This is a genomic window from Candidatus Pseudothioglobus singularis PS1, from assembly GCF_001281385.1.
Classification (GTDB): Bacteria; Pseudomonadota; Gammaproteobacteria; order PS1; family Pseudothioglobaceae; genus Pseudothioglobus; species Pseudothioglobus singularis.
In genome coordinates this window covers 1094066-1151736 of sequence record NZ_CP006911.1, presented here as the reverse complement: position 1 = coordinate 1151736, position 57671 = coordinate 1094066, and the positions used below count along the sequence as shown (strand labels likewise).

Below are 57671 nucleotides of genomic sequence, written 5' to 3'. Positions count from 1 at the left end.
TTATCTCATCGTTGGCTTAATAACGGTTCCATTTGCCTTGTTCGGAATTCAAGATTATGTAAGTCGTTCTGCAAATAACTCGATTGCTACAGTTGATGGAGAAGATATTGATATTAATGTTTATTACCAAGAATTAAATACACAACAACGCAACTTGCAGCAACAATTAGGCGCTGCCTACACCCAAGAGATTGATGATGCTATCAAGCAAACTCTTTTAGATTCCATGATTAATGAAAAGCTGATAGAAAATTATGCCAACTCATTAGATATTGTTACCCTAGATGATGAGGTTAAATCGGTTATTGAATTAAATCAAGCTTTCTCAGTAGATGGTGAATTTTCACAAGATCGATATACTCAATTATTAAGACTTAACAGTTATTCACCTGCTGGCTATGAATTAGCTCAATCAAAATCATTAACACGGGAACAAATTAAGAGAAATCTGAGTGGTTCAGCTTTTATGTCATCGATTCAAATTGATCAACTTAATGATCTTGCATCTCAGCAAAGAGAGGTTTCGTATATTGCCCTGAATACAAGTAATTATCTAGATCAAGTTAGTGTTTCAAAGGATCAAATTTCAGATTATTTTAATGAAAATAGATCAAGCTTTATTGAAGGACGAAAGGTTAAAGTGGATTTTGTAGAGCTTACATTAGACAGTATGGATGAGCCTGAAAATCCAACTAATGATGATCTTCAAAATCTTTACGACGACAATGCTGAACTCTATACAAACTCAGAAAGAAGAAGGGCGCAGCATATACTAGTTGAGAGTGAAGAATTAGCTAATGACCTATTAAAGCAGATCAATCAGGGCGCTGACTTTGCTGAACTCGCTAAAGCAAAATCTGAAGACAGCTCTTCAAGTGAAGAGGGCGGAGATCTTGGTTTTTTTGAAAAAGAGTTAATGGGTGCTGAATTTGATGAGGCTGCATTTGCAATGAATATTGGCGATGTTAGTGATGTGGTTGCTACTGATTATGGTTATTTTCATATCATTAAGCTTACAGATATAGAAGCTGAAACAATGCAAGCTTTTAATGAAGTTGAGGAGCAATTAGCAGCACTTTATATTAAAAATGCAAAAGAAAAGATGTTATTTAGCTCTTTAGAGGAGTTCATTAATTTATCTTATGAAGAGTCTCTAGATATTGTTGCTGATCAGTTTGGGCTTGAGCTTCAAAGTAGTGAATATTTTGGTAATGGCAGCAGTCTGTATGATGCAAAATTTGTTGCTTCTGCATTTAGTTCTTCAGTTATCGATGACGGTGATAATTCTGAAGTTATGGAGATTGATTCAGAAAAATTTGTTGTTTTGGCTTTATCTGATCTGCAGTCAGAGCGTGAGAGAGATTTAATTGAAGTAGAAGATCAAATTGAGTCCACTCTTAAGACAGCTTCAGCAAAAGAAGTGATTGAAAACATTGCTGAAAGTATTGCCTCTGCATTCTCAAGTGGTGATGAGCAAACAGCCAATAAATTAATCTTAGAGAACAACCTAGAGTGGGTTTCTGAAGGCTGGCTTTCAAGAGCTAGTGAGTTGCCTTATAATGTTGCATCTATATCATTTGCTTTATCAAAACCTGAAGAAGGAAGACACACTTATAGTGCTCAAAGTGCTAACCAATTAACTTCTTTGGTGATTGATTTAAGCGGAGTTAGAGTTCCTGAGGAGGATACAAATACTGGCATCTCAGCGCTTTATTTGAGCCAGGAGAACAATGAAATGTTTGTTACTCTTATTAGGCAGTTAAGAGATAATGCTGAAATTAGAGTGTTCTCTGATTTACTATAGATTTAATTTAAATTAAATTTCAAAGGTTTATTAGTCTCTAGGTTTGACCATACTCTTAATCTCAAGAACATTGAAGTTGGGATCTTCAACGAAGAAAGTTTCTTGTTGATAGTCTGTATCTTCAAACCTGATATAAGGCTTATCTACAAAACCTACAGAAGAAGCAACACTGGCTTTAACTCTTTGATATTCTTCTAATGGTAAATGTATTCCTAAGTGAGGCACAATGACATCGCCCATATCTACACTATGTCTATGCCTTTCAAGGCTATCACTATTTCGAGGCTTTGATTGATGTAGGGTAAGTTCATTCCCCCAAAAATCCACGTCTTGCCATTTACCCTCTTCAGACATATCAAGCTGACATCCAAGTACATCAGTATAAAATTTAACAGTATTGCTTAATTTTCCAGCCTCAATAGCCAAATGAAATCGATTACTCATTATTGACTCTAAAAAAGAAAAATAACCCCTAAAATCAGGATATTAGTATACTAAAAATCCTAAATTTATCAATATCAAAGAATATTTTTTTTTAGTGTTTAAAGATCTGGGCCTTTCTCATAGAAGTTATACCCTGCATCAACGTAGGTAACCTCACCGGTTACTCCAGAGGCTAGATCTGAGCATAAAAATGCTGCCACATTGCCGACTTCCTCAATGCTGACATTGCGTTTAAGCGCAGAGCTCTCAGCAGCATGATCAAGTAATTTTCCAAACCCTTTAATGCCACTTGCTGCAAGTGTTTTGATTGCGCCTGCTGATACCGCGTTGACGCGAATACCTTTTTCAGCTCCCATTGCTGCAGCCATATATCTAACATTGGCTTCAAGAGAGGCTTTAGCAATACCCATCACATTGTAATTAGGAATTGCTCTAAGAGCTCCTAAGTAACTCAGTGTTAATAGGGCACCGTTCTCATTAAGCATCGGCATCGCTGATTTTGCAAGTGCAGTAAAGCTATATGAGCTAATTTCATGCGCCTTGAGGAATCCTTCACGCGTTGTGACCTCAAGATAATTACCATCGAGCTCAGCTCTTTCTGCAAAAGCCACTGAGTGAATTAAAATGTCAAAACTATCCCATGATTTTTTAAGTTCATCAAAAGTTTCATTAATTTGCTTATCACTGGATACATCACAAGGAATTACAATAGATGAGTTACAGATTTCAGCACACTTTTCAACGCGACCTTTAAGTTTCTCAGTTTGATAAGTAAAGGCAAGTTCACAGCCATTTGCTGCCATTGATTCAGCAATTCCCCAAGCTATAGAGCGGTTTGAAGCAACGCCAACAATGAGTGCTTTTTTACCTGTTAAAAAACCCATGAAACCTCCATAATATTTATAATACAGTTAGGGTTTAATTATAAACACATTGACTAAATAGATGCTGTTTACTTAATAAATGTTGAGGATTATTTAAAGTTAATCACGGACTCTTAAATTTAACAATTACTGAAGATATTTATGAAGCACAAAGGCTACTACCTATTATTTCTTGGATTGGTTTTAACAGATCAATTTACCAAGCAAATTTTTATGTCTTCGTTTGATTTAGGTCAGTCAATCGTTGTTAATCCTTTCCTCAGTTGGACCTATCTTCAAAATACAGGCGCTGCTTTTAGTTTTCTCGCAGGCGGGGGTATGATGCAAAAGTCATTTCTTTTAGTTGTCTCTATCTTAGTTTCTATTTGGATCGTGATTTGGACGCAAAAGACATCTTCAATTTATCGTCAAAAGTTAACAGGACAGTTTCTACTTCTCTCAGGTGCTGTAGGCAATTTAATTGATAGGGCGCAGTATGGTTTTGTCATCGACTTCATTGATGTTCATGTCAATAGTTTCTATTGGCCTGTCTTTAATATAGCAGACAGCTTAATCTTTTTGGGCGTTGCACTTCTCATATTTGAGAGAAAATCGACTAGTAAATAAAATTCCAATAGCATCGAGAATCACCATAAGTGGTAGAATATTAAATAAATGCATTCCACTCAAACTCAATGAATAAATTTCTTTTATTACCTTTACTTTATTTGATGAGTATTTCGGCATTAGCTGAAATGCATAAAGTTTCAGATTCTGGCGAAATTTTAGCTTTAGATAGTGAGGCTTGGTCCTGCGTTTTAGATGACAGTAAGTCACTTCTCTGGGAAGTCAAGAGTGAAGAAGAAGGCATTCAATATAGCCTCAACACCTATACTTGGTTTGATGGTGAGAGTGGGAGAGATAATGGGACCTATACTAAGAATTGTTATTGGGGTAAAAACTGCAATACACTGTCCTTTACTGCCGATATAAATAAAGCCAATCTTTGTGGTTATGCAGATTGGCGCCTTCCATCACTTGATGAATTAAATACGATTGTTGACTATTATGGTGAGAGCGATACGCTCATTAATACAGACTTTTTTCCTAACACTCAGAAGAATACTTATTGGACCTCTGATTCAGTCACAAATAGCCCTAAACTCGCCTTCGAGGTGCCTTTTTTCTATGGCGGCTCAAAGGCGCGTGAGAAAACCATTGACACTTTTGTAAGACTTGTAAGAAGTGCTGACTAGAGAGATTGATCAATCCTTGTATGAGTCATATTCTGACGATATACCCTTAATTCTCAAAAGAATCTATGCAGCCAGAGGCGTCTCTGAGTCGCAGCTCTCAATGGCGCTTCCTGGTCTTCTTAAGCCCAACTTTGACCAACTCAATATCGCCCTAGAGCTTCTTGAGAAATGCCTCTTAGAGGATAAGCAGATCCTGATTGTTGGAGATTTTGATGCGGACGGTGCAACTGCCAGTGCAGTGGCTATTAAGGCGCTAAGACTCATGGGTGCAAAACATGTCGATTTTTTAGTTCCAAATCGTTTTAAGCATGGCTATGGTCTCAGTCCTGAGATCGTTAATGAGGCAAAGCGTGATAAAGAGCCAGATCTCATTATTACGGTCGATAATGGCATATCAAGTAATGAGGGTGCAGAACTTGCAAGATCCCTTGATATTGACGTCATTATCACAGATCATCACCTTCCGCCTAATGAGCTTCCCAATGCCAATGCGATTATTAATCCCAATTTAAGGGGTTGTGATTTTCCATCAAAAAATTTGGCTGGGGTTGGGGTCTGTTTTTATTTGTTTTCATCACTTAAAACCTATCTCACAAAACAAGGTTATTTTGAAAAGAATAATATTCAAAATCCAGACCTTCGAACGCTTCTTGATTTAGTTGCACTTGGAACCGTTGCAGATGTTGTAAAACTGGATCAAAACAATCGAATTCTAGTGAATGAAGGAATCAAGCGTATTCGTGAAAAACGGTGCTCAAAAGGCATCCTTGCCATCCTTGAGTTAACAAAAAGGCCAGTTGAGTCGCTTCAAGCATCTGACCTTGGATTTACAGTCGCACCAAGAATCAATGCGGCAGGAAGACTCAGTGATATTTCTCAGGGGATTCGCTGCCTCTTATCAGATGATATGAATGATGCGAGAAGGTATGCGCAAACGCTTGAAGAGTTTAATATTAAAAGGCGCAAAGAGCAGACTCGTATGCAGGACGAGGCTCTAGCTATTGTTGAAGATCAAGCTATCGATAAGAGTGATTTTGCAATCGTTCTCTATGACGAGTCTTGGCACGAGGGAGTGGTCGGTATTGTTGCTGGAAAACTCAAAGAAACCTATCAGTGCCCATCTGCAGTGTTTGCCAAGGCAGATAACGTTTTAAAGGGCTCTATACGCTCTATTCCAGATGTCCACATCAAAGACTTGCTAGACCTTGTTGATAGAGAAAATCAAGGACTCATTGAGAAGTTTGGTGGCCATGCGATGGCGGCAGGTTTGACCATCAATCCAGATAACTTTGAGCAGTTCAAAAATGCATTTACTGAGGAAATAACAAAGCATCTCAAAGGTAAAAAACCAATTATCGAGCTTCTAACCGATGGAAGTCTTGATTCAGCTGAAATAACCCTTAAAAATGCAGAGCTGTTGAGGCAAGCTTCACCCTGGGGTCAGGGTTTTGAAGAGCCCATTTTTTATGGTGACTTTGAGCTAGTTGAACAGAGAATTGTGGGTGAAAAACATCTCAAGTGTAATTTAAAACTCCAAGGTACAAATTCAGTTTTAGAGGGAATCGCTTTTTTTCAGGAAAAGCTTGATTCCAAGAAGGCTAGGGTGGCTTATAAGCTCAATGTCAATTCATTTAGAGGGAATGAGTCTTTGCAGCTTATGATTGAGTCAATTGAAAGCTCTTAACTAGAATTTACAGATGAGCAATGACTATAATCTACAAGAGTTTTGTTTTGCAACAGGAAGTGAGTTGCAGAATATTGTCTCAGCAATTTGACTACCTTTGTCGTGAGCCTTTTTAAGCCATTTTTTTCCTTGATTTTTATCTTGATTAACTCTGCTACCAATAAGATATTGCTGTCCAAGCTCTTCCATTGCTTGGACCCATCCTAGTGATGCAGATCTCTTTAGATAATCAATAGATATTTTTTCCTCACCCTTATTTTCATATTGCTGGCTTAGAAGAAAGGTTGATAACGTATTGTTGCTGCCATCTGGGTCTAATATCAATGAGCGCTCAAGCCAGAAGATAGACATGTCAGGGTCTTTATCAAAGAGTTGTTGGCCCGCTTGAACCGCTGTTAAAGCACTACAATAGTATGGCTTCCAGAAGCCGTACTCTTCAGATGCGTAACCCATTTCTACGAGCTCATTACCTAAATCTTTGCCATCAACAATAACTTGTGCAATGAGCTTGGTATTTGTTTTTCTGATGTTGCTAAGTTTGATAGAAGACGCATCACTCAGTCTTTTGGAGACATAATCCCTTACCTTGACTCCAAATTCGATCTGCTTAGGGCATGATTTTGTAGCATCTGGCGCGTCAATATCTTTCAAAGATACTTTTATATAGTTGTCAGCAAGCTCATGAGGTTCGGCAATGTTTACAACAAGTTTGTCTCCATGCGTAACCTCAACCACTTTTGATATAACTGGGTCTGATGCAGAGGTCGATGGTTGAGTGGTTGGGGCTACTTTTTTTGTTTTGTTTTCTGTTGCTTTTTCTTTAGTTTCAACTTTTTTGGCTACTTTTTTAACTGTCTTAGGTTTTTTTGGAACTAGAATACCATCCCTGCAGCCGGTTACAAATAATACGCCTCCAGCCCAATCCTCAACATCAATAAAGTACTTCGCCTCAACTATTTTGTTATCTTTAAAAGTTGCAGCATTTGACCTTTGGTGTTTAATGAGAGTGGGATATGTAGGGTTTTCTGGGACTTCGCCTTTATCTACGCTTCTATTAAAGTAGGCCATTTTCCCAACAAAGTGACCATCTTCTGTGAGCTTTATATTTGTTTCGTCAATGAAGAAACTTGGATCAATCGAAAGTCCACCCATCCTCCAAGAGGATTTAACAAAATCTACATTTGCATCCTTAATATTAATATAGCCTAAGGCCATGTTCCAATTTTCCAATTCGCCAGATTCACTTTTATCGTAGACGATTCTTTTTAAGGTGAACCTACAGTTTGCATCTTCAACACTTTTTGCCAACTTATGATTACTGAAGTCATAATCCAGTTTTGAGACTATCCTATTTAGTAAATCCTCTAAAACATCAGAAGAAAAAGCAACGTCATATATCTCTATTTCTGAGGCTTTGACCGATGAAGTATTATTTGATGACGTATCAGCTGCTGAGTTATTATTTGAACTACCACCACACTTGTATACAAAGTATGTACCATCATCTGAAATCGATTTAATCGGATCGCTACCATCAGGACAATCCCCTGCGTAGCTTTTTACAGAGAACAATGTCAGAAATAAAAGCAGGTATATTTTATTCATATAATTTTTGAATCTCCTTTGCTTTTTAGCAAATTAATACCACTCCAAGGTGTGAGTTGAGTTTTTATGAAAAAATATAGTCGTAGACTCGAGGTAATTTAGGGGTAAAGAAGACCTTATCCGCAATCAAATCGTGATCAAGCCCGAGGGCATTCTCGATACAGGCAGCACATACAGAGCGATAGTCAATGGTTGACATTACATCCCTTTTTTGAAATAGGTCACGCTCAGCAAGTCCAGGCCATTCAGAAATAACTCTACTTTTAGTAATTGAACCTCCCGCCAAAAGTCCCGCAGAGCCATAACCATGATCTGTCCCCCAGGTCCCATTAATTTTGACTGTTCTTCCAAACTCAGTTAAGGTTAAGATAATGCTTCTGTCCCAGGCATCACCAAGCCCCTCTCTGTATCCTGCAATAATGTCATCAATCAAAGTCATTTGCCTGCCATGGTAGCCATTTTCATTGGCTCCCTGACTAGCATGCGTATCAAACTGAGTGACTTTAATAACGGAGGACAGAGGACCACCTTCTTGAGACATTGCCTTACCGGCATATTTGGCTAAACTGGCCGGGTCTCTTGGAACGATGGAGTCCTTCTGAGTACTTTTTTGACTGACCTTGTTGAAAACTGAAGCGCCTTCCTTGGAGTGAGCCATAGAAATCATATCAATAAGTTGGGTTGATAGCTTGCTGGAGCTTCGGACACTGGCTGGGTAGAAGTTATCGTTTTTATCAGTACCCCTTAACAGTAATGGCATATCCAGTGAGAGTGATCTTCCAGGTAGCATTGCTAGATCAAGCGCTCTTCCGAGCCAACCAGTAGACTCCGAAAATGGACTTAATCCACCACCTTGCATTAAGTTTTGGCCTTCAAAGTGCGATCTTAAAGTATATGGAAAGTTTGTTGCATGAACAATTGAGGCATTATTTTTAGCCATCAGTCCACCAAAGTATTGAAAGGATGGGTGCAACGCAAATAGAGAGTTGAGTTTTAGATAGTTGTCAGGAACCAATCCCTTTCTCATTCTAGAAAGATCAGGGTCACCTATGGGCGGCACAGCGGCTAAGCCATCCATTCCACCTTCAAGCATAATGACTGAAATCGTTCCTGGAGGTTTATCTTTTGTGAAGCCGGGAAGAGGAAGGCCTGCAAGAAATAATGAGGCCCCTGATGTCTTTAAGAACTGTCTTCTCGTTAAATTTAATTTAGGCATTCTCCAACCCCATTATTTCAGGACTACACATCAACGCAATGAATTTTGTTTTTTCACTCATACCAACACTAGCTACAAGGTTTCGAGTTGTATCATTTGCATTGATTCTATTCATGATATCGTCCGACTTAAATTTTGGCCTTCCAGCAGTATAAATGGCATCAGCAAATCGAATGCGCCGCTCAAACATTTCACCAGACAGCCACTCTTTCTTGTCACTCGAGTAACCGTCAGGCTGCCTTTCATGCCAAAAACCCTGACCAAGCTCCTCAAAAATCTCACGAGATTCCATTATGTAATTATCGTACCTATTTAATTGAGCCCAACCCTTGAAAAATCTTGCATCGCTAAGCCTTACAACTTGGAATAACCAAGTCATTGGCCATTGAAATTTAGGCTCTTTTGACTGAATAGCACGTTCAATCACAGCAGAATGAATTTCATCCAGACTACCGTTACTTTTTCTCCAGGCATTAGCTATAAAGTCAGTATCAGCTTTGCTTGGGTTATCGCTCACAAAGTGCTGAGCCAATTTAAAAGAGATATGCTTGACGGTGTGTTCGTGCGCAGCAAGAAAATCAGTAAGCTGTCTGAGACCACCTTTACCAGCAGGTACCACCTTGCCTAAAACTTTTTTATTGCCAGGTTCTGCATGATCCTGTTTGAAGAAGTCCCAGGAATTGATTGTTCCTCCCATCTTTAACAGTTTTTGGTGTCTCTGTGGAATCGACAACAACTCTGATTGATCTGATATTCTTCCTGGCCATATGCCCCAGCCGGCCAAAGTATTGGCAGCTCCTCTAATGTCAGACTCAGTATATTTTGCAGATGGCGATACAGTGTGGAGCTCGAGTAGCTCTCTACCAAGGTTATCATTTAGCCCAGCTTGCTCGCCGTTTTGTTTAGCCCATATCGCAGTTTGAGATCTCTCTCCGCAGCTCCAGCAATTATCCAAATAAACCAGCATTGATGGGTGTGTTGTCACTTTGTATAACATTTCGGAGAAGTTGTTATTTAGGTTTGCAAGGATTGCCTCCTCCATCATGTGACCAATATGGTTTTGGTTGTCCCAAATATTTCCGGTAGTAAAGTGATTTGTCCAAAAGGAAGAGAATCGGAGTTTGACTTGATCGTTACCAAAAACATTTCTGTGTGAAAATTTCAATTGGTCTGTCTTAAGTAACAAGTGTTTTTTTTCGTTATCCTGCTTGGCGGCTTCTGAGGAGTAGCCCGCCAGATCCATTTCTTCTCTCTGTCTGTTATATTTGTATTCGCTGTAGAGGTTATCTCGGGTGAGCAGGTCGGGTTGAAGCTGATCTGGCCATTCCTGAATTTTTTTTGCTTGAGTGTTGTTGACTCCTAATGCAGGTGATTTTGCGTTGAGTTGTTTTATTGCCCATGATTTTATGTCTTCAGGTAATGGATTTTCTGGACGAAACATGAGACCTAATTTTTGTGCAATTCTGAACTGCTCATTCATAAAATAATTCAAAATAAATCATAATGAATAAAGTATATCAGTTTGAACTAGATTATATTTTTTTAAAAAAAATTAACTTAAGTTTTATTAGAAGCTGACTTAAGAAAATTTTCCTAATAAAACCTCATTTCCAGAAGAGGGTTCTGACGGCATATTAAATGCAAGAAGCAGTGAGATACAGGCCATACCTGCGCCTGCTAAGAAAACAAGTGAGGGTGAATAAAGCCATATCAGACCAAACACGACAGGAATAAAGACTGCAGCAATATGATTGATTGTAAAGGAGACGCCGGCACTTGAAGCAATATCAGCAGGGTCAGCAATCTTTTGAAAATAGGTTTTAAGGGCAATAGCAATCGAGAAAAAGAGGTGATCCGCAATATACAGAAAGACTGCAAAGTAACCACTCTCAACAAAGGCGTAACCAATAAAAATAAAGGCGAGCCCAACGTACTCAAATATTAGAGATTTGCGCTCTCCAAACCTTTGAATAAGCCTACCAATTTTCGGTGCAAAAAAGACATTAATTGCCGCATTTGCAAGAAGTAAAAGTGAGATTTCAGCGACACTAAAATTGAACTTTTCAACCATCAAAAATCCTGCAAAAACGACAAAGATTTGCCTTCTTGCACCACTCATAAACTGAAGTGCATAGTAGAGCCAGTAGCGCTTTCTAAGAATAATTTTTTTAGTTTGAGAGACCTTTTCAGGGAATAAGGGAAAGTTTTGCCAGCAGTAAAGAACGATCATCACTGATATTCCACCACCCAGTAAATATAGCCACAAATAGCTAAAATGAAATTGTTCATATAAAAGCCATACAAAACTGAATGAAACAATAGAGGCGGCAGAACGAGTTGCAATAACTCGCCCTAAGAATTCAGCGGTTTTATCTTTTTCAATCCACTGTAGAGTTAGCGAGCCATTAATGGTTTCAAAATAATGAAAACCTGTCGACATAATGATAGTTGCTAGATAAAAGTTCATATTAGTCTCGACAAACCCTGTAATGGCAATTCCTATTCCAAGAAGTGCCAATGAGATGTAGGCCAGTTTCTGTTCTCTAATAAAAGCCAAAACAAAGATCACAGTGAACGCTAAGAAGCCTGGAATTTCACGAACACTTTGGAGTATCCCCATTTCAGCGCCCGTAAAGTCAATCTCTTCGATAGCAAAATTATTAAGCAGGTTAAGCCATACAGCCCAGCTAATTGCTGAGCCAATTGTCATTAAGAGGATTAAAAATTCTGGTGATTGGCGATTGATTTTCATAGCGGCCTAATATACCTTTAAAGTGCCATTTAAAAGATATTTAAAGTCTTAATTTTGATAAAGAGATGGACTCTATCAAGGTAAAATGAGTTTTTTTTATTTTAATCATGAAGTTATGCCTAATGTAACACTACCTGATGGCTCAGTTAAATCTTTTGATCAGTCTCTGACTGTTGCAGAAGTTGCTTCATCTATAGGCTCTGGCCTTGCTAAAGCTGCTATAGCTGGAGAGATTAATGGCCAGCTGGTTGATACTTCTTTCATGATTGAAAATGATAGTGATCTTGCAATTATTACCAATAAGGACGACAAAGCACTTGAAGTGATTCGTCATTCAACTGCCCACCTTTTGGCACAGGCTACTCAGCAGCTTTATCCTAAAGCGCAAGTTACAATTGGTCCCGTGATTGATAACGGCTTTTATTATGACTTTGCTTACAAGGATGGTTTTTCTGAGCAAGATTTAGCGAAGATCGAAAAAAAGATGACCGCCATTGTGAAGCAAAACTTGCCAATAGAGAGAATGGAGATGAGCAGGGATGATGCGGTCAAATTCTTTAAATCGTTGGGTGAGCATTACAAAGCTGAAATTATTGAGTCTATTCCAACGGATGAGACTCTCTCTCTTTATAAGCAAGGAGATTTCGTTGATCTGTGTAGAGGCCCACATGTTCCATCAACAAGTAAGTTAAAGGCCTTCAAGCTCATGAAGCTTGCTGGTGCCTATTGGCGAGGTGACTCAAATAATGAGATGCTCCAAAGAGTCTACGGCACCGCCTGGGAGAATAAAGAGGATCTTGCAGCGCACCTTCATAGACTTGAAGAAGCTGAAAAAAGGGACCACAGAAAAATTGGTAAAACGCAAAACTTATTCCACACCCAAGAAGAGGCCCCAGGGATGGTTTTTTGGCATCCAAAGGGCTGGACGCTTTACCAGATCATTGTTCAGTATATGAGTCAGGTCTTTAAAGATAATGGCTATCAAGAGGTTCATACCCCAGAAATTATGGACAGATCCATGTGGGAGAAATCAGGCCACTGGGATAAGTTTGGTGATGCTATGTTTACAACACACTCTGAGAACCGAGATTATGCAGTGAAGCCAATGAACTGTCCTGGGCACGTTCAGATTTATAAGCAAGGGCTCAAATCTTATCGTGATTTGCCGCTTAGGCTCGGTGAGTTCGGCTCATGCCACCGTAATGAACCTTCAGGAACGCTTCACGGAATCATGCGCGTTCGTAATTTTGTACAGGATGATGCGCATATTTTTTGTACCATAGACCAAATTCAATCTGAGGTTTCAGAATTTATTGATCTAACGTTTAAGGTCTATAAACACTTTGGCTTTGAAAATATAGACATTAAGTTGTCTACAAGGCCTGAAAAGCGTGTCGGCTCAGACGAGGTCTGGGATCAAGCAGAAGCCTCACTATCAGAAGCGCTTGATGCAAAAGGAATTGAATGGGAGCTTCAAGAGGGCGAAGGCGCTTTTTATGGGCCAAAAGTTGAGTTTGTTTTGAAAGACTGTCTTGAACGTGAATGGCAGTGTGGAACGATTCAGGCAGACTTTTCAATGCCTGAGCGCCTTGATGCGCAGTACATAGCTGAGGATGGCTCTAAGCAGACACCCGTCATGCTTCACAGGGTTATTGTTGGATCAATCGAGAGATTTACTGGAATTTTAATTGAGCACTATGAGGGAGCTTTTCCATCATGGCTTGCTCCAATTCAGGCAGTTATTCTCAATATTTCTCAAAAACAAGAGGAATATAGCAAGAATGTCGAGATCAATCTAAAAAAACAAGGACTTAGAGTCATTTCGGACTTGCGAAATGAGAAGATAGGCTTTAAAATACGCGAGCACTCGATGCAACGCTACCCATACATTTTAGTGGTTGGTGATCGGGAGCAAGAAAATAACCAAGTATCTGTTCGTCGAAGGGGCGGAGAGGACTTGGGTTCAATGTCTCTAGAGGCCTTGACAGAATTAATAAATCAGGAGTAATTATTAAAAGACCAAATAAGGTAACTACAAGGATTAATCAATTAATCAGCTCACCAAAAGTCAGAGTCATCGATGACAAGGGAGAGCAATTAGGAGTCCTTAGTAATGATGAAGCTCTTGAATTAGCAGTAAACGCAGGTTTAGACTTAGTAGAAGTTTCTCCAAATGCAGATCCGCCAGTATGCCGCGTGATGGACTTTGGAAAGTTTCAGTATGAATTAAAGAAGCAAAAGAGCGACGCTAAGAAGAAACAGAAAAAAACTCACGTCAAGATGATTAAATATCGTCCTGGAACTGAGGAAGCAGATTATCAAATCAAGTTTAGAAACTTGGTTAAATTTATTGAAAATGGCGACAAAGTCAAAGTAGTTATTTGGTTTCGTGGTCGAGAAGTTCAGCATCGCGAGTTAGGGATGGAGATGCTGGATAGAATTGAAAGTGAAACAGAAGAATTTGCCACTGTTGAACAGAAGGCAAAAATGGAGGGTCGCCAGCTTGGCATGATGCTAGCACCCAAATCTAAGAAAAGTAAGGTGCAAGCCCGAAAAGTTGAACCCGAAGAGGGTCAAGGAGTAAATGATGCCGAAGTTAAAGACCAATAGAGGCGCTGCAAAGCGTTTCAAAAAGACCGCCAGTGGCGGTTACAAAAGTAAACACTCGCACTTGAGGCATATTTTGACCAAGAAGAGTACTTCAAGAAAACGCTCGCTGCGTTCACCTGACACCATTGAGAAGGTCGATGTACCAATGGTTAAAAGAATGTTACCGTACAGTTAAAGGAGTATTACTATGGCAAGAGTTTCAAGAGGTGTGCAAGCGCACGCTAAACACAAAAAAGTTTTAAAGAAAGCCAAAGGTTACTATGGTGCTCGCTCTAAAGTCTATCGCGTTGCTAAGCAGGCGGTAATTAAAGCGGGGCAATATGCCTATCGTGACCGTCGTCAACGTCGTCGTCAGTTCCGTAGATTATGGATTGTACGTATTAACGCTGAGGCAAGAAATAACGGCTTAAGCTACTCACAATTTATCAACGGTTTAAACAAAGCTGGTGTTGAGATTGATCGTAAAGTTCTATCAGACATCGCCATCTTTGATAAAGATGCCTTTGCTAAAATTGCTGATCAAGCAAAAGCTGGGTTAGCACAGTAGTAAAATCTTACTAAAAGACTGTAACATAGGTTACAGTCTTTTAAACAAAAATAAAGTAAGCATTTTGATTAACAAAATTATCACCGACGCCTCAAAAGCAATAGCCAGCGCGATAGATTTAAAAGCGCTCGACGATTCAAGGGTCCAGTATCTGGGTAAAAAGGGTGAATTGACTGACCTACTTAAAGGCTTAGGAAAGCTCTCGAAAGAGGAGCGTCCAGCGATGGGTGAGGCAATCAATGAGGCGAAGGTTAAGATTCAAAAGCTCATCGAAACTCGCAAAGAGGAACTCGAAGAGATCGCACTGAACCAAAGACTGCTCGATGAAAAAATTGACGTCACACTTCCTGGAAGGAATTCTGAAAAAGGGAGCCTTCATCCGATCACGCAAACTCTCAACCATATTCAAGACATTTTTACTAAGGCCGGTTTTGAGATAGAGATTGGGCCTGAAATTGAGGATGATTTTCATAACTTTAGTGCGCTCAATATTCCTGAGCATCATCCTGCAAGAGCGATGCATGACACGTTCTATTTCGACGCTAATACGGTACTAAGAACGCATACATCTCCCGTTCAAATCAGAACGCTAGAGAGACAAAAGCCACCCGTCAGGGTCATTGTCCCTGGCAAGGTGTATAGGTGTGACTCTGATGTCACTCATACACCGATGTTTCACCAGGTAGAGGGGCTCATTGTTGACAAAGAGGCCTCATTCTCTCAGCTCAAAGGTTTGCTCATCGACTTCTTAAGAGCTTACTTTGAAAAAGATGACCTCAAAGTTCGCTTTCGTCCCTCTTACTTTCCGTTCACGGAGCCATCAGCTGAGGCTGATATTGAATGCGTGATATGCGGCGGAGAAGGTTGCCGCGTCTGTAAAAAGTCAGGCTGGTTAGAAGTTTTGGGTTGCGGCGTTGTTCATCCAAACGTTTTGAATGCGGTTAATATTGACTCTGAAGATTATTCAGGGCTCGCTTTTGGAATGGGCGTTGAGAGACTTGCGATGCTCAGATATAGCGTCAATGATCTCAGATTATTTTTTGAGAATGACGTTCGCTTTTTAAATCAATTCTAGTGCAAGGTTATCAGTCATGAATATTTCAACTAGATGGTTAAGAGAATGGGTCAGTCCAGATGTAAGCGACATAGAGCTCTCTGAAAAATTAACAATGGCCGGTTTGGAGGTTGACCAGATTGCCCCAGTGGCTCCTCCATTTGAAGGCCTAGTTGTAGGGCACGTTGTAAGCTGCGGGAAACATCCCAATGCAGACAAATTAAGTCTGTGTGAAGTCGATGTTGGCGCTGATGAAAATCTTCAAATTATTTGCGGTGCACCTAATGTCAGAGAGGATTTAAAGGTGGCCGTTGCAACAGTTGGCTCAGTTCTTCCGAGTAAACTTAAAATCAAACGCGCCAAACTGAGAGGGGTTGAGTCCAATGGGATGCTATGCTCAGAGTCCGAGATGGGTATGTCAGATAGCCATGACGGCATCATTGAGCTTGATTCAGAGTCTCAGATTGGTGAGAATGTTCGATCAGTTCTCGATCTTGATGATCAAATCATCGAGCTTGATATTACCCCAAACCGTGGTGACTGTTTCAGTGTTCTTGGTGTTGCTAGAGAGGTTTGCGTTAACTATGATCTTTCAATGCCAGCCCTTAATTATAAAGCGTCTCAAAAAGGAAATATATCATTCACCTCGACAGTCAGCAACCCGAAAGAGTGCCCAAGGTATCTAACGCGCGTAATCAGCGGCGTTGATAATACTACTCAAACACCAAAATGGATGGCTCAAAAATTATCACGCGCCTCCCAGCAGCTCCATTCACCGATTGTTGATATAACCAATTATGTTCTTTTAGAGCTCGGTCAGCCGATGCATGCCTTTGATTTGTCGAAAATTAATGGTGACATTAATGTGAGATCTGCCAAAAAAAATGAGCCACTTGAGCTTTTAAATGGACAAAGCGTTGAGCTTACTGAGGACACTCTAGTCATTGCTGACGAGAAATCTGCCATAGCAATAGCTGGGGTCATTGGCGGCATGGGATCATCCACTCTGGAAGATTCAACTGAGATTTTATTAGAAAGTGCCTTTTTTGAGCCAGTTGCAATTTCAGGCGTAGCAAGGTCATATGGACTTCATACAGAGGCATCTCTAAGGTTTGAGAGAGGCGTTGACTTTAACATTACGAGTCAAGCAATGGAGAGGGCAACTGAGCTCGTTCTCGAAATTTGCGGCGGACAGGCATCCAAGATTAATGAGTGTACTCACTCAGATTCACTACCTCAAATTGAGCCCATCGAAATCTCAAAAGAAAAAATTTCAAAGGTTCTAGGTTTTGAACTTGAGACATCATGGATTGAATCTAAGTTTCAGTTTCTTGAGTTAGATTTTAAGACAAACAATGATGACTCTTGGACAATCACGCCGCCAAGTTTTCGTTTTGATATTCGGATTCCTGCAGATATTATTGAGGAGCTCGCTCGGCTTTATGGCTACGACAAGATTCCTGTTAAGAGGCTCTCAATTGAAGCCAATATATCAAATGCATCGCAGGCCCAAGTTAGCTCTCATGTTCTATCAAGTTCTCTGGTTAATAGAGGCTATCAAGAGGTCATCGCTTATAGCTTTATCTCAAACGAGATGCATGATTTGGTTGACCCTAAGTCAAAGAAAATTTTGCTTCAAAATCCAATCTCAGACGATATGGCAGTAATGCGATCGAGTCTATGGTCAGGTTTAATTCAATCTGCCAAATCAAACATAAGAAGAGGTCACCTTAACTCGCGCTTCTTCGAGCTAGGGCTTTGCTTCTCTGGCATTTCAGTTGAGGATCAAGTTCAAAAAATTGCCGGCATTATTTCAGGTAATCGCTATAACTCGCAATGGGGAAGTAGCGAACGTGAGGTTGATTTCTTTGACATTAAGTCAGATGTTGAAGCGTTATTAGCTCTGAGCAAAAAAGACTATTCTTTTGAGGCTGCTGAGCATCCTGCACTGCAGATGGGTCAGAGCGCAAAAATAATGAATGGAAAAAAACAGATCGGTTGGGTAGGCGCATTATCACCGAAACTTCAAAAGAAGCTATCGATGCCAACGGCTTTTCTTTTCGAACTTATTCAGTCAGAGATTGAGCAAGGTGAAACGCCAATTTATGCGTCTTTCTCATCTTTTCAGGCCTCTCAAAGAGATATTGCGATTGTAGTCTCAAAAGAGCTCAGTGCTGATGAGATTATTGGTTCTATCCAATCTTTAAAGCAAGCCGATCTGGTGGATGTTAACTTGTTCGATGTCTATGAAGGGGAGCATATCGAACAGGGCAGTAAAAGTGTGGCTCTAAATTTAACTTATCAATCGACAGAAGTTACCTTAACTGATGAACAACTGGCTGAAAAAGTTAGTAAAATAGTGGCTCATTTAGAAACAAATTTTTCAGCTAAATTAAGATAAAACATGTCCCTTACAAAACAAGATATTGCTAATACTCTCGTCAAAAAAACAGAGCTTACTCAAACACAAGCGCTAGCCCTAACCAATCAATTTTTCGATCAAATCATTGAAACTCTTAAATCAGGCGAAGAAATAAAACTATCTAGTTTTGGCAATTTTGTTGTTCGCAATAAAACGCCCCGACCTGGCAGAAACCCTAAGACAGGTGAAGAGGTGATGATCAGTGCCAGGAAAGTGGTTACTTTTAAGGCCGGACCAAAGCTTAAATTAGCCACACAAAAAGGTAAGAAGTAGCTCTAGTCGGTTATTGCAACCATAAAACCCTTTAATATTGGTATCACAGAGAGCATGACAAGTTGTTGATGGTTTTCGTCCTGTGTTTTTCCACTTGAAGCTCGCTTTTTAAGAGTTGGGGTGTAGTCATCACTCAGCGAAAAAGAGGCAAATAATAGATCTGAAGTATCATCCGCTTCTCCCTGATTTTCAACCATCTCAACATCATACGTCGCGCTTGGATCCTGAGTCTGCTTATTGACGAATAAGATGGTCTCATTAAAGTGAAGAAAGAATCGTTCAGCGGGGCAACTTGAAGATTTTTTAAGTTCTAGTTCGCCATCTGACATAGCGCTTGCAATTTGATCATAGTGCTGATCAGTCAGTCTGACATAACGCGTGTCAAGATAGTCACCGAGATCATTGTCACCCTCGTACTCTTTTATATATTCAATTAGCTCTTTAAGCATGCTTCCACTTTGTTGATAATGAAGATGAGAATTTTAACAAAGATTTACTTAGACTTACCAAATTGAATTTGATAAATGTCGAAGATAGTAATCGACATGGCGGCGATGATTGGGCCAATGAAAAGACCCAAAATACCAAACTTAATGATTCCTGCAAGCGTAGAAAGAACAGTAATTAGAGTATGGTTGAGTGGGCTTTGATGCTTCATTGAGCTTGAGAGCCTCATGATAATAACGGGTCTCAAAAAGTTATCAATGATTGTGCCCGCTATAATGGCGCCAAAAATAATAATAATAATAGCGCTGGTTGGCTCGCCAATAGCAAACAGATAGATTGAAATTGGAAGCCAAACTAAAACGCCTCCCAAAACTGGAATAAAGCTAGCAAGAGCCATCGCTACGCCAAAAAATAACGCAGGCAGACCAACGATCATGACCCCAATTGCAAACGCAATACCTTGCGTTAAAGCAACTAAAAAAACACTTCCTACTAGAGTCAGTGATAGTCCAGAGAACTGATTAAGAAGTAAATCATTAATCTTATTATCCAGAGGAGAGACCTTTCTTATCTTTTCAATGAAAGAGGGGCCATCTATATAAAAATAGTAAAGTGAGAAGATGGTAATGATTACAAAAAAGACGAACTGACTGGAGAGCTTCGTAATGCTTTTAAGAATTACAATAGAGAAGTCTTTAATTGCGATAGCAATACTCTCAAGATTGTTTCTAAGTGAGCTATCTAAAAACTCTCGAATAGAGTCAGACAAAGGAAGACCCATGATAATTTCATCTGTAATTCTGCTTATTTCACTGAGCTGAAAGTCACTCTGAAGTCTGTTAATGAGCGCAGTAGTCTCGATACCACTGACCAACAAAATGTATCCAAGTGGCAAAATCAAAAGCACCGTGACAACTAGAGTCATAATAAGTGCGGCTCTATTTTTGGACTGCTTCTGTGCAAGCTTATCAAAACTACTAAAGGTCGATATACAAATTAAAAGAGATAAGAATAGGTAGGCAATGAAGGGAGTAAATAGCCAGACTATTGCAAGAATGGAAAGCGCTAGAAGAATTAATACTAAACCATTACCATGACGATTATTAACACTTTCTGTCACATTGACTCCTTGTAGTTATCTCTTCTTAGAGAGATAAAGTATACTATATTGTTTTAAATATTAAACAAGAATACATGCAAACAGCTTATCTTGCAGGTGGTTGCTTTTGGTGCGTAGAAGCTATATTTCAGCGCGTTAAAGGTGTCAAAGAAGTAGAAAATGGTTACTGTAACGGAACAACAATAAATCCATCCTATGAATCAATATGCACTGGCCAGACAGGGCATGCAGAAGTTTTAAGGGTTGACTTTGATGAAGACGAGGTAACCTTTGAGGCGTTATTAGAAGTTTTTGTGGAGACGCATGATCCAACGAGTCTTAATCGGCAGGGTGCTGATAGAGGAACTCAGTATCGATCTGCTGTCTTCTATACAAATGATTCGCAAAAAGAGATTGCAACTTCAGTGATTGGAAAAATTAAGGGTGCTGTGACTGAGGTTACGGAGCTTGATGTTTTTTATCCAGCTGAGGTTTATCATCAAAACTACTTTAATAATAATTCAAATCAGCCTTATTGCCAAATGGTGATATTACCTAAAGTGACTAAATACTTTAAATAGAGAGATTCATGGAAGATCAAGAACTACTGAGATACTCCAAGCAAATTATGTTGCCTCAGGTCGATGTTGAGGGTCAGCAAAAAATTATGGACGCTACAGTCCTTATTGTTGGAATGGGGGGTCTTGGGTCACCCACCGCTCTGTATTTGGCAGCAGCTGGGGTAGGGCACCTTATTATCGCTGACTTTGATCAAGTTGAATTATCAAATCTACAGCGACAAATTATTCATCAGACCAAAGACATTGGTGATGACAAGGTGAACTCTGCAAAGAACAAGTTGACTGAGCTCAACCCAAACATTAAGATCACGATTGCCAATGAACTTATTCATACCGGTAATCTCCCTGATCTGATTAAAGGTGTCGACATTGTCTTAGATGGGACTGACAACTTTGAAAGCCGCTTTGAAATTAATCAGATCTGCGTTGAGCATCAGAAACCTCTTGTCTCAGCTGCTGTGGTCAGATTTGAAGGTCAGGTTTCAGTTTTTAAGGGCTATGAAAAAGACCAGCCCTGTTACCAGTGCCTCTATAGTGTTGAGGGTGAAGACAATGAAAGCTGTATAGATAATGGAGTGTTAGCGCCTGTTGCTGGACTTGTTGGCACCATACAGGCTTTGCAAGCGATTAAAGTTATATTGCAATTGGGAGACCAGCTGAGTGGCTCTCTACTCCTAGTTGATGCCCTTGATTTAAGTTTTAGAAAAGTTAAGATTAGTAAAGATTTGAAGTGCCCGGTTTGTAACTCAAGTCAATAACAACAGCAATATTTTTTATGGAGTTTAAAAATGTTAATTTTTATTAGTACCCTGGTTTCGGTTGGTTTTGGATATTTATTTTTTAGGATCGTAAAGCCAAAATCTGAAATTGGAAGTAAGGCGAACTTCTATGCGAGAACCTTTCTTGCTTGGAGCCTCTTTATTTCAACTTCTTTTTATATCCAGCCTTTTGCAATGAGCCCAAGTATTAACAATCTGACTCCATGGTTTTCAGTCGCAATCCCTTTTGGATTAATCGCAACAATTATTGGCTATCTTTACGGTAAATTTAGATAGTTTATTTATTATTGAAACGGGGCGTAGCGCAGCCTGGTAGCGCACTTGACTGGGGGTCAAGTGGTCGCAAGTTCAAATCTTGCCGTCCCGACCAATACATACTGATTACTTTAAGATAAAACCTGTTGGCTACAACATATTTAACATCATACCCCTGGCTGAGTTAATGACAAGCTATACCATATTTCTTCAAACGCCAGTAGTTGTATGGCAAAGGCGTAGCAAATCCTGCTAAAAGCATAAAAGGAATCACCCACCAAGTTAGAACTGCACCGCCTGTAAGGAGTACATCTGTTAAATTCATTGCAAATTCCATAGCAATCATAGATATAAAGCTCATACCTATAGCAGTTTTAAACGCTAATTTTATTGCCATTTGCTTGCTAAGAATGATTGTTTCTAGAGCAATACTCGTTAGAAGCCCATTCATTATTGCAAGCGTCATAACCATCCAGACAGACCAGCTATGCTCAATCATTTGAAAGGTAAAAATTGTGCCAAAATCACCGATTGAACAGCCAAGTAAACACCAAAATGTATTCAATCTACTTCTTTTCCAGGTGTGCTTACAAAGCCAAAAACCATCATTTATTGCTGGAATAAATTGCATCTTGTCTCCTATTTATATCTCTCATCATATCTTGTTTGAATTTCGTTAGGCCATAGATTATACATATAGTCTATTAAGGCTTGTTTTTCTGTTTCAGAAAGTAAGTCTTCAAATGCAGGCATTTGACCACCCATTTCTGTGCCACCCTTATTAATTGTATAAAGTAATTGAGCCGGTGAATGATGCCAAGTGTGAGCCGTTCCATTAAGAGGTGGTGCTGGATAGTTGCCATTCGCATCCTTTATCCTCCAATCTTCAGCAAGACCTTGACCATTAGGACCGTGACAGCTTGCACAATTTTTATTATAAATTGCCTCACCAGACTGCACTAGATAATCTGAGCTTTTATCTTTATCATCAGGATTGCATCCTACTAATAAAATGATGAGAGGGATGACGAGTAATTTTTTTAACATTTTTAATATACTCGTGTAATTGACACGGTTATTGAGTTAAGATCAGCCTAGGGAGCAAAGGCTTGGGTCCCAATACTCATCTTCGATGTCACCCATTGAAAATAATAATCCAACTATATCAGTAAACGAGAATTTTTCAATATCCCCCACAGCCATAATGTATTGTCCTGTGTTTGAGTCATTGAATACTTTAATATAGTATGTTCCTGCTTCATAGACTCTATCAGATAAAAACTTTTCACCAATCTCTGGACCGTTCCAATACCACTGTTTTCCATACTCTTCATACCAGGGAGTCCATTCAAAGTTTTCACCGTCTGCTAGACTGATATTATGAAATTCAGAGTCTAAGACCTCAAATGAAAACTTTTGCTCTAAAGGACATTCACCAATTTTGGCAGCTAGGATTCCCGCATAGAAATCAAAATCAATATCAGACTGAATTCGGTAGTAGTGCGGATCACCCGTTAGAGTTGAATAGATTGCTTTTGAAATTTCTGGTTCTTCAATTTCATAAGGTGAATCTGCAGGATAGGTTGAATTTTCATTAAGCACTGGCTTATGAGCAAAAGCTTGTGATACAAATAGCGAACAAAATATAAGAGTAAGTAGTTTTTTCATATTAAAAAATAGGTAATAAAAGGTAGGAGTATAGATACTTTAATTAAGTAAAGGTTAATCTACATCATAAATCTATCAAATCAACACAAAGCAAGTTCACTCAATTTACAGATTTTTTCGTCATTAATAACTAAATAATCTATTAAGTATTGACATTTGAATTTTAAATGCAATAATATTGCATTAATAAAATACTATTACAAGGAAAATCATATGTCAACACTTGCTCTTCAATATAAATACCTGAATGATAAAATTGCTATTGGACTATCAATGGCCTGTGCAGCTCATTGCTTATTGATGCCATCATTTGTTTTGGCTATACCTCTATTTTTCTCAGGTCAATTAGATAATGAATTCTTACATCGGTTGATGTTGTGGGTAATTGTTCCAGTAAGTTTATATGCTTTATCAAGTGGCTATAAAAAACACAAAAGGATGCCAATTTTTCTTCTTGGACTTGCTGGAATTTTAATGCTTATAAGTGCTGTTACAATTGAAGAGATCTTTTTAGGTGAGGAGTTAATTACTTTACTAGGTTCAATTACAATTACATTCGCCCACTTTCTAAATTGGAAAAACTGCACTCAGAAGTGATAAAGTTTTTCTGAAGCTTGATTATAGTTTTGGCTCTTGAGCACCTTTATTAGGTTTATGAGAGCCAGAAGCTTTAGCTTCTCGTTGGCTGATATAAATTGTCGACATGAAAATTATCAATCCCCCAACCCAAGTCCAGGTTCCAGGTATTTCTGAAAAAATCATCCACCCTAACAGAGCCATAATTGGAAGTTTTATGAATCCGATTGGCTCAAGGCTGGTTATGTCTGCCATTGCATAGGACTTAGTCCATGAGAAGTGTGCCAGGGTTCCTAAAATTGCAATTCCCCATAAGTATAGCCAAGCTTCTAAGCTGGGCCACTCCCAAACTGGGATAGCTGGTATCAAAGTAATTGGAATAAGCATGACTACCATCCATATAATAATTGCATGCGGCGTGTCTGTCAGGGTAAGTTTTTTCACTATTAAAGCGTTAACTGATAACGCTAAGGCTGAAATAATGGCGAGTATTATTCCTAATGAGAGGCTATTGAACCCTGGCTGCACAATGATGAGCATTCCAATAATTCCAACAATAATGGCAGCAATTCTTCGAGCCTTAATGATCTCACCTAAAAAAATAGTTGCTCCAATGGTAATAAATAGGGGCTGAGAGAAGCTAATTGCCGTAGCTTGGGCAAGTGGTATAAGCGTTAAGCAGGTAAACCCTGCAATCATTCCAATAGCACCAACAAAGCCCCTCATAAAAAATAATCTAGTGTTATTCATTTTGATTGCGGCTAAGCCAATAGATTTTATAATTGGCAGCATGACAATTAAAGCCAAAAGGTTTCTGAAAAAAACAACTTCAAGAATATGTAAGCTTTCCGATGCTTTTCTAATAAAAATAACCATGATTGAAAAAAGAACGATAGAAGAAATATTTAAAATGATTGCTTTAGTTTGAGGGCTTTGCAAATTAAAAAATTGAATTATTTGGAGTTCGTTGAGTAGTCTATTTATCAATTGAAGGACTCTTTATTTTGATAATTAAACTATACCTTAATAAGGCTGAAAGTTAGTCAATCTAATTTGATTAAATCATTAGTAATATATAATATGTCAGTATGAAGAATGCTTTAGATAAATATAAAATTTTTACTTTAATTGCACTCAGTTTATTAATTAATGGCTGTTTAGAAAAGGCAGTTAAACTAGAGGAAGTAAGTTCATGGCAAGTCGTTGAGGGATTCAAATAGAGCCACTAAAAGAATCTATGAACTGATAAGAATAACCGATTATGAAAAATGATTCAGATGGAAAAGTTTTATTTAATGAAGAGTGTAGTATTTGTAACTTCGAAATAAAGCACTATAAAAAGCGATCTAAGCTTGAATATGAGAACTGCAGTCAAAAGGGTGATAAATACCTAAAAGCCCTTTATGTAGAGTTTCCAGATGGACGAGAAATCAAAGGCGTTGATGCTTTTATCTATGTTTGGAGCAATACCAAGGGCTACGGCTGGCTTGCAAAGTTTGCTAGTCTTCCAGTTATCTTTAGCCTTGCTAAGATTTTGTATGCCTTCCTTGCATTCATTCTTTATTGGCGATTCAAGATTTTCAACCGTACCTTGTCTAGCTAAATCCTATATTTAAATCAATGAATCCAAGCTCAACTAAGCTTACTCACAAAAGAGTATTAGGCGTTGCCATACCCATTGTCTTGGCGAATGCAACCATCCCTATACTAGGAGCAGTTGACACAGGCGTTGTTGGTCAGATGGGACTTGCTGTTCCAATTGGAGCTGTTGGAATTGGTGCTATTATTATTTCAGCTATTTATTGGCTCTTCGGTTTTCTGAGAATGGGTACAACGGGACTTACCGCTCAGGCTATTGGTTCTAACGATCATTCAGAAACATCAGCACTTTTAGTTAGAGGGATCCTTATTGGTCTTGGTGCAGGTTTAGTCCTCATAATGACTCAAATTCCTCTATTCAGTGCTGCTCTTGGAATAGCACCAGCCTCCTTTGAGGTTGAGTCTTTGGCTCAAGAGTATTTGAAGATAAGGGTGTATAGTGCTCCAGCAGCAATAGCTATCTTTGGAATTACAGGTTGGCTTATTGCGAATGAGAGGACGCGAGCTGTTTTGGTTCTCATGTTGCTTATCAATTCCATCAATATAGTTTTAGATTTTGTCTTTGTTCTGAGGCTAGGTTGGGGGGTTGAAGGGGTCGCATATGCAACACTTATTGCGGAGTGGAGCGGACTATTTTTTGGATTATGGCTTGCAAGAAAGGGCTTCAAAAATGGGTATTGGAGAAACTGGAGTCAAATATTTGACAGAGCAAGACTAACCAAGATGGCTAAAGTGAACAGTGATATTTTGATTCGATCTGTTTTACTTGAAATAGCTTTTGTAAGTTTTCTTTTTCTTGGTTCTAGCTTTGATGATGCTACCCTGGCAGCGAATCAAGTACTCATTCAGTTTTTAAATATAACTGCTTACGCTATGGATGGTTTTGCCTTTGCAGCAGAGGCTCTGGTTGGTAAGGCGCTTGGCGCTAAAAATAGATTAATATTTCGAAGGTCAGCGGTTATGACAAGTCAGTGGGGTTTTGGCTCGGTTGTTGTCATGGCGCTCACTTTTTATGTTTTTGGAAATACTATTATTAATGTCATGACTACTGCTGAGGACGTCAGAGCCGTAAGCTATGAGTATCTACCATGGATGGTTCTTGCACCTCTTGTTGGGGCAGCAGCCTGGATGCTGGATGGCATTTTTATTGGTGCAACCAGGACCGCAGATATGCGCAATATGATGTTTATTTCATTTTGCGTCTATCTGATTGCTTTGGCATTACTGTTACCTAAATACGGCAATCATGGGCTTTGGGCCTCACTTATTATCTTTTCAATTGCAAGGGGGGTGACTTTGGCCTATAAGTATCCAAAGCTAGAGGCTTCAGTTGAGGATTAAGAATTTTTTATATTTAGTCTAAGTAACCAAATTTTCCACTATTGAAATCATCAATTGTCTGCCTAATCTCATCATTTGTATTCATAACAAATGGCCCATATGAGGCTATAGGTTCATCAATGGGTTCACCGCTTAGAATAAGTATTTCAGCATCATCATCAGCTCTTATTGTAAATTCTGAGCCTTTGTTTTTAAAGAGTACAAAATGATTTGTTGGTGCCCTCTCTGAATTATTAATGGTGACGTTTCCTTTTGTAATTAATAGTCCAGTATTGTGACTTTCTTTAAAGCTTAAACTGGTTCCCTTTCCTTTATTTAGTTTCAGATTAAAAAGGCTTAAAGGTGAAAATGAAGATGCTGGACCTTTGTTATTTTCAAACTCACCTGCAATAATATCGATCGATCCAACTCCATTACCAAGATCAACTTTAGCTAAATCCTTGTTTTCAATGTTCTGATACTTCGGCTCTGTCATTTTATCTTTGGCGGGTAGGTTAACCCACAGCTGAACCATCTGCATATCACCACCTTTTTTACTAAAGTTTTTTTCGTGATATTCTTTATGTAATATTCCTTTGCCAGAAGTCATCCATTGTATACCACCTTCTTCAATAACTCCCCCTGCGCCAGTACTATCGTTGTGCTCAACTTTTCCTTTATAGGCAATCGTGACTGTTTCAATTCCTCTATGTGGATGGGAGCCAACACCAAGTGGCGCTCCATTATTGGGAGGAAAATAGTGAACTGGAGCATAGTCCATCAGTAGAAAAGGACTCATCCGTTTCATTGTTAAGGGCTCTCTTCTTCCTAAGATTCCATAAACTCTAAATCCATCTCCAACGAAGTGAAGGTTGTCTGGCGGAAGTATTGCTTCGATTGATCTTAAAGCCATTTAATTAACTATAAAAATAATACAAAAATTATAGTTAAATTCATTGGCTCATTGGGTAACATTTAGTGCAAATCATTGTTTTATTTTTCTTAATAATATGAAGATAAGATGGCAGTATACCTTTGATGAGTTTATTGATGAATGAGCAATTTAAAGTGTTACAGTTATCAATGAAATGAATAAACTTTTTAACCAAAAGTTGAGAGTTTATTTTATTATTTACTCATATATAATTGATTGATATGAATTTTAAAACTTGTTGCCTCATTGTTGTCACATCATTGTCTTTATATGGCTGTCAAGCTGGAGGTGGAAGTTCAACAGCAGCTGCAGTTTCAACTCCAGCACCAGCACCAGTATGTAATCCAGAAGTCACACTTTCTAGTAGTGCTAATTCAATTTATGAGTCATCAGCAGGATTGCTTACGCTTACAGCAACTCTCTCCTGTGCAGTTGCTGAGGATGTTGATGTCACTATTGGATCTTCAGGCACCGCGACTGAGGGAACAGACTACAGCAATGTGTCTGACATATCAGTAAGTGCGGGCAATACAACCGGCACCTCAACTTTTGATCCCACAAGTGATTCAGCTTATGAAAGCAATAATGAGACAGCTATTTTAAGTATTACAGGAGTCTCTGGAGGAGGAGCAACAGAGAATGGAACTCAAAGCGTTACGATTACCATTAATGAGTATGCTCTGATTTCTAAGACTGCATTTTCGGAAGGAACTTCCTCTGAACAAAATACTATAAAAAACAGATCTACTTGGACAGCAATAGAAGCTGGTGGAGCAACTCACCCTTATGAACAAATGGGGATCCACAAAGTTCAATCTTTTTCATCGGGTGGAACCTATTTGACTGGAGTTGGTCAAACAATTCATGTAGCTGATTTTAATTGTGATGTTAATCATGAAATTTATGATAACAAAACAATAACAAATTTAGATGATGGTGGCTCTGGTGAGAGCACTTTCAGCGCTGCGACATCTAGTAACAATCATTGCCAGGGAGTGGCTATGTTTGCTGCCGGAGACGTTGGCGCTAGAAGTGGGGTGGCTCCTGATGCAGATTTAGTCTTTTCCAGCATACCAAATGTTGAAGGGTCAAATGAGGGTGACGATTATGCGCGTGATTTAGATGCTGCAAGGGCCGCAGGTGCAATAGCCTCAAACCAGAGCTGGGGATATAACTCAGGTGGAAGTAGTTACAATATCTCTGAACTTGAATCTTATATATCTAGCAACAGTTTAACCAATGCTCAGGGTTTAGCGGGTTTAATGCATGGGTCAACTTCTGGCCAAGCTTTAACTGATGCAAATACCTATATTACAGCATTAAATGATTTTGAGGACTCTGGTGTAATGGTCTGGGCAGCTGCCAATGATTCTGGTGAGTCAGACGCAAATGCTATGGCAGGTTTGCCAGAATTATTTCCTCAACTCGGAGAGGCGTGGCTAGTCGCTAATGTTGTTGAGTATACTGGTGACTCAGATTTATCAAATGCCACTTCATCTGAATTTACTCTTAAAGGAAACAAATGCGGCTCGACTGCAGAATATTGCTTGTCAGTCGATGGGTGGGATGTTTATGCTGCAACATATGTTGATAGTGGAACCAGTCAATACAACACTGGTAGAATTTCTTTCGGGTCATCTTGGTCATATTCACAACTCATGGTAATAGTATAAAGCATGGCTATCACTCGACTTGGGGTCACGGAGTTCCAGATTTTTATGCTGCATTAAGTCCGATTACTTCAAATGGAAATCCTGCATCAATGTTTTTGTATACTGGTAATTCAATTCAATCAAGTAAATCTTCTTCACTTGGTGCATCATACATAACGCCGTCTGCCTCATTTGGTAATGCAATTTCTCAAGGACTAATTGGAGAGATTGGATATGCTTATGATGATTTAAATGGAGGCTTTAAGTATGACATGTCAAAAACAGTAAATGTGGTCAATTATAGAGCACCAACCATTAGCTTGACATCTGAGTTATCAAAGTTAGATACCCCATTGCAATCAAGAAGTAGTTCAGATTGGAAGCGAAATTTTAGTAATGTTGTATCCACACTGTCCAAGACAAAAAAATTAGAGAGCTCTTTCACTCTTGGAGCCAGCTCTTTCCCAGTTCAAAGCTTCTATGGGTCAAACTCAGATTTAGAAACTAATCTTTCGGATTTCCAAGCTCCATATTTAAAGAATGGAGAGGGCGGTCTTGGAATAAATACAAATTATCAAATGGGCAATAATCGCCTCATGCTTGGTGCGACAACCCCTATTATGGTTGACAATCTAACTGGAGAAATAGTTGGCCAAAGAAAATCTTTAATTGCATCCTTAGAGTATGGCGATCCATCAGAGAGGGCAGTTACTATAATGACAGGCATTACTCAAGATAAAGAAAACCTATTAGGCCTAACCGGTAATGATGCCTATTCAATGTCTGGATCCAAATCTAACACTACTTTTGCAGCTTTTAAAGCTCAGAATAAACTTAAGAATAATCTAACACTAACTGGAATTGCTTCTTTAGCTAAAACCGATATGACTGAGCCTTCAGAAAGTTTTATCAATTCTGCCAGTAATGTTAAATCTTCAAGTGTTAGTTTGATTGCGACGCAGAAAAATATTATGGGTGATGACAGTTTACAATTCTCAGTCAGTCAGCCTAATAGAGTCAATAATGGTGAGATGTCAATTAGATTGTCTAATTTAGCTGAATCAGATGGAAGTATTTCTTATCGAAATACTAATATCAATTTAAAGCCAACTGGAAGACAAATGGTTTATGGATTGACTTATCGCAAAGACCTAGATGACGGGATTGGTTTCTCAGTTAAACACCTTTTAACAAGTAACTTAAACCATAATCAAGATTCTGATTTAGCCAGATCAAGCTATATAGGTCTCAGGTATAAGGACCTTAAGCTTGGTTACAATATAAACTCTCAAGACTTGTCCAAAAATACCGAGTTGTCCTTTAATCGCTTGTTCTAATATATATTTTTACAAGTGCGTTCGTAATCTAAAAATTGAATTCTACTCAATTACCTTAATAAAATAATAACAACTATTTTTCATTTTTCTAAATTAGAATGTTATTTTTAAAATAATAGATTGAAATTTTGAAAAAGAATATCCTTGTTTTTAAACATATGACTTCACAGAATCCAGGAATTTTTAGGGATTTTGCTGAAACTCGAAGTATTGCGTTCCATGAAATTGATCTTCATGCAGGCGAGCCAATTCCAGAATTAAATGACTTTGATGGTCTCTGGGTGATGGGCGGCTCTATGAATGTTTGGGAGGAAGATCAATATCCCTGGCTTATTGAAGAAAAGAAAGCTATCCGTCATGCAGTTCAAGGCCTCAAGATGCCATTTCTTGGTATATGTTTGGGGCACCAACTTCTCGCAGAGGCTTTAGGTGGTGAGGCTAAAAAAACGGATAATCATGAGATCGGTTTATTCGAAATTCAACCCACAAAAGAGGGAAAGAGTCATGCTCTTTTAAAGAATTTTAATTTTTCAGATAAGTGGGTAAACGTTCATTTAGTTGAAGTCTCAAAGACTCCTCAAGGTTCAACCATCTTGGCATCCTCTAGTAATTGTCATAATCATATTATGCAGGTCTCTGAGAATGCTTTTTCTTGCCAGTTCCATCCTGAGGTTTGCGGCCATACATTCGAAGGCTGGATGTGTATTCCAGGAATACCATCGAGTCTTGAGAATCTTTTGGGTAAGGATGGCCTTGCCAGTTTTCAAGACGAATTTACAAAGAATTTATCCTCAAATAATAAAGCTTCCCAAACTTTATTTAATAATTGGTGTGATCTGGTTTTTAATTAATTGCATTTCACTAAAATCAATGTCAAAATTAAGTTTTTGATTCGCATGAGATTATGACTGCAAAAAATTGCTCCCAATGTAATGAGTCATTTGGATGCGGTGCAGGAACAGGGAATTGCTGGTGCATTAGCTTTCCGCCAATCATGGCCCCAACTTCTGAGGAGGACTGTTATTGTCCATCATGCCTTAGTGAGGCAATTAACCAGAAAATTGACTCTCTTGTTAGAGAGAAAGGTATGGAAGAATTTCAAAAATTTGTAGAGCCACACCGTACTCAAACAAAGCTTGTTAAAAATGTTGACTATACGATCAACGATGGGCTCTATGTATTTAGTAAGTGGTATCTGATTAAGCAGGGTGATTGCTGTAATAATGGCTGTAAAAATTGCCCTTATTAAAACTCAATATATATACTATCCATTTTAAAATATATAAATTCAAAGGAGCCTCATGATGAATGATGAACAAGTTGAAAAGATATTAAAAGAACTCCGAGATATACGCGGGGTAATGAATAAGGCTTACCAATTATTTTGGGCTGCAAGTTTATTGCTACTTCTTATTCTGATTGTTAATTTTATTTAACTGAGAGCTTCTTTTGAATGATTAGAGCAATTCTACAAATAGGCAACCCAGCGCTTCGTCAGGTTGCTGATCCTGTCGATGTCAGTCAGATTCAATCTGATGAAATTCAAGCCCTCATTGATGACCTTATTGAAACCATGAGGGATGCTAATGGCGCGGGTCTGGCCTCTACTCAAATTGCTATTCATAAAAGAATCTGCGTGATTGAGGTGAAAAAAAACCCTCGCTATCCTTACAAGCCAGACATTCCATTAACTGTATTAATTAATCCAAAAGTCACCTTTCTAACGGAAGACAGAATCAACGTCTTTGAAGGATGCCTTTCAGTCCCCAATATGAGAGGCAAGGTTGATCGCTGCCCTGAAATTCAGATTGAAGGGTATGACCGTGAAGGAAATAATGTCAGCTTTATATCAAAGGGAATCAGCGCTGGAACCTTTCAGCATGAGCTCGATCATCTTGACGGTCTCATCTATACCGATCGAATGGCAGACTCGAGTTCTCTCACAACCATAGAAGAATTTGCAGAGCATTACGAGGATAGCTTTAAGCAACAAGTCATCAGCATTGTTGAGAGATATGGTAGCTAAAAAATAGGTTTATTTGCTAGTGTAGTTCAATTTGAAATCTAGTTCAAAAAAAAAAAAATTTTTTTCTTCAGCAACTAACTAATTGTTATTTCATATATATCTTTAAATAGTTTCTATTTTTAGACTTATTTACAGATAATTTTTATAGATTTAAATATATTCTTTCTATATACTCACTACTCGTAGGGATATAAATTTCCTACGAGTCAAAAAAAGGAGAGAGATTCTTTAAACTAAAAAAGGAGATAATGTTTTGGAAGATCAAATATTAGCTTTAACGGCAGAGTTAGCTGCTGTCAAAAGTGCGGCTCAGGTCACAAACACGATGTTTGCTGAAGCGTACTACTACTTAACAATCCCTCTGATGGTTCTTATTCATGCCGGCTTCCTTCTCTATGAGATGGGTGCTACTCGTGTGAAGAACGTTCTATCATCGGGTACGAAAAACTTACTCGCGTTCGCGTTTACAATCATCACGTTCTATCTGTTTGGTTGGTGGTTCTATTGGGCCTTACCAACGTTCCCGTATGACCTCGCCTCTGGCGCAGGATATATGGAGATTTCAGGTATCGAATATGCAAGTGCTATAGCATTGCCATGGGGCGACTCTGCTCAATACATGGGTCCAAATATGGCTGATCACGCATCAGGTGTATTCTGGGGTGCTTTCGCTCTGTTTGCTGCGACCACTGCATCGATTGCATCTGGTGCACTAATCGAGAGAATACAAACCGTTGGTTTTGTAATCTGTGCGATCGTGCTAGGTTCTTTTGCATGGGTTGTCGCTGCTGCTTGGGGTTGGCACGCAGACGGTTGGCTAGTGACTGAGTTCGGTTTTCATGACTTTGGTGCTGCAGGTCTCGTGCACGCTGTCGCAGGATTCTTCGCGCTTGGTATCCTAATTAATTTAGGTCCACGTGTTGGAAAGTTCAACGCTGATGGCTCTGCTAACCACATCGCTGGTCACAACATGCCGCTCACAGTAACCGGCTTAATGCTGATTATTGTTGGTTTCTTCGGATTCCTAATGGCCTGTATCATTCTGCCTGGTGAAGGCTGGAGTTGGTACGCGGACCAAGGTACAACCATTTATGGTACGCCGATGACGCTTTCTGCTCTAGCATTCAACGTATGTTTGGCTGCTTCGGGCGGTATTATTGGTGCCTGGATCATAACCAAAGATCCGTTCTGGATGATGTCTGGCTGTCTTGCAGGTATTATTTCTGTTGCCTCGGGCCTTGATATATACTTTGGCTCTACTGTAATAGTTATTGCAATGGTTGCCGGTATGATCTTGAAGCCTTGTGCAGACTGGTTAGAGGGTTTTGGTATTGATGATGCTGTTGGCTGTGTTACGGTTCACGGAACGATTGGTCTCTTCGGCGTTGTGATGCTTGGTGTCTTGGGTTCTGGTGCGCCAGGACTGGGTGCTTTTGCGCCAGAAGATACAGTTGCAATCAGCCTGTTTGGCCAAGTCGTTGGTGCAGTAGTCATGTTCTTGCTAGGATTTGTTCCGGGATACATCGTATCTTGGTTAGTCCATAAAGCAGGTATGTTGCGTATCCCAGAATCAGTTCAAATCAAAGGTCTTGACGCTGTCAAGGTTCCTGCTCAGGCATACCCTGAGTCAATGGTTAGTCCTGAGTCTGATTCTTAATAAGGAGAAATAATATGGGATATTTTGCTGAATCTTTTGCAGAACTTTATAATGCCGATGGTTGGATTGACATGGGCATGTACATCGGATCAGGCTCATCTGCGCCTGGATGGTGGACGGTGATTGCATCAGTAATGTTGATAGCGGTTTTAGCTAAAGGCAATGCTGACGAGCAAGAGCACTATAAATAACTGTAAAAAGCAATAAAACGAAAAAGGGCGGTATGAAAATACCGCCCTTTTTTTTGTAAGATTGAATCCGTTAAACTTTAAGTAATAGTCTCGCTGGATCTTCTAAAGCCTCTTTAATTGAGATCAAAAATTGAACCGCCTCTTTGCCATCAATAATGCGATGATCATAAGATAGAGCCAGGTACATCATGGGTTTTATAACGACTTCACCATTCACTGCAATAGGACGCTCTTGCGTCTTATGCATTCCCAAGATAGCGCTCTGAGGTGAATTAAGGATGGGCGTTGAAAGTAGTGAGCCAAAGACGCCGCCATTAGAAATCGTAAAGGTGCCACCACTCATCTCTTCAATCCCAAGCGTCCCATCTTGAGCTCTACCAGCATAATCCATAATCCCTTTCTCAATATCATGCATCCCCATTTTGTGGGCATCACGAAGAACGGGAACAACGAGACCTCTATCAGAAGAAACAGCAACAGAAACGTCACAGAAGGCATGATAAACAATATCGTCACCATCTAAATAGGCATTGACTGTTGGGAATTTTTTGAGTGACTCGACGGCTGCTTTCACAAAGAAAGACATGAATCCTAATTTCACAGAGTACTTCCTCTCGAAGGCCTCTTTATAGCTCGCTCTCATTGCCAAGATTTCACTCATATCAACTTCATTAAAGGTTGTCAGCATGGCAGTGTTTTGAGTCGCCGAATGAAGCCTATTTGCAATCGTTTTACGGATTCGAGTCATTGGGACTCTCTCCTCCATTCGGTTACTGCTCGGTTGAGAAGGTTGCGAAACTGGGGCAGCGGCTGGCTCTTCTCTAGAAATTTCAGGCGCAGCAACTGGCTCTTTTTTGACCTCTTCTTTTGGAGCTTCTTCAGGGCTTACCTGGGTAGCTTTTACAGGCTCTTCTTGGGCGACATGCTCCTCTTGAGGAGTATCATCATTTGAAGCATCTGCCGAATCATCTAAAAGACCAAGAACTTGCTGCTCATTAACGGTTTCTCCCTCTTCAGCTAGAATTTCAGTGAGGATGCCAGACTCTTCTGCAGGAACTTCAAGAACGACTTTATCTGTCTCAATTTCGACGATAACATCATCAACCTCTACAGAGTCTCCAGGTTTTTTATGCCATGCAGCAACGGTTGCCTCGTTAATCGATTCTGGCAAAACAGGTACTTTTACTTCTTTCATTTCTTAATGCTCCTAGCTTTATTAATAGGCTGAATGCCTAGTCCTTTTTCAATAATGTGACTTTGATTAATATTATGCATTCTAACACTGCCTTCTGCAGGAGCAGCATAAAGCTCACGCGCTACTACATGAAGAGTTTGTCCCTTTTTAATGCTTTCCATAAAGTTATGTCTTGAGGTATACCAAGCGCCTTGATTGATGGGCTCTTCTTGACACCAAACTATATCCTTGGCCCCCGTAAATTTAGCTAACTCAGATTGAAGCGCTTCATCAGGAAAAGGGTAGAGCTGCTCTAGTCTAAGAATAGCAACATTATTTATTTGATCATCTTGACGACGCGTTAGTAACTCATAAAAAACTTTTCCACTGCACATTACGACTCGATCAACCTTTTTAGGTTTAATGTTGTCATATTGTTCTTCATAAACATCTCTAAATTTACCCTCAGTAAACTTAAATAAAGGAGAGGCTGCAAGAGGGTTTCTAAGCAAGCTTTTAGGAGACATAATAATCAGTGGTGCCCTAAACTTTCTGAGGACTTGACGCCTAAGTAGATGGAAAATTTGTGAGGCCGTTGATGGAACACAAACCTGCATATTATGACTTGCACAAAGCTGAAGAAAGCGCTCTAGTCTTCCTGAGGAGTGCTCAGGTCCTTGACCTTCAAGGCCATGAGGTAGAAGCATAACGAGGTTTGATAGGCGGCCCCATTTAGCTTCTCCCGAGGCTATAAATTGATCAATAATTGCTTGAGCGCCATTCACAAAGTCTCCAAACTGAGCTTCCCATATAACGAGGGACTCTGGGTTTGCAGTGGCGTAACCATATTCAAATCCAAGCGCTGCCTCCTCAGAGAGGATTGAGTCAAATATTTGAACTCTGCCTTGATTCTCATTAATGTTCATAAGTGGGGTGTAATCTTCATTAGCGAGCTGATTATGTAAGACTGCATTCCTATGAAAAAAAGTTCCTCTGCCGCAGTCTTGTCCAGTGAGTCTAATGGGAACCCCAACTTCAGTTAAACTGGCAAAAGCAAGCGTTTCAGCAAATCCCCAGTCAGCATTAATTTTGTCATTAGCCATTTTGTTTCTCTCTGACATCATCTTTTTAACGCGTGGATGAACTTCGAATCCATCTGGGACATGCTGCAGTTTTTTGTTGAGATCCTTGATATGTTTTTTGCTGATTGCAGATTTATAGGGATCATGCCAAGTTGAGTCAAAATAATCTTCCCAAAGTAATTCCCAAGCCCTTTTATTTTTTGGCTCTAGGATGTTGTAGGCTACTCTGTTGCCGTCTTTCAGTTCTTGTCGATAGTCAGCAATCATCGCGTCAACCTCTGATTGATCAATGACACCTTGTTTCATTAATGTATTGGCATAGTTTGCACGCGTCGTCGGAAGTTTTCTGATGGCCTCATACATTAACGGCTGAGTGACAGCTGGTTCGTCAGCCTCATTGTGACCGTGTCTTCTATAGCACATGAGGTCAATAACCACATCTTTCTTGTAGCGCATGCGATAGTCAAGTGCGAGCTTAGTTATAAAACTAACCATTTCTGGGTCTTCTGCGTTGACATGAAAGACTGGCGCATTAATCATTTTTACAACGTCAGTACAGTAATCCGTTGACCTGGCATCCGTTTGTTTTGAGGTCGTAAAGCCAATCTGATTGTTAATAATAATGTGAACAGTGCCCATCGTTCTATAGCCTCGTGATTGAGACATATTTAAGGTCTCCATCACAATGCCTTGGCCTGAAAAGGCGGCATCACCATGGATTAGAACAGGAAGTATCTTTTGTCGATCTGATTCATTATTTTTATCTTGGTGATACCTGGCGTATCCTTCAATGACAGGGTTGACTAGTTCAAGATGAGAAGGATTAAACATTAAGGCAAGGTGAACATCTTTTTTACTAGTTTTAATATCTGATGAAAAGCCTTGATGATATTTGACATCACCCGTCTGTTTTTTACTTAAGCCAAGATCTCCAGCAAACTCTTTGAAGAGTTTTTCAGCCCTCTTCCCCATAATATTAATGAGAACGTTTAAGCGGCCTCTATGGGCCATGCCGAGGCATATTCTATTCATCAGGTATTCGCCTGAGTGCTCAATTAATACATTTAATAAGGGAATGAGGGTGTCACTCCCTTCGAGAGAAAAGCGTTTTTGACCGACATACTTATTATGAAGAAATTTCTCAAAAACTTCGGCAGCGGTGATCCTTTGAAGGAGCCATTTTTTATATTCAGGTGATTCATTTTGCTCCAAAGACATCGTTTCAATCTTTGTTTGGATCCACTTCCTCTCTTCAAGATTAGGGATGTGCATATACTCGACACCAAGGCTAGAGCAATAAGTTTTGTTGAGTGACTCAAAAAGCTCTCTTAGTGTGTTGCAGTTGGGTCCCTGGTAAGAGCCCATATCAAACGTGGTATCTAAATCCGCTTCACTCAAACCAAACTCTTCAAGCGTAAATGGCGGCGTTGAGTGGTGTCTTGGTCTCTTGAGTGGATCTAAGGTGGCCCTTAAGTGTCCCGAAAATCGAAAGGCATAGATGAGCCTGAGAACACCAAGCTGGGCAGCGCTTTGAGTGGGGCTATTTGGAGCAGTATTGGATTCAAAATTAGATTCGCCATAATTAATAAAGCGACTGATCACATCTTCATGCGAGTTAGAATTATTGTTCATTATTCCTGTAATTTATGGGGGAAGGGTGGCTTGAATTTATAAATACTGGGTGCAGGTAAGATTTACCAATCATGCCGTTAATGAGCATGCTATTTTGTGCTTGCTGTAAAGTTAAAATAGTCACAATTTGTGAGTTTATTTTTTTAAATCAAATTATATAGAGATTAGGCAGTCTCATCGCATAATTATTTAAAAATTTGCATTACAAATTGTAGGGTAATTTTTTTATTCTAGTTGTGATTTATAGAATATTATTTTATGAATATTATTAAGCATAGATTGAATATATTAAATTACTAATAATTCAGCGTCCAGTATAATTATCCGTAAACTTCAAAATTGTATTTACCTTACCCTCAGCACTTAATCGCTTCATGAACAATTTCTTAAAAATACTTAAAGACAAAAGTCATATTTTGGCTGATGGCGCTACAGGAACCAATTTGTTTGGAATGGGTTTAGAGACAGGCGATCCTCCTGAACCTTGGAACCTTGAGCATAAGGACAGAATCCGCTCCTTGCATCAAGGTTTTGTTGATGCGGGTTCTGATTTGTTTTTAACAAACAGTTTTGGCGGAACATCCTTTAGACTGAAGTTACATAATCTTGAGAATCAAGTCTTTGAGCTTAACAAAGCTGCTGGAGTTGTAGCTAGGGAGGTTGCTGATAATGCTGATCGCCTAGTCATTGTTGCAGGGGCAATGGGGCCAACCGGAGAAATGATTGAGCCTCATGGACTGATGACGCCTAGCGAAGCGACAGCTGCTTTTAGGGCTCAAGCAGAGGGCCTGGCTGAGGGCGGAGTAGATGTGCTTTGGCTTGAGACTATGTATGCGATGGAGGAGCTCGAGGCAGCAATAGATGCGGTCAAAGATATTGGGCTCCCTGTCTGCGCGACAATGAGTTTTGATACCGCTGGCAAAACAATGATGGGGATTACACCTTCAAATCTTGCCAAAAGATCTAAAGATTTAAATTTAATGGGTTTTGGTGCCAATTGCGGTATTGGTGCGCCTGACCTATTGGCAACAATCAATGACATCTCGAAGAGTGTTGAGCCTGAGACAGTGGTTATCTCTAAAGCGAACTGCGGCATTCCGGAGTTTGTCGATGGTAGTATCGTTTATTCTGGAACCGAAGAGCTCATGTCTGAGTATGTAAAAATTGCCATGAATTCAGGCGCCAACATTATTGGTGGTTGTTGTGGGACCACTTTTGATCATGTCAGAGCAATGAGGAAAGCAATGGACGAACACATTGTCACTTCAGCGCCAACCCTCGAAGAAATTGAAGAGAAGGTAGGGCAAATGTCTGAGGGCTCAAGATCGATCTTTAAGGGCGATGATTCAAAGCCAGTGAAGCAGAGAAGGAGCCGCCGCTCAAGGTCTTAAGGCCCAATATTTAATTTTAAATTCGAATTGGTTCATTAAATAATTTTCCTTGTAGTATAATTTTTTTTATTCTAAGTAAATTATTTTGTTGTGGCTTCTACAAAAAACCCGCCGCCTAAAGAGAAAGGTGTTTCCATCATTGACAAAAATCTTCCTTCTTTTGGGAGTGATAAACAGCTTGAGGCTTCAATAGGTAAACAGGTTCGTATTGCTAGAAAAAATGCTGGCGTCACATTGCAGCAGCTATCAAAGCAATCGCTTTTGTCTGCCAGTATGCTCTCTAAAATTGAAAATGGCCAAATCAGTGCGTCGCTCAAAACAATCCAGCTCATCTGCCATGCACTCAACATTTCAATTACTTCACTATTCAAGCAACATGATAAAGATGTTGAGCCCACCTTTATTAAATCAGGTGACGGCCTAACGATCGAGAGAGCGGGTTCAGATGAGAGTCGTCATTACCAATTACTAGGCCACACGGTTGGAGGTTCGTTAAACGTCGAGCCTTGCTTAATTACGATTACTTCAAGAGACTATGAATTTCCTGAATTTCAACACAAGGGCGTAGAGTTCATTTATATGCTTAAAGGTCAGATGGATTATTATTATGGAACTAAGATCTACCACTTTAAAAAAGGCGACTCTTTATATTTTGATTCTGATAAGCCTCATGGGCCTAAAAAAATAATCAGCGATGAGTGCCAGTTTCTGACCATTATTTGCACGAATAACTCTGATTAACAATAATTACTAAGAACAAATGAGTAATTTTTTTTTGCTCATCATTAACTTCCTCAAGCAAGCTCTCAAATCAGTTTTTTTTCATGTTTTTTTAAACATTTTTAGAAGAAAAACAACACTTTATTAAATTTCTTTAAAATAAAAAAAATTTCTTGACAATGGATTATCATTAGGAGTATACTCCATGCATAATTTACTGAAACACTCATTTTTTGAGTGGATATTTGAGTTACACAAATAGATACTTATCTGTATCTATATAGTTAGTAAATTAATCTGGTTTTTATTTGGGTTTATTTTACGAATCTAAATAAAATCTACTAGGGGGCAAATCTTTATTTAAAGATTTTTTTTATTTTTTCGGAGAGATTAAATGACAGATTTAGAACAACACGTTAACGAGCCTGGACGCGACAAACTTGTAAAAGAAGTTAAAGCTAAAATCGACGCTTTGGGTGTTACATATGTATATTATCAATTTGTATCTGTTACCGGACGTATTGTCGGTAAAGGTATTCCAGCAAGACACTGGGAGAGATTAGCTGAAAAAGGATTCCAACTGGTTTATGGTTCAACTGCTAACTTGTTTGTGGATAGACATGGAGACTATATCGGTTATGGTCCAGAGTCATCAGAGCTTGTTGGTATTCCAGATCCAGAAACTTTTTGTCAACTTCCTTGGGATAAAAGAGTAGCGCGCGTATTCTGTAGACTTTATAGAAACCGTGAAGAGCGTGAAAACCCAGGTGCAGCATTAACGTCTGATTGTCGTGGAAACCTGCATAGACAACACAAAGAATTTCAAGACCAATATGGTTTAGATATGCGCTGCGGCACTGAGCCAGAAATGATGTGGCTTAAGCGTGGTGAGGATGGTGGTCCTAATGGTGGAGTTACGAAGCCAAATTGTTACCACATCGATCAGTTTGAAGAGCTTCGACCAGTGTTCATGAAGGTGATTGAATATTCAGAGCAAATGGGTCTTGATATTATTCAAGGTGACCATGAGGATGCTCCAGGTCAGCTAGAACTTAACACTCAGTTTGATGACGTTTTAAGAAACGCAGACCGTTTAACAACATATCGTCAGATTTGTGCTCAAGTAGCGCGTGAATTTGGTCTGATTGCTTGCTTTATGAGTAAACCTTTTATGGGCGTTTCGGCCTCAGGTTGCCACCATAATATGTCTCTTTGGAAGGGCGGAAAGGATGTCTTTCATCCAGAAATAGCTACTGGTGATGGCGAACTTCCAGGAATGCCTGGTTGCTTTATGTATAAAGAAGGTGGTGAGAATACATTTATGCCAGACCCATCTATCGACGAGAAGATGCCAGGTCCAATTGGTTTGAACTCAATTGGTGGTGTGATTAAGCACTTACCTGCACTAACATCAATTGGTTCATCAACGGTTAACTCTTATCGCCGTCTCTGGGATACAGGTTTTTGGGCACCAATCTTCGCTGACTGGGGTTACCAAAACCGTACTTGTGCGCTCCGCGTTTCAGCGCCGGGTCGTTTTGAGTACCGCTCGGTTGACTCTATGGTAAATCCTTACTTAATGGGCTCAGCTCTATTAAAAGCTATGGGTGACGGTATTGATAATAATATTGATGCAGGTGAGCCAGAAGAAAGAAATATCTATGCAGCAATGGAGGCGGGTAAAGACGTTACCAAGCTTCCAATGTCACTGGGTGATGCGATGAATGAACTTGCAAATGATGAAGTCATTAAATCTGCTATGCCAGATGAAATGTATACAGTATATAACCATTACAAGACAGATGAGTGGGAGAGATTCAACCACACTGTTACGGACTGGGATTTGGAGACTTATATAGACTGCTTGCCATAGGCTAGCTTCTTTAGGTTTTATTTGGAGTGCCCACCTAGCGGTGGGCAATTTTTAGGGAAAGGGAGATTATATGTGCGGAATAGCAGGAATCATTCATAAGAATGCTGGCAAAGATGTAAACATTGGTGAGCAAATGACATCAATGCTTCAAGCTTTAAAACATAGAGGGCCAGATTCAACTGGTTATGCTATGTATGGCGATGATAATGGAAATCAAGTCGTTAGGTTTAAGGTTGCTGAAGCAGCTGATCTTGAAGGCAGTTTTGATATACATGCTCAAATTGAATCAAGAATTGCAATGGTTAAATCCAGACTTAAAGATTTAGGTGCAAAAGTTGTTAAAGAGGACAGTGCAACGGAATATGCTCATCGTTACGAGATTCAATTCTCTGGCGATATGAAAAAGTTAGCTGACTTTGTTGAGGATATTGAAGGCGTTGAAATTTTATCAATTGGTAACTCTCTTGAGTTAATTAAAGATCTTGGCGATGCATCAGTCGTATCTGAACAGTATGGCTTGAATCAATTCAATGGCACTCATGGCATTGGGCACACAAGAATGGCGACTGAGTCAGACGTAGATATTCGTTCTGCTCACCCATACTGGGCATACCCATTCAGTGACGTTGCGGTAGTCCACAACGGCCAGTTAACGAATTACTGGACAAATAGGCGCGCGCTTGAACTGAAAGGGCATCGTTTTTCTTCAAACTGTGACTCAGAACTTATCGCAGTTTATATTGCAGAAAGAATGAGCCAAGGAAAAGATTTAGAGACAGCTATGAAAGACTCTGTTGAATATCTTGATGGTGTATTTACATATCTGGTTGCTACTAAAGATCAACTTGGAATGGCTAAGGATGTAATGGCCGCTAAACCAATGGTAGTTTACGAGGGTGATGACATGATTGCTCTAGCTTCTGAAGAAGTTGCAATTAGAACATTATTTGATCACCGTATTGAAACATTTGACCCATATCACGGAGAGGTAAAAGTATGGCAGAACTAAGAAAAGAGTCGTCTCATGAGATGGGACTTCACGAAGAGCAGTTAAAAGGAAGAACTCAACAACGTTTTTTCTCTATTGATGAGAGTGAGAATTTAACTTATTTTCATTCATTTGAAGTCGACACTAACAAGAGCGCTACAATTGACGCACTGGATATGACTCCAAGAGAGATCAATCGCGAGATCAGAGCATTGATGGAAAGTGGAGTTGGTGACATTACTGTTGACAACCCAATGTCAAGACATGGCGTTGGAGTTGGTATCTTGAACCGTCTTAACTTAACTTTTTCAGACAGCCTAGGTTATTTTGGTTGCGGCTTAATTGATGGACCTAACGTACACATTAAAGGGCGCGTAGGTTGGTCTTGTGCTGAAAACATGATGTCTGGAACGGTTGTGATTGATGGAAATGCTGGATCAACATTTGGCGCAGCTATTCGTGGCGGTGATCTTGTTTGTAAGGGAAGTGTTGGTGCCCGTACAGGAATTGACCAGAAAGGTGGCACGATTCTTGTTGGCGGTAAAACAGGCGCGTTCTCTGGCTTCATGATGCAGCGTGGTCGCATGATTATCTGTGGTGATGCAGGAATGAACTTGGGTGACTCAATGTATGACGGCACAATCTATGTCGGCGGCGAAGTTGAGGAGCTTGGAGTGGACTGTGTACCAGGAGAAATGACTGAACTCGATGTGAGATACTTGACAGAGAAATTAGCACTTTATGGCATGAAATCACCAAAAGGGGTAGAAAAAATGCAGAAGTATGTTTCAGGTAAGACGTTATGGAACTACGACAATTTAGAGCCTGCCGAGAAAAAACTAATTCTTTAATCGGATTTTTATCAAATTAAACTAAAGGAAATATTATGAGCGATATAGATGAAAAAAGCAGACTAGGTAAAAGTTTTATCTTCCCTAAAGGTGTGATGGATGATATTCATATCAAATCTGATTTGGGACGATACAGAATGAGAGGGTTCTCTCTATTTAAAAAGATTCCAACTTGGGATGACTTAACTTTTATGCCTGGAACATTAACTCGATTTGTTATTGAGGGTTACAGAGAAAAGTGTTTAACGAAAACGATTATTGGGCCAGAGGCGCCAAGACCGTTAGAGCTTGATATTCCAATCTACATTACGGGAATGAGCTTTGGTGCTTTGAGTTATGAAGCTAAAACAGCTTTGGCTAGGGGCGCTACGATGGCTGGAACAGCAACTTGTTCTGGCGAAGGTGGAATGATTCCAGATGAAAGACGCTACTCCAGTAAGTGGTTTTATCAGTGTATTCAGTCACGTTATGGCTTTAACCCACAACATTTGCGTTTAGCAGATAGTGTCGAGTTCTTTATTGGACAAGGTTGTAAGGTTGGATTAGGTGGCCACTTGATGGGTCAAAAAGTAACCGATCAGGTTGCTGAGATGCGTTCACTGCCAGCGGGTATTGATCAGCGCTCTCCAGCAAGGCATCCAGACTGGCTAGGACCCGATGATTTGGCGCTTAAAATCGAAGAGATTCGTGAAGCGACAGATGGTCAGATTCCTATTCAATTGAAACTAGGTGCTGCTCGCGTATACGATGACGTTCGTATGGCTGCTAAAACCGGTTGTGACAGTATTTACATCGATGGAATGGAAGGTGGTACTGCTGCTGGACCTCATATTGCAACAGAAGAAACGGGCGTTCCTGGTATTGCTGCCATTCGTCAAGCACGAAGAGCAATCGATGACGTTGGCATGACAGGCAGAATTTCACTCGTCTATGCTGGTGGTATTCGAAATGGTGGTGACGTTGCTAAAGCGGTAGCACTTGGTGCAGACGCAGTTGCAATTGGACACTCTGCGCTTATGGCGCTTAACTGTAACAGAGATACTCCTGAAGCTGATTATCCAAAAGAAATGGGTGTCAACGCAGGTGAATGTTATCACTGTCATACAGGTCGATGCCCAGTGGGTGTTGCGACTCAAGACCCAGTTCTTAGACAACGTCTAGATCCTGATGCTGCTTCAGAAAGAGTTTATAACTTCTTACATACACTAGCAATCGAGTGCCAAATGATGGCTCGTGCCTGTGGTAAGACAAATATTCACTCTCTAGAGCCAGAAGATTTAGCTGCTTTGACTATGGAAGCATCAGCATGTGCTCAGGTTCCTATTGCAGGTTCTCAGCACACCGTTGGTCGTCCAGATTTGACACGCTTTTAAGGATAGGAGAAATTATGAGCACTAAAGAAGAAGAATTTGTAGTTGGAGCTGACGGCTTAGATACCGATCGTGAGCAAATGATTGGACAACATATCGGTTATCGATATGATGTTAACCTTGTTCCTGATCTTAAGTTTATTACACCTTTTTTGCAGAAGTACATTGACAAAATGGGCTGGAAAGATCTTAACTGGTTAGAGGACATCCATATGGGGTATGAGGGAGATCAGGCCGCTGTTTTTGATAGAAATATTAATGGTTGGGTTACGATTCCAGATAATATAAAACTGCCAAATAATCAACAAGAGCGTGACATGATTGCGCGTGAACTTTTGATTAAGTTTCAAATGTCTGAAAACCATCCAATGGTTGATCTCAATAACGCTTACCGTAAGTTCTAATTACTGTAAGTGATTTAAAAGGGGGGGCATTAAGAGACCTTGTTTCTTTTTCCTCTCCTTAGTTTATCGGCACCTCACCCCCTGAGGTGCTGAATAAACTAGAATTTTGATAGAGATATAGAATCTATTTCATCTCCTGATGAGATTTTTGAAATTGAGATTTTCTATATTCTATGTATACTCGATTATTATTACGTGGGGTTTTTAGTAAGTGAGAGTTTCAAATATTAGATATAACGGTGATTGTGAAACCTACCAAATACTGGGCGGTGAGGCAATCTCAATTGATTTAAAAAGTGGTGATTCAGTTGAAATAGTTGACGTTGAGGGTGATCAAAAGTGCAGCGTTCTTGCATTTGATTCTAAAAAGTCATCCGCCTTATCTTCCCTTAACTGGAACACAAAGCCAAAAAATAATTCAAATAAAATCTCCTCAGGTGATTGCTCTGAAATGCTGAAAGCAATCCTTAATGGTAAGAAAATAAAATCAAAAGAGTTTCAAGCTACCGAGCTTTTTTCTGAGTCCAGTCCTGCAGATACGCGACAATCCTTTAATACTAATAATGACCTCTTGTGCGTCTTTGATGCAGAGGGCGGTCCAATGCTGGTTGATCAACAAAATTCACCTACAGAAATTTTAATCAATGTCTCTCGTTCAAATCCAACGATTCCTTCTGAGCGTTTACCTGAACCATTAGCAAAACCAACAAAAGAGATTCGGGTTAAAGATAGCTCTGCAGTGGCCTATAAAGTGAAGGCGGGTGAGTACATTCAAATCATTGATGTCGAGGGCCAACAGTGCTCAGATTTTCAGGCATTTTTAGAGGAAGATCTTAATAATAACTTGGAACTCTGCCTGGATCCAACTGTGACTCGCTCACAGATGTTAGCGAGTTATCCAGCACCTGGAACTCATGATAAATTTTATAATCAAAACTCAGTCCCTCTAGTTGAGGTCATTCAGGATACAGTGTGTAGGCACGATACATTTGGATTGGCCTGTAATGCTAAATATTATGAAGATCGCGGCTTCCCTGGACATATAAGTTGTACTGATAACTTTAACTCATCTCTAGCGGAGTTCGGCGTAGCTCCAAGAAGAAACTGGGCAGCCGTCAATCTCTTTTTTAATACAGCGATTGAAGAGTGCCACTCACTCAGCTCAGACGTCTCATGGTCAAGACCAGGAGATTACGTTTTATTAAGGGCTGTTGATGATTTGGTCTGTGTTTCCTCAGCATGTCCTGACGACACAACATCCTCTAATGGCTGGAATCCTACTGATATACATGTCAGGATTTACGATAAATCGAATAATTTTTCATCGGCAACGGCCTTTAGGCCTGATCCACAATCCATACCGACTATGACAAAAGAAACTGGTTTTCATAAAAACACATCGAAACTAACCAAAAACTTCGATAACTATAACGGCTATTGGCTGCCACTCGAATACACCAATTTAGGTGCTATTAAGGAATACTGGCAAGCCAGAGAGGGGGTAGTCATGATTGATCTGGCTCCGCTCAGAAAGTTTGAGATTTATGGCCAAGACTCAGAGGTTCTCATGCAATATGCGATCACCAAAGATGTTCGCAAACTCGCAATTGGCCAGGTTGTTTATTCAGCTATGTGCTATGACAACGGGTGCATGATTGACGATGGAACGCTATTCCGTCTTGATGATAATAATTTTCGATGGATTGGTGGTTCTGATGATGGCGGTAAGCATCTCAGAAAAATTGCTGAAGATCGTGGACTAGATGTTCGGGTGAAATCCTCAACAGACCAGCTTCATAATGTTGCGGTTCAGGGCCCTAAGAGTCGCGAGACACTCTCTAAAATTATTTGGATACCTAAATTACAAACGACGATCGAAGACCTTAAATGGTTCCGATTTACGATTGGAAGGATTGGTGGAGAATTTGGTATTCCAGTCATGGTTTCAAGAACCGGCTATTCAGGCGAGTTAGGTTATGAGGTTTTTGCTCATCCAAAAGACTGTGAGGCAGTTTGGGATGCAATTGCAGAGGCAGGTGAAGAGTTTGACATTTGTCCATTAGGACTGAATGCACTTGATATGCTTCGCATTGAAGCAGGATTAATCTTTGCTGGCTATGAGTTTTGCGATCAGACGGACCCGTTTGAAGCTGGCATAGCATTCACGGTACCTCTTAAGACAAAAGAGGATGATTTTTCTGGAAAAGAATCTTTAATTCTTCGTAAGAATTCACCACAAAGAGTCCTTGTTGGGTTAGAATTAGATACTAATGAAGTTGCGCTCCATGGTGATGGGGTGTATATTGGAAAACAACAAGTTGGAATTATTACAAGTGCAACACGTTCGCCGATACTTAAAAAGAACATTGCATTATGTCGAATTTCAGTTTCAGCGTCAGAGATTGACAATGAAGTTGAAGTAGGAAAGCTCGATGGACACCATAAGCGTTTATCTGCAAAGGTGGTCCGCTTTCCATTTTATGATCCTGAAAAAACTCGAGTAAGAATGTAGTTATTTTCAGGCAAAAGAAAATCTTGGATTTGTAATTATATCTGAGATTGTAAGTGTGATTTTTAGGACTATATTTGTTATAAAAGTCATTTTTGTTAGATTTTTTAAGGTTTTTATATTGTTCTTAAAAATATTTAATTAATTAAATAAAGGAGAAATAAATGAATAAGTTTACAAGTAAAGTAGCTGCAGCTGCTTTAACGATGTCTTTAGCTTCTGTTTCAGTTCAAGCTGTTGCAGACTCTTCAAAGCCAATCGTTATACCAATTCATAACTGGTCAAGCCAAGTGGTTATGTCCTACGTTATTGGTGGTATTTTTGAGTCTATGGGTAACAACGTATCTTACGTTCCTGCTGACTCGTCAGGTGTATATGAATCGATTCGTCTTGGAGACGTTACTATATCTCACGAAGTTTGGGAAGGAGCCTTTGGCAACGCTTACTATACAGCCATGGAGAAGGGCGGCCTAATAGAAGCTGGTACCCATTCTGCCTTGACTATTGAAGATATGGGCGTTCCTAACTTCGTAATAGAACAAAATCTATGTCCTGGACTTCCAAATTGGGAAGCTCTTAAAGGTTGTGGATCAGTTTTTGCCACTGCCGATTCTGGTGGTAAAGGTGTTTTCTTAGACGGTCCTTGGCACGTTGATGCTGAAACCGGAAAGAATCTATTTGAAGATCGTATTGGAGCTCTTGGTTTAGATGATGAATATACTTATAAACAAACTGGTAGTGCAGACGCCCTTTGGGCCGCTATTGATTCTGCAGAAGCTGCTGGAGAAGGCATAATTATATTTAACTGGACACCTAACTTTACGGATAGTGATGGTTTTTACTTCATAGAGTTTCCTCCATACTTCTTTGGTTGCCGTGAAACAGAAGGTGGTGACGGGGCTTGTGGATCTCCTAGAGGTTGGTTGAAGAAAGCGGCGAATTATAAGTTCCCTAAGACTCATCCAATGGCGTATAAGGCATACACTAAGATAGACTTCACGACTGGCATGATCGGTCAGATGGCTGCTCTAGTTGATATTGATAAGATGTCTCATGAAGATGCTGCAGCTAAGTGGCTTGCGGATAACGAGGATGTTTGGATGGCTTTCACCAAATAATCCTTTAATCTAGAGCACTCTTCATTCAAATAGAATAAGGGGTGTTTGTTAAGTACCCTTGCCCTCAAATTTATTATGAGGGGGTAGGGGTATTTTTATATATACTGGTAGTGTGTTATTTGTTTCAAAGAATTTAGGAAGATATTATGTCTGATCAGCAACCTGTAATTAAATGCGATTCCGTTTATAAAATATTTGGCGAAAATGCCGAAAAAATGCTTCAAAATGCCAATGGCAAGGTTGTTGCTGAAGAATTTCAAAAAGCTGGCTGTGTGGTCGGTGTTAATAATGCCTCCTTCGAGGTTAACAAGGGTGAGATGCTTGTGGTTATGGGTCTTTCAGGCTCAGGCAAGTCGACCTTGCTTCGTTGTATTTCAAGACTAACCGATGCCACTGCAGGGAATATTTATATTGAGGGTGAAGATCTAACCTCAATGAGTGATAAGGAGTTGATAGAACTTCGTCGCAACAAGATGGGCATGGTGTTTCAGAGTTTTGCATTATTACCCCATAAAACCGTATTAGAAAATATTGCCTTTCCATTGCAAGTGAAAGGCAATAGCACAAAAGACAGCATACAAAGAGCCAAAGAAATGGTTGACCTTGTTGGCTTAACTGGTCGTGAGAATTACTTTCCAAGAGAGTTATCTGGAGGTCAGCAGCAGCGCGTTGGTATCGCTAGATCGTTAGCAGTTGAGCCCGACATTTGGTTCTTAGATGAGCCCTTCTCAGCATTAGATCCGTTAATTCGTAAAGAGATGCAAGATGAGTTTCTAAGACTTCAGGGTGTGCTAAATAAGACCATTCTGTTCGTTACTCATGACTTTGATGAAGCATTAAGGCTTGCCGATCGAATTGCAATCATGAAAGATGGCATTATCGAGCAATTGGATACACCGGCAAATATCGTTCTTAATCCAGCAACAGAATACGTTCGCAAGTTTACAGAGGATGTTCCAAGGGAGAAGGTTCTTAAAATTGAATCTGTGATGGATCCTGTTGATGAAAAAGCCGAGTTGAGTGACCTTCAAGTTTCAAAAGACGCCATTATTGAGACTGTGGCTGAAGAGGTGTTAGGTCAACAAAAGCCTGTAGCGGTTCTTGATGATGATGGTAATACGATAGGATTATTGAACTGTTCAACCATTCTTCACATACTATTTGGTGATCGCTCTGGTACTCAAAAGAAAGACTAGATTATGGAATTTTTAACTAAGAACAAACCACTAGTTCAGCTCGCCGTCGTGCTTGTTGGCTTTTTCATCCTGATGTCAATGACAGGGCTCTACCATGATTTGATAGTAGAGCGTCATCTATTTGCCAAGTCTGTTGTTAAGGGAGAAATACAATCTTCGGTTGGTTTTGCTGAATCCATGTCAATGATTTTGAATTGGCAACTTCCTCCTCAACTCGTTAGAATTCCTGAGCTGACTTTTTATCACCCTGTTATTAACACTTCCGCCACCTATGTTCTAATAGCTTTAATGGTAACTGCTGGGCTCTTATACAAAAGCTTTGCAGAGAGCGTCAATAAATCAAATTGGTTACGTGTCAATTGGTTTCAAATTATTAGCAAGGGATTTGTTGGCATTATTGTGGGTCTTCTGTTTATACCTACTTTGTATAACTGGTTTTTTGGTGAGGTTACAAGAAGTACGTTTTGGGAAATACCATCAATGTTGCAAGATTTTTCTCAGTACCTCATATTTGAATTTTGGCAGACACCAGTTTACGACCCAGAAATTGAAGACTATGAAGACTATGGTCGAGTTCGATTATTTACCCGATCTATTGGCGCTACCTTATTGTTTTTAATTAATTTAGTTCGGGAATTATTGATTGGTGGTTTTGAGACAGTCGTTTCACTTGCCAATATTTTTAGTGATCAATCCGGCTGGGATTGGTTGAATGAAAATAAGGATAAGTGGTACTCCAGTGTCCCTGCTATTCCTTGGACAGTATTAACTGCTGGTGCTTTTATTTTGGGTTATAAACTTAAAGGTGTGGGTCTTTCTATATTGGCTGGTTTGAGTTGTATTTACTTGGCTGTATTCGGCCAATGGGAACCCGCAATGCAGACACTCTCTTTTGTGTTGGTTGCTGCGCCGGTCTCTGTTTTATTTGGTGTTATCTGGGGTGTGCTTGCCTACAAGAGCAGAACGGTTGAGAGAGTAATAACGCCATTGCTCCTCGTTGCACAAACGTTTCCACATTTCGCGTATTTGGTACCAATAATCGTCTTCTTTGGTATTGGTGACCATGCGGGTGCGATTGCAACAATAATTTTTGCAACACCTCCGATGATTCGACTCACCTTGCTAGGTCTAAAAAGAGTCTCTCCAGAGGTTTTAGATGCAGGCAGGATGAGTGGTTGCCGTAATTATCAACTGATGTTTAAAGTTTTGATACCTACTGCAAGGCGCGACATTTTAATTGGCGTCAACCAGGTAATTATGCAGTGCTTGGCTATGGCAGTGATTGCGTCTTTTATTGGAGCTATGGGCCTGGGTTTTAACTTATTACTCGCTCTAAACCAACTAAGGGTAGGTCAAGCGCTAGAATTAGGAATATGTATTGTCCTGATTGCTGTAGTGTTAGATAAATTATCTTTAGCTTGGGCCGATAAGCAAACCGACTACTTTGCCGACCTTTCTTTTGTTGAGAGAAATAAAACAGCGCTTTTGTTTGTTGCAGTTTTCTTTGCCGCTCTTTTGTTTGCTTGGTTTGGAAACTGGGTGTTTGCTGATACTACAAAAGGTATTAATTATTTTTATTTGATTCCTCACAACAAAGGTATTACCACTGAGCCATTTTGGCAGGCAGGCGTTGACTACATGGTTTCAAATTGGAGAGCGGATATTAAAATATTTAACGTGTGGTTGCTGGTGGAAGTGTTGATGCCAATGAAAGCATCTTATCTGGCCATGCCAGCAATAGCAACTTTTGTTCTAACGATGGGCGTTGGTTACATTATCGGTGGCATTCGTTCTGCGATTGTGGTTGGTTCGTTTATGTTGTTTATTGCTCTAACACCCTGGTGGGAAAGAGCCTTAATCACTATGTATATGCTGACGTTTGCAGTCATTGTTTCTGTTTTTATTGGTACGATTGTTGGTGCAATCTGTGTGCAAAATAAGAGGGCAGCCAAATTCATTCTTTTGGTTTGTGACACTTTTCAAACTTTTCCGTCGTTCATTTATCTTATTCCGGTGATTATGCTCTTTGGTGTGACTGACACTTCAGTGTTAATTGCGGTCATTGTCTACGCTGTTATTCCGCCTACTCGCTACACCGTAGAAGGCCTGAGAAATGTGCCAGAATCTCTGCTTGATGCGGCGGATATGTCGGGCACAACAAAACTTCAACGTTTGGTTAAAATCGAGTTCCCATTAGCTTTCCCACATATTATGCTGGGCGTCAATCAGTGCGTTGTTTTTGCATTGTTTATGGTTATTATAGGTGCGTTTATTGGCACTGAAGATTTAGGTCAAGAAATAATGCAACAACTTTTTTCTGGAGGCAATATTGGAAGTGGTCTAATGCTTGGTTTATGCGTGGCGTTTATCGGTCTTACAGTGGATCATTTAATCCAGACCTGGGCAACGAAGAGAAGAAAGTTGCTGGGTATTGACTAGATTCTATCCATTTCTAATAGAACCCTTTTAAATTCAAATCTAAGTGAAATTAATTACCAATTTCATGAATCATTCTGTTGATAATATCTAACCATAGATTATTAATTAGGGGTACGCCAAATGAAGATTATTGACGGCAAGACACTTGCTGAAAATCTCAGAAAAAATATTGCTAACGAAGTGAAGCAGTACTCAAGGCCTCCTGGTTTGGCGGTTTTACTCGTGGGCGATGATCAAGCTTCACAAGTCTATGTTAGAAATAAATCGAGAGCATGTGTTGAGGTTGGTTTTTATTCCGATCAAATCCATAAATCAGCAAACATTACTCAAGAGGAGCTGTTGTCAGAAGTTCAAAGGCTGAATGAAAATAATAACATTGATGGTATTTTGGTGCAGCTTCCTTTGCCTTCTCACATTGATGCCAACGAGATTATTGAGGCTATTATTCCTGAAAAGGATGTAGACGGATTCAGCAGTGAAAATGTTGGTAAGCTCAGTTTAAATAAACCTTTTATTAGTCCTTGTACGCCTAAGGGCGTTATTAAAATGCTAGACTCTATCAAGTGCGATCTGAGAGGAAAAGACTGCGTCATTATTGGTGCATCCAATATTGTTGGAAGACCGATGGCGATGGAGTTCCTTAATGCGGGAGCGACTGTCCAGGTGTGTCATAAAGAAACTAAGGACATTAAACAAAAAACGAAGTCAGCCGACATTATTGTCGCTGCTGCTGGCGTGGCTAACCTTGTTAACAGTGAGTGGGTTAAAGAGGGCGCGGTCATTATTGATGTTGGCATCAATCGACTTGAGGATGGGTCGATGACGGGTGACGTTGATTTTGACGATGTTAAGGATACTGTCTCAGCTATCTCTCCAGTTCCTGGAGGCGTTGGACCGATGACGATTGCGGTCCTTCTTGAGAATACTTTAACGGCCTACCAAGCCAAGCTATAAGTCAGACCTAAAGTCTTTAAGGGTTTGCGCGATCCAGCGATGAAAGCAGTGGGTTGCACTATCCATAATGGGTGAGAACTTACCACCATCAAACATAAGGCCATTCCTGCCGCGCTGCATGCCTTCAACAACGCCAATATCTTCCTGAAATACAGTCTTCCAGAATGAGGCATTCTCATCGATGAGGCTATTTAACTGCGGCATCTCCGAAGGATTCTTTGAGTAGTAAAGAGAGATATGCTCGATTGTCTTGTTGGTCGCAATCGGCTCAATAATGATGGAAAAAAAGTGGTCTCTGTGAACCCCTAAAAGGACGTTCGGATAAAGAGCAATGTATTCACTCGTCTTATCCCATTTGTTTGAGAGTCCATCAAAATCTGGGAACACTTTTCCATCTTCATTTTTAATTTGATTGTAGACATGGGAGCCTTGTCCTGAGAAAGCGCCTATTTCTTCGATATGGTAGTGATCTTCAATACTTGATGTGACGTTGAGCTCAGGGTGTACCCATGGCAAATGGTAGCTCTCACAGTAGTTTTCAACGGCAAGCTTCCAGTTCGTCTCTAAGGCCAGAGAGAAAGACGATGTTTTACCGCCATGATAAATTGGCTTTTCAAATTCAGACCACCTCTCAATGACCTTGGATGCGTATTCTTTAAACGCAGGCGCCGTTCCTGAAATATTGACAAAAATAATGTCTTGCCAAACGTTAGATCTTATTTCAAATAAGCCCAGCTCTTTATTCTTTATAGAGTCATGAGAATTAGTATCGATGCCTCCAACCATTGGCGTTGCGCAGAGATCACCTTTAAGGTTGTAGCACCAGCTGTGGTATGGGCAGCGAATAATGCCGCTAATGTTGGTAGGCTCTTCAATGAGTATCATTCCCCTGTGCCGACACGTATTTTGAAAGACATTAATCTGATTGTTTTCATCACGAACCATGATGAGCGGCATGCCAACAAAATGGAGCGGTTTGACATCACCTATATTAGGTATATCTTTACCCGTTCCAATGGCTGACCAGTTATCAAAAAGAATGGCTTTCTTTTCTTCTTCAAAAACTGCCTCGCTGACGTAATGCTCGTTAGGAAGTCCCTTCGCCTTATCAGTTGAAGTGAGAACAGAATCTAAGTTACTATGTGGAATGGAAGACATTATAAAAAAAATAACTCAAAAAACGATATGATACTATCGAGCAGAATAAATGAAAGACAATAAAATTCAAATAAAAAATTGAATATATTTCATTAGCTTGAAATTAAACTAGGGTTTAGCGATTAAGAAGTCTCTTAGTATTTTGACATTTTCCGGAAGCAACTCTTCTTTTTCACTCATGATGTAGAGCGCAGAAGGCGCAGGAATCGATGTATCTCCATAGATTAAAAGTTCACCACTATCAATCTTAGGTTTACAAAGATGTTTCCATCCTAGAACAATTCCCATACCGTCACCGGCAACTTGAAGCCCAATCATGTAGTTATTAACATGGGTACCTGGCGCTATTTTCCCTTTGTAGCCTAAAGCATTAAACCATGAAAACCAATTCGACCAGTTCTTATCCTTAGCCCTGAGATGAATTAAAGGGGCTTGCGCTAAATCTTCGATAGAGGTATATGGAAATTCTTTTGCAAATGAAGGGCTACACAAAGGAACCAATTCATCTTGAAATAGCGTATGTTTTTGAGTCGATTCGTTTTCAACAAACCCGTAACAAATCTTTAGGTCAACAGCAACACCTTGTGAGTCAGGATTGTCAGTTACATGCTGATTCACCGGAATTTCTGGATGCTGCTTCCAGAATTCAGCTAAGCGAGGCGGGAGCCACATAAATGAAACCGCTGTTGTTCCGCTAATAATAACTTCTTTGTCACTGGCAGAGCGTCTAAGATTTGCAAGAGTTGACGATACCGCAGTAAAACTACTCTGAAGAACAGCAAACAAAGATTCACCATGATCCGTTAAATTATTACCGTGGTGCTTTCTATCAAATAGAGAGAGTCCAAGTTCAGTTTCTAAAAACTTTATTTGGTGACTGACCGCGCCTGGAGTAACTCCAAGCTCTTCTGCTGCACCTTTAAAACTTCTATGACGAGCAGCTGTCTCGAATGTCGCTAGTGAAGTTAACGGCGGTAATTTGTAATATCTACGTGACATAAATATTCCCCTAATGTTGAATATAAGTATACTTACTTTTTATATTTTATGTTCATGTTGAGCCTTTTTATCTATCAATGAAGCTGCTAAAAATTTAGAGCGCATATGCGCTATATGCTTTAATAGCTTTGAAAATAGAGATTTAATAAAAAAAACAACTCAACTGAAACCCCTTTCATAGTGTGTGAATAGAGTCTATATATAATTTTTTCAAGTATATAGAATTATTTTCAATTCGATTTGAATTTTTTAACCTGACATGCCTTTCAAAATATTGATAATTATGTTTACTGAAAAAATCATTTATATGTTTGTTTAATATTTCAAAAACACTAAAATCACAAGGAGATTAATATGTCTTTACCAAATCAAGCCGAATACGTTATAGCTGGCGCAGGAATTCACGGATTATCAACTGCATGGAGGCTAGCTGAACGCTTAACCGAGAAGGGAGAAGGCATCGATGGTCGTATTGTGATCATTGATAAGGCAGACAGAATTGCGGCAGGTGCAACGGGTATCGCATGCGGCGTTGTTCGTAATAACTATTTTCAACCTGCTATGCGCAAGCTGATGGCTCACTCGGTCAGCATCTGGGAAAGCGATCCAGAGGCATTTAGTTATCATGCAAATGGCTATATGCAAATCTCATGCGAAAAAATGAGAGATGACGTCAGACAGATTCACACTGAGCAAGCGGCAATTGGATATGAAAGCGTCTTTATCGAAGGCGAAGAAGAGTCACGAGAATACATGCTGAATCTTTTTGATGACTGGCAAGCTGAAGGCATTACCTCAGTACTTCATGAAAAGCCGGGCGGTTATGCGAACAATGTTAAAGCAATGGAAGGACTCTCAAAGAAAGTTTTAGACCTTGGAGTCACTGTTGTCCTTAACACTGAAATTACAGGTTTTGAGACAGAGGGTTCAGGGCAAAGTGTTACTGCTGTTAATACTGACAAGGGAACCATTCAGTGCGATAACTTAATCGTAGGCGCTGGGCCATGGGTCCGTGATTTTTGGAATATGATTGGCCTTCCTTCTCAAATCGAGCTGAAAGATTTAAATGGAGAGCTTCACGAAAACATCGACATGTGGCGCTTTTGGCAGTTAGAGGAGGGTGTTTTAGAGATTCCACCAGAGACGTTAACAACGAACGATG

The 57671-nt window shown here is 39.7% G+C and carries 53 protein-coding genes, 1 tRNA gene and 1 pseudogene (2 of these 55 running past the window's edge); 38 read left to right on the top strand and 17 right to left on the bottom strand.

Translation table 11 applies throughout. The features are described 5' to 3' along the window. Window positions 1-1804, top strand: partial view of a SurA N-terminal domain-containing protein gene (locus W908_RS05825; protein ID WP_053820324.1) — the 3' portion only. Its footprint begins 41 nt before the window's first position; 1804 of the gene's 1845 nt are visible here — the last part of the coding sequence; its start codon lies off the left edge, out of view; it ends in the stop codon at window positions 1802-1804. 30 nt (window positions 1805-1834) lie between these two features. On the opposite strand, the gene W908_RS05820 is transcribed toward W908_RS05825, so the two are convergent. Beyond that, the gene (locus W908_RS05820; protein ID WP_053820323.1) at window positions 1835-2248 is read right to left on the bottom strand and encodes a VOC family protein; all 414 of its coding nucleotides are present in this window, start codon (window positions 2246-2248) and stop codon (window positions 1835-1837) included. Window positions 2249-2346: 98 nt separating this feature from the next. Continuing rightward, window positions 2347-3132, bottom strand: coding sequence for an enoyl-ACP reductase FabI (locus tag W908_RS05815; RefSeq protein ID WP_053820322.1), 786 nt, complete (start codon window positions 3130-3132; stop codon window positions 2347-2349). A 141-nt stretch (window positions 3133-3273) separates the two neighbouring features. Here W908_RS05815 and lspA point away from each other — a divergent pair, with 141 nt between their 5' ends. The 3 genes from lspA (at window position 3274) to recJ (ending at window position 6051) form a co-directional block, all read left to right on the top strand. After that, window positions 3274-3738 (top strand): signal peptidase II, encoded by a 465-nt coding sequence (gene lspA / locus W908_RS05810; RefSeq protein WP_053820321.1) that lies wholly within the window; start codon window positions 3274-3276, stop codon window positions 3736-3738. Between the two features lie 68 nt (window positions 3739-3806). After that, window positions 3807-4367, top strand: a complete 561-nt coding sequence (locus W908_RS05805) for an Lcl C-terminal domain-containing protein (RefSeq protein WP_236849126.1) — start codon at window positions 3807-3809, stop codon at window positions 4365-4367. After that, entirely contained in the window at window positions 4357-6051 is a 1695-nt protein-coding gene (gene recJ, locus W908_RS05800; RefSeq protein ID WP_053820320.1) for a single-stranded-DNA-specific exonuclease RecJ, read from the top strand. The genes W908_RS05805 and recJ overlap by 11 nt, the downstream gene beginning before the upstream one ends. Before the next feature lie 24 nt (window positions 6052-6075). Here recJ and W908_RS05795 read toward each other — a convergent pair whose 3' ends face one another. The 4 genes from W908_RS05795 to W908_RS05780 all read right to left on the bottom strand — a co-directional run bounded on the left by W908_RS05795 (window position 6076) and on the right by W908_RS05780 (window position 11624). Continuing rightward, on the bottom strand, window positions 6076-7656 hold the full coding sequence (locus W908_RS05795; protein ID WP_053820319.1) for a thermonuclease family protein: 1581 nt from the start codon (window positions 7654-7656) through the stop codon (window positions 6076-6078). A gap of 64 nt (window positions 7657-7720) precedes the next feature. Continuing rightward, window positions 7721-8872 (bottom strand): DUF1501 domain-containing protein, encoded by a 1152-nt coding sequence (locus tag W908_RS05790; RefSeq protein ID WP_053820318.1) that lies wholly within the window; start codon window positions 8870-8872, stop codon window positions 7721-7723. After that, window positions 8865-10352, bottom strand: a complete 1488-nt coding sequence (locus tag W908_RS05785; RefSeq protein ID WP_053820317.1) for a DUF1800 family protein — start codon at window positions 10350-10352, stop codon at window positions 8865-8867. The genes W908_RS05790 and W908_RS05785 overlap by 8 nt, the downstream gene beginning before the upstream one ends. 99 nt (window positions 10353-10451) lie before the next feature. Further along, window positions 10452-11624, bottom strand: coding sequence for an MFS transporter (locus W908_RS05780; RefSeq protein WP_020025884.1), 1173 nt, complete (start codon window positions 11622-11624; stop codon window positions 10452-10454). A 115-nt stretch (window positions 11625-11739) separates the two neighbouring features. Here W908_RS05780 and thrS point away from each other — a divergent pair, with 115 nt between their 5' ends. The 7 genes and pseudogenes from thrS to W908_RS05750 all read left to right on the top strand — a co-directional run bounded on the left by thrS (window position 11740) and on the right by W908_RS05750 (window position 18530). Beyond that, window positions 11740-13632 (top strand): threonine--tRNA ligase, encoded by a 1893-nt coding sequence (gene thrS, locus W908_RS05775; protein WP_053820793.1) that lies wholly within the window; start codon window positions 11740-11742, stop codon window positions 13630-13632. Further along, window positions 13632-14159 (top strand): annotated as a pseudogene (gene infC, locus W908_RS05770) (translation initiation factor IF-3); the annotation flags it as partial. The gene thrS and the pseudogene infC, both read left to right, overlap by 1 nt. A 52-nt stretch (window positions 14160-14211) precedes the next feature. Continuing rightward, complete coding sequence (rpmI, locus tag W908_RS08710) at window positions 14212-14409, top strand: 50S ribosomal protein L35 (protein WP_082345018.1); 198 nt, start codon at window positions 14212-14214, stop codon at window positions 14407-14409. Between the two features lie 12 nt (window positions 14410-14421). Next, window positions 14422-14781 (top strand): 50S ribosomal protein L20, encoded by a 360-nt coding sequence (gene rplT, locus W908_RS05765; RefSeq protein WP_020025064.1) that lies wholly within the window; start codon window positions 14422-14424, stop codon window positions 14779-14781. A gap of 64 nt (window positions 14782-14845) precedes the next feature. Then, on the top strand, window positions 14846-15856 hold the full coding sequence (gene pheS / locus W908_RS05760; RefSeq protein ID WP_053820316.1) for a phenylalanine--tRNA ligase subunit alpha: 1011 nt from the start codon (window positions 14846-14848) through the stop codon (window positions 15854-15856). Between the two features lie 16 nt (window positions 15857-15872). Continuing rightward, a complete protein-coding gene (pheT, locus tag W908_RS05755) occupies window positions 15873-18236 on the top strand; it encodes a phenylalanine--tRNA ligase subunit beta (protein ID WP_053820315.1) in 2364 nt (787 codons plus the stop codon). Window positions 18237-18239: 3 nt separating this feature from the next. Further along, window positions 18240-18530, top strand: a complete 291-nt coding sequence (locus W908_RS05750) for an integration host factor subunit alpha (RefSeq protein WP_020025067.1) — start codon at window positions 18240-18242, stop codon at window positions 18528-18530. A 2-nt stretch (window positions 18531-18532) separates the two neighbouring features. On the opposite strand, the gene W908_RS05745 is transcribed toward W908_RS05750, so the two are convergent. Beyond that, window positions 18533-18979: a hypothetical protein gene (locus W908_RS05745; protein WP_053820314.1), complete on the bottom strand. Its 447-nt coding sequence runs from the start codon at window positions 18977-18979 to the stop codon at window positions 18533-18535. Window positions 18980-19023: 44 nt separating this feature from the next. Then, window positions 19024-20097 carry an AI-2E family transporter gene (locus W908_RS05740; RefSeq protein WP_053820313.1) on the bottom strand — a complete coding sequence of 358 codons (1074 nt, stop codon included), beginning with the start codon at window positions 20095-20097 and terminating at the stop codon, window positions 19024-19026. A gap of 74 nt (window positions 20098-20171) precedes the next feature. Between W908_RS05740 and msrA the strand changes: the two genes are divergently transcribed. From msrA to W908_RS05720, 4 genes are all read left to right on the top strand, one after another. Continuing rightward, window positions 20172-20657 (top strand): peptide-methionine (S)-S-oxide reductase MsrA, encoded by a 486-nt coding sequence (gene msrA / locus W908_RS05735; protein WP_053820312.1) that lies wholly within the window; start codon window positions 20172-20174, stop codon window positions 20655-20657. 8 nt (window positions 20658-20665) lie between these two features. After that, a complete protein-coding gene (locus W908_RS05730) occupies window positions 20666-21415 on the top strand; it encodes a HesA/MoeB/ThiF family protein (protein ID WP_053820311.1) in 750 nt (249 codons plus the stop codon). A gap of 30 nt (window positions 21416-21445) precedes the next feature. Then, complete coding sequence (locus tag W908_RS05725) at window positions 21446-21712, top strand: hypothetical protein (protein ID WP_053820310.1); 267 nt, start codon at window positions 21446-21448, stop codon at window positions 21710-21712. A 17-nt stretch (window positions 21713-21729) separates the two neighbouring features. Beyond that, window positions 21730-21806: transfer RNA gene (locus tag W908_RS05720), tRNA-Pro, on the top strand. Between the two features lie 69 nt (window positions 21807-21875). Here W908_RS05720 and W908_RS05715 read toward each other — a convergent pair. Genes W908_RS05715 through W908_RS05705 form a run of 3 tightly spaced genes read right to left on the bottom strand, consistent with a single transcriptional unit; the run spans window position 21876 to window position 23359 of the window. After that, complete coding sequence (locus tag W908_RS05715) at window positions 21876-22322, bottom strand: DUF4396 domain-containing protein (RefSeq protein ID WP_020025073.1); 447 nt, start codon at window positions 22320-22322, stop codon at window positions 21876-21878. Window positions 22323-22330: 8 nt separating this feature from the next. Then, window positions 22331-22738, bottom strand: coding sequence for a c-type cytochrome (locus W908_RS05710; protein ID WP_053820309.1), 408 nt, complete (start codon window positions 22736-22738; stop codon window positions 22331-22333). Window positions 22739-22780: 42 nt separating this feature from the next. Beyond that, entirely contained in the window at window positions 22781-23359 is a 579-nt protein-coding gene (locus W908_RS05705; protein ID WP_053820308.1) for a hypothetical protein, read from the bottom strand. Between the two features lie 213 nt (window positions 23360-23572). Between W908_RS05705 and W908_RS05700 the strand changes: the two genes are divergently transcribed. Next, on the top strand, window positions 23573-23956 hold the full coding sequence (locus W908_RS05700) for a MerC domain-containing protein (protein WP_020025861.1): 384 nt from the start codon (window positions 23573-23575) through the stop codon (window positions 23954-23956). 21 nt (window positions 23957-23977) lie between these two features. On the opposite strand, the gene W908_RS05695 is transcribed toward W908_RS05700, so the two are convergent. Continuing rightward, window positions 23978-24874: a DMT family transporter gene (locus W908_RS05695; RefSeq protein WP_053820792.1), complete on the bottom strand. Its 897-nt coding sequence runs from the start codon at window positions 24872-24874 to the stop codon at window positions 23978-23980. A gap of 322 nt (window positions 24875-25196) precedes the next feature. On the opposite strand from W908_RS05695, the gene W908_RS05690 reads away from it, so the two are divergent. Further along, window positions 25197-25538, top strand: coding sequence for a thiol-disulfide oxidoreductase DCC family protein (locus W908_RS05690; RefSeq protein WP_053820307.1), 342 nt, complete (start codon window positions 25197-25199; stop codon window positions 25536-25538). 17 nt (window positions 25539-25555) lie between these two features. Next, window positions 25556-26875 carry an MATE family efflux transporter gene (locus W908_RS05685; protein ID WP_053820306.1) on the top strand — a complete coding sequence of 440 codons (1320 nt, stop codon included), beginning with the start codon at window positions 25556-25558 and terminating at the stop codon, window positions 26873-26875. Window positions 26876-26888: 13 nt separating this feature from the next. Here W908_RS05685 and W908_RS05680 read toward each other — a convergent pair whose 3' ends face one another. Next, the gene (locus W908_RS05680; protein WP_020025857.1) at window positions 26889-27767 is read right to left on the bottom strand and encodes a pirin family protein; all 879 of its coding nucleotides are present in this window, start codon (window positions 27765-27767) and stop codon (window positions 26889-26891) included. Window positions 27768-28009: 242 nt separating this feature from the next. Between W908_RS05680 and W908_RS08865 the strand changes: the two genes are divergently transcribed. The 7 genes from W908_RS08865 (at window position 28010) to W908_RS08825 (ending at window position 34651) form a co-directional block, all read left to right on the top strand. Continuing rightward, the gene (locus tag W908_RS08865; RefSeq protein ID WP_236849125.1) at window positions 28010-29461 is read left to right on the top strand and encodes a S8/S53 family peptidase; all 1452 of its coding nucleotides are present in this window, start codon (window positions 28010-28012) and stop codon (window positions 29459-29461) included. After that, window positions 29428-30777, top strand: coding sequence for a hypothetical protein (locus tag W908_RS08860; protein WP_236849124.1), 1350 nt, complete (start codon window positions 29428-29430; stop codon window positions 30775-30777). The genes W908_RS08865 and W908_RS08860 overlap by 34 nt, the downstream gene beginning before the upstream one ends. Before the next feature lie 128 nt (window positions 30778-30905). Next, window positions 30906-31628 (top strand): type 1 glutamine amidotransferase, encoded by a 723-nt coding sequence (locus W908_RS05670; protein ID WP_236849123.1) that lies wholly within the window; start codon window positions 30906-30908, stop codon window positions 31626-31628. Window positions 31629-31681: 53 nt separating this feature from the next. Beyond that, entirely contained in the window at window positions 31682-32026 is a 345-nt protein-coding gene (locus tag W908_RS05665; protein WP_053820304.1) for a DUF5522 domain-containing protein, read from the top strand. 204 nt (window positions 32027-32230) lie between these two features. Then, window positions 32231-32803, top strand: a complete 573-nt coding sequence (def, locus tag W908_RS05660) for a peptide deformylase (RefSeq protein ID WP_053820303.1) — start codon at window positions 32231-32233, stop codon at window positions 32801-32803. A 253-nt stretch (window positions 32804-33056) separates the two neighbouring features. After that, complete coding sequence (locus W908_RS05655; protein WP_053820302.1) at window positions 33057-34460, top strand: ammonium transporter; 1404 nt, start codon at window positions 33057-33059, stop codon at window positions 34458-34460. 14 nt (window positions 34461-34474) lie between these two features. Further along, window positions 34475-34651, top strand: coding sequence for a hypothetical protein (locus tag W908_RS08825; RefSeq protein WP_197503560.1), 177 nt, complete (start codon window positions 34475-34477; stop codon window positions 34649-34651). 70 nt (window positions 34652-34721) lie between these two features. On the opposite strand, the gene odhB is transcribed toward W908_RS08825, so the two are convergent. Both odhB and W908_RS05645 read right to left on the bottom strand, forming a co-directional pair. Continuing rightward, the gene (gene odhB / locus W908_RS05650; RefSeq protein ID WP_053820301.1) at window positions 34722-35846 is read right to left on the bottom strand and encodes a 2-oxoglutarate dehydrogenase complex dihydrolipoyllysine-residue succinyltransferase; all 1125 of its coding nucleotides are present in this window, start codon (window positions 35844-35846) and stop codon (window positions 34722-34724) included. Then, window positions 35843-38539, bottom strand: coding sequence for a 2-oxoglutarate dehydrogenase E1 component (locus W908_RS05645; RefSeq protein ID WP_053820300.1), 2697 nt, complete (start codon window positions 38537-38539; stop codon window positions 35843-35845). The genes odhB and W908_RS05645 overlap by 4 nt, the downstream gene beginning before the upstream one ends. Before the next feature lie 374 nt (window positions 38540-38913). On the opposite strand from W908_RS05645, the gene bmt reads away from it, so the two are divergent. The 12 genes from bmt (at window position 38914) to folD (ending at window position 54352) form a co-directional block, all read left to right on the top strand. After that, complete coding sequence (gene bmt / locus W908_RS05640) at window positions 38914-39930, top strand: betaine--homocysteine S-methyltransferase (RefSeq protein ID WP_053820299.1); 1017 nt, start codon at window positions 38914-38916, stop codon at window positions 39928-39930. 90 nt (window positions 39931-40020) lie between these two features. Further along, window positions 40021-40671: a helix-turn-helix domain-containing protein gene (locus W908_RS05635; protein WP_053820298.1), complete on the top strand. Its 651-nt coding sequence runs from the start codon at window positions 40021-40023 to the stop codon at window positions 40669-40671. A 373-nt stretch (window positions 40672-41044) separates the two neighbouring features. Then, window positions 41045-42523, top strand: a complete 1479-nt coding sequence (locus tag W908_RS05630) for a glutamine synthetase family protein (RefSeq protein WP_053820297.1) — start codon at window positions 41045-41047, stop codon at window positions 42521-42523. A 70-nt stretch (window positions 42524-42593) separates the two neighbouring features. Continuing rightward, the gene (locus W908_RS05625) at window positions 42594-43532 is read left to right on the top strand and encodes a class II glutamine amidotransferase domain-containing protein (protein WP_053820296.1); all 939 of its coding nucleotides are present in this window, start codon (window positions 42594-42596) and stop codon (window positions 43530-43532) included. Next, the gene (locus W908_RS05620) at window positions 43520-44362 is read left to right on the top strand and encodes a GltB/FmdC/FwdC-like GXGXG domain-containing protein (RefSeq protein ID WP_053820295.1); all 843 of its coding nucleotides are present in this window, start codon (window positions 43520-43522) and stop codon (window positions 44360-44362) included. The genes W908_RS05625 and W908_RS05620 overlap by 13 nt, the downstream gene beginning before the upstream one ends. A 35-nt stretch (window positions 44363-44397) precedes the next feature. Then, window positions 44398-45735, top strand: a complete 1338-nt coding sequence (locus W908_RS05615; protein WP_053820294.1) for an FMN-binding glutamate synthase family protein — start codon at window positions 44398-44400, stop codon at window positions 45733-45735. A gap of 14 nt (window positions 45736-45749) precedes the next feature. Next, window positions 45750-46136, top strand: a complete 387-nt coding sequence (locus W908_RS05610) for a hypothetical protein (protein WP_053820293.1) — start codon at window positions 45750-45752, stop codon at window positions 46134-46136. Window positions 46137-46347: 211 nt separating this feature from the next. Further along, on the top strand, window positions 46348-48648 hold the full coding sequence (locus W908_RS05605) for a trimethylamine N-oxide demethylase (protein WP_053820292.1): 2301 nt from the start codon (window positions 46348-46350) through the stop codon (window positions 48646-48648). Between the two features lie 161 nt (window positions 48649-48809). Next, window positions 48810-49763, top strand: a complete 954-nt coding sequence (locus W908_RS05600) for an ABC transporter substrate-binding protein (protein WP_020029091.1) — start codon at window positions 48810-48812, stop codon at window positions 49761-49763. Between the two features lie 146 nt (window positions 49764-49909). After that, window positions 49910-50959: a quaternary amine ABC transporter ATP-binding protein gene (locus W908_RS05595; RefSeq protein ID WP_053820291.1), complete on the top strand. Its 1050-nt coding sequence runs from the start codon at window positions 49910-49912 to the stop codon at window positions 50957-50959. 3 nt (window positions 50960-50962) lie between these two features. Next, window positions 50963-53398, top strand: coding sequence for an ABC transporter permease (locus tag W908_RS05590; RefSeq protein WP_053820290.1), 2436 nt, complete (start codon window positions 50963-50965; stop codon window positions 53396-53398). Between the two features lie 120 nt (window positions 53399-53518). Next, window positions 53519-54352 carry a bifunctional methylenetetrahydrofolate dehydrogenase/methenyltetrahydrofolate cyclohydrolase FolD gene (gene folD / locus W908_RS05585; protein ID WP_053820289.1) on the top strand — a complete coding sequence of 278 codons (834 nt, stop codon included), beginning with the start codon at window positions 53519-53521 and terminating at the stop codon, window positions 54350-54352. Here folD and W908_RS05580 read toward each other — a convergent pair. Both W908_RS05580 and W908_RS05575 read right to left on the bottom strand, forming a co-directional pair. Then, on the bottom strand, window positions 54347-55510 hold the full coding sequence (locus W908_RS05580; protein WP_053820288.1) for an aromatic ring-hydroxylating oxygenase subunit alpha: 1164 nt from the start codon (window positions 55508-55510) through the stop codon (window positions 54347-54349). The genes folD and W908_RS05580 overlap by 6 nt on opposite strands. Window positions 55511-55618: 108 nt before the next feature. Next, a complete protein-coding gene (locus tag W908_RS05575; RefSeq protein ID WP_053820287.1) occupies window positions 55619-56509 on the bottom strand; it encodes a LysR substrate-binding domain-containing protein in 891 nt (296 codons plus the stop codon). Between the two features lie 354 nt (window positions 56510-56863). Here W908_RS05575 and W908_RS05570 point away from each other — a divergent pair, with 354 nt between their 5' ends. After that, on the top strand, window positions 56864-57671 hold the 5' portion of the coding sequence (locus W908_RS05570) for an NAD(P)/FAD-dependent oxidoreductase (RefSeq protein WP_053820286.1). It continues 539 nt past the right edge of the window; only the first 808 of its 1347 coding nucleotides appear in the window; its start codon is at window positions 56864-56866; the stop codon falls past the right edge of the window.

Coding starts and splice junctions, on each gene's coding strand:
- W908_RS05820 (WP_053820323.1), bottom strand. CDS start 2,248: ATGAGTAATCGATTTCATTTGGCTATTGAGGCTGGAAAATTAAGCAAT.
- W908_RS05815 (WP_053820322.1), bottom strand. CDS start 3,132: ATGGGTTTTTTAACAGGTAAAAAAGCACTCATTGTTGGCGTTGCTTCA.
- lspA (WP_053820321.1), top strand. CDS start 3,274: ATGAAGCACAAAGGCTACTACCTATTATTTCTTGGATTGGTTTTAACA.
- W908_RS05805 (WP_236849126.1), top strand. CDS start 3,807: ATGAATAAATTTCTTTTATTACCTTTACTTTATTTGATGAGTATTTCG.
- W908_RS05795 (WP_053820319.1), bottom strand. CDS start 7,656: ATGAATAAAATATACCTGCTTTTATTTCTGACATTGTTCTCTGTAAAA.
- W908_RS05790 (WP_053820318.1), bottom strand. CDS start 8,872: ATGCCTAAATTAAATTTAACGAGAAGACAGTTCTTAAAGACATCAGGG.
- W908_RS05785 (WP_053820317.1), bottom strand. CDS start 10,352: ATGAATGAGCAGTTCAGAATTGCACAAAAATTAGGTCTCATGTTTCGT.
- W908_RS05780 (WP_020025884.1), bottom strand. CDS start 11,624: ATGAAAATCAATCGCCAATCACCAGAATTTTTAATCCTCTTAATGACA.
- thrS (WP_053820793.1), top strand. CDS start 11,740: ATGCCTAATGTAACACTACCTGATGGCTCAGTTAAATCTTTTGATCAG.
- rpmI (WP_082345018.1), top strand. CDS start 14,212: ATGCCGAAGTTAAAGACCAATAGAGGCGCTGCAAAGCGTTTCAAAAAG.
- rplT (WP_020025064.1), top strand. CDS start 14,422: ATGGCAAGAGTTTCAAGAGGTGTGCAAGCGCACGCTAAACACAAAAAA.
- pheT (WP_053820315.1), top strand. CDS start 15,873: ATGAATATTTCAACTAGATGGTTAAGAGAATGGGTCAGTCCAGATGTA.
- W908_RS05750 (WP_020025067.1), top strand. CDS start 18,240: ATGTCCCTTACAAAACAAGATATTGCTAATACTCTCGTCAAAAAAACA.
- W908_RS05745 (WP_053820314.1), bottom strand. CDS start 18,979: ATGCTTAAAGAGCTAATTGAATATATAAAAGAGTACGAGGGTGACAAT.
- msrA (WP_053820312.1), top strand. CDS start 20,172: ATGCAAACAGCTTATCTTGCAGGTGGTTGCTTTTGGTGCGTAGAAGCT.
- W908_RS05730 (WP_053820311.1), top strand. CDS start 20,666: ATGGAAGATCAAGAACTACTGAGATACTCCAAGCAAATTATGTTGCCT.
- W908_RS05725 (WP_053820310.1), top strand. CDS start 21,446: ATGTTAATTTTTATTAGTACCCTGGTTTCGGTTGGTTTTGGATATTTA.
- W908_RS05715 (WP_020025073.1), bottom strand. CDS start 22,322: ATGCAATTTATTCCAGCAATAAATGATGGTTTTTGGCTTTGTAAGCAC.
- W908_RS05710 (WP_053820309.1), bottom strand. CDS start 22,738: ATGTTAAAAAAATTACTCGTCATCCCTCTCATCATTTTATTAGTAGGA.
- W908_RS05705 (WP_053820308.1), bottom strand. CDS start 23,359: ATGAAAAAACTACTTACTCTTATATTTTGTTCGCTATTTGTATCACAA.
- W908_RS05700 (WP_020025861.1), top strand. CDS start 23,573: ATGTCAACACTTGCTCTTCAATATAAATACCTGAATGATAAAATTGCT.
- W908_RS05690 (WP_053820307.1), top strand. CDS start 25,197: ATGAAAAATGATTCAGATGGAAAAGTTTTATTTAATGAAGAGTGTAGT.
- W908_RS05685 (WP_053820306.1), top strand. CDS start 25,556: ATGAATCCAAGCTCAACTAAGCTTACTCACAAAAGAGTATTAGGCGTT.
- W908_RS05680 (WP_020025857.1), bottom strand. CDS start 27,767: ATGGCTTTAAGATCAATCGAAGCAATACTTCCGCCAGACAACCTTCAC.
- W908_RS08865 (WP_236849125.1), top strand. CDS start 28,010: ATGAATTTTAAAACTTGTTGCCTCATTGTTGTCACATCATTGTCTTTA.
- W908_RS05665 (WP_053820304.1), top strand. CDS start 31,682: ATGACTGCAAAAAATTGCTCCCAATGTAATGAGTCATTTGGATGCGGT.
- def (WP_053820303.1), top strand. CDS start 32,231: ATGATTAGAGCAATTCTACAAATAGGCAACCCAGCGCTTCGTCAGGTT.
- W908_RS08825 (WP_197503560.1), top strand. CDS start 34,475: ATGGGATATTTTGCTGAATCTTTTGCAGAACTTTATAATGCCGATGGT.
- odhB (WP_053820301.1), bottom strand. CDS start 35,846: ATGAAAGAAGTAAAAGTACCTGTTTTGCCAGAATCGATTAACGAGGCA.
- W908_RS05645 (WP_053820300.1), bottom strand. CDS start 38,539: ATGAACAATAATTCTAACTCGCATGAAGATGTGATCAGTCGCTTTATT.
- bmt (WP_053820299.1), top strand. CDS start 38,914: ATGAACAATTTCTTAAAAATACTTAAAGACAAAAGTCATATTTTGGCT.
- W908_RS05630 (WP_053820297.1), top strand. CDS start 41,045: ATGACAGATTTAGAACAACACGTTAACGAGCCTGGACGCGACAAACTT.
- W908_RS05625 (WP_053820296.1), top strand. CDS start 42,594: ATGTGCGGAATAGCAGGAATCATTCATAAGAATGCTGGCAAAGATGTA.
- W908_RS05620 (WP_053820295.1), top strand. CDS start 43,520: ATGGCAGAACTAAGAAAAGAGTCGTCTCATGAGATGGGACTTCACGAA.
- W908_RS05615 (WP_053820294.1), top strand. CDS start 44,398: ATGAGCGATATAGATGAAAAAAGCAGACTAGGTAAAAGTTTTATCTTC.
- W908_RS05610 (WP_053820293.1), top strand. CDS start 45,750: ATGAGCACTAAAGAAGAAGAATTTGTAGTTGGAGCTGACGGCTTAGAT.
- W908_RS05600 (WP_020029091.1), top strand. CDS start 48,810: ATGAATAAGTTTACAAGTAAAGTAGCTGCAGCTGCTTTAACGATGTCT.
- W908_RS05595 (WP_053820291.1), top strand. CDS start 49,910: ATGTCTGATCAGCAACCTGTAATTAAATGCGATTCCGTTTATAAAATA.
- W908_RS05590 (WP_053820290.1), top strand. CDS start 50,963: ATGGAATTTTTAACTAAGAACAAACCACTAGTTCAGCTCGCCGTCGTG.
- folD (WP_053820289.1), top strand. CDS start 53,519: ATGAAGATTATTGACGGCAAGACACTTGCTGAAAATCTCAGAAAAAAT.
- W908_RS05580 (WP_053820288.1), bottom strand. CDS start 55,510: ATGTCTTCCATTCCACATAGTAACTTAGATTCTGTTCTCACTTCAACT.
- W908_RS05575 (WP_053820287.1), bottom strand. CDS start 56,509: ATGTCACGTAGATATTACAAATTACCGCCGTTAACTTCACTAGCGACA.